This is a genomic window from Halobacteriovorax sp. XZX-3 (assembly GCF_043196495.1).
Taxonomy (GTDB): Bacteria; Bdellovibrionota; Bacteriovoracia; order Bacteriovoracales; family Bacteriovoracaceae; genus Halobacteriovorax_A.
In genome coordinates, this window is sequence record NZ_JBEBMO010000001.1 from 1,316,299 (window position 1) to 1,373,969 (window position 57,671).

A 57,671-nucleotide genomic window follows, 5' to 3' on the forward strand; every position below is an offset into this window, starting at 1 on the left:
AAACAACAGGATCTTTTGTTGCTTCCATGAGGGCATCGTACTCAACTTGATTTTTAAAAAATGATTTTGCCCAATGACGAAAAACGAGACCAAGCCTTTGCAGTGAAATCATGTGCTCAGGCATCACTGTTAGAAACTCTGTAATCGGGTCGACTTCAATTGTATTAAATGGAAGCTCTTCATTATAGACGTCCATGATGAGACCTTTAAAAAGAGGCTCAAGGACAACAAGCATTGTTCCATCTTTTGATTTTTGAAGAATTTGTACGCGGCCAAGCCCCACAACTCTCTTTACCGCATGATACTTTTCATGGTCAATTCCAATGGTATCAGCTTCTTCATCAGCATCTTGCAAAGTCGCATAGGCCAAAGCGACAGGTGTATTAGTTTTCTCTGCTTCATGAATCATATGAATGTAGCGTGGTTCAAAAATATTGAGGGGCTTTTTTAAGATCGCCTGATATGAAACTTTATGTAATGGGAATAGAAGTGCTCTCATATCAGTAAAACCTTAAAAGCAAGTAAGGGTGCCTTAGGCACCCATGCAGCTAGAATATTTCGTATTGTTCAACGTGATAAGAGTTCTCCGAGCGAATCTGAAGATTAACGCTGAATACCTCTTCCATCGTTTCGATAATATCAAGCTCTTCACCACAAAGAGATGCCGTCACTTCTGGGTGAGCATAAATTGATATCTTCTTTGACTCTGGATTGTTGCGAATTTTCTTTCCAAGTTCACGAACAATCTCATAGCAAATCGTATTTACTGTTTTTACAATTCCATTTCCTTCACAGTATGGACAAGGCTCACACATGATACGTGTAAGAGTGTCACGAGTTCTCTTTCGAGTCATCTCAACAAGCCCTAGTTCGGAAATAGGAAGGACTTTTGTTTTTGAACGATCTTTCTTAAGAGCGTCTACTAGTGAGTTATAAACAGCTTCGCGGTTTTCAACTTTTTCCATATCGATAAAGTCGATAATAATAATCCCACCACAGTTTCTAAGTCTTAGCTGATAAGCGATCTCTTTAACTGCTTCAAGATTAGTGCGAAGAATTGTTTCTTCTAATGTTTTTCGTCCGACAAATTTACCCGTGTTAACGTCAATTGAAACAAGGGCCTCTGTTTGGTCGATATTTAGTGAACCACCTGAACGAAGGTAAACCTTATTGCTTAGTCCCCTTTCAATTTCAATATCAACACCAAATTTTTCAAAGATCGGATTTGTTTCATCAAAGAATTTTGCCTTCCCCTTAATTTGTGGAAGATACTTTGTTGCAAATTTTTCAACTTCTTTCACACCGTCTTTATCGTCGATAATAATATTATCAACATCTTCATCTGTAATATCTCTTAAAACTCGTTGAATAAAAGTTAAGTCTTCATAACAAAGCGCAGGTGCTTTTTCTTTTTCAGATTTCTTTTGCACCTCTTTCCAAATTTTTGTCAGCATATCGTAGTCAGACTTAAGAGTTTTATATGAGCTTCCTTCCGCAACAGTACGAGCAATAACACCCTTACCTTCTGGACGAATTGTCTCAAGCATCTCTTTTAGACGATCACGCTCTTCCTCATTTTCAATACGGCGAGAAACACCAGTGTGCTCAATAAAAGGCATATAAACAACATAGCGCCCAGGGATTGTTACATGACGAGTAACACGTGGACCTTTAGTTGAAATAGGCTCTTTTGCAACTTGAACAATGATCTCATCCCCTTCTTTTAAGAATGATTCAATCGTTGCAGACTCTGGACGCATTTTCATATCCATCGATTCTGAAAGAGTTGCTAACTCATCAGGAATCACAAGGCCATTTTCTTTCTTCTCTTTCTTAATTTCCTCGGCCTTCTTTGCCATCTCTCTTTGCTCATCAAGAGTCGGAAGATAAGCATCATCAACGTAGAGGAAAGCTGCTTTTGAATAGCCGATGTCAACGAATGCAGACTGCATTCCTGGTAAAACTCTTAATACTTTTCCTCGGTAGATATTCCCAAGGCGTGGATGCGGCGTTGTCGTTGGCTTAGTTCTCTCCATTAGGAAGTCGAGAATTTCACCATTCTCCATCAAAACAGCACGCCACTCGTTAACTGTTTTGTTAATAATTAAATCTTTAGACATATATATTCCTTTTAAACTCAAATCGAAATATGCAATAAAAACACGAGGCAAGTCGGCGAGCATAGCTCAAGCCAAAGACTTTAACCTACTAATAATTGTACGTCTGGGCAAGGTTTTGCGCTAGAAGATATAATATTCCGCGTTACCCTACTCAACTAATCAATCATTAAAATAAATTAGAATTAAATGAAGATACCAGCGATACAGGCCGTCATGAAACATGCAAGTGTCCCTGCAATTAGAGACTTCACACCTAGCTTTGCAAGGTCTTGCTTACGGTTTTCAGCGATCCCACCGATTCCACCAATTTGAATCCCAATTGATGAGAAATTGGCAAAACCACAAAGGGCATACGTTGCAATAGTAATTGAGCGCTCCGATAGGTTACCCATATTCGCCTTAAGGTCTAAGTAGGCCACGAACTCATTTAGTACTAACTTCTTACCAAGAAGCATTCCCACGATTTCCGCATCCTTCCACTCAACACCTAATAACCAAGCAAATGGAGCAAATAATTTACCCATGATTAGCTCAAGAGTAATTCCTTCAAAACCAAACCAACCTGTGATTAGGCCAAGAGCACCGTTGAACATTGCTACAAGAGCAATGATTGCAATCAACATTGCACCAACATTAATGGCAAGCTTTACACCTTCACTTGCACCATTGGCCGCAGCATCGATTAAATTTACACTGTTATCTTTTAAATCTAATTTTAAGTCACCTTGAGTTAGAGACTCTTGTGTCTCTGGCACCATAAGCTTGGCACAAACAAGTGCCGCTGGAGCCGACATAACTGATGCCGAAAGTAAGTGTGCAGCATCAATTCCAAAACCAACATATGAAGCAAGAACCCCACCTGCAACAGTGGCCATTCCACCAGTCATTAGCGCCATAAGTTCCGATTGTGTCATTTTTGAAACCAGTGGCTTTACCACAAGTGGTGCCTCAGTTTGCCCAGCAAAGATATTGGCAGCGGCCGCTAGAGACTCAGCTCCCGATGTCCCCATCACAACTGACATGACTTTAGCAAAAGCCTTAATAACAACCTGCATGATACCTAAGTGATAAAATACACTCATTAATGAAGACATAAAAATAATTGTCGGAAGAACCATGACAAAGAAAATAAAGCCGAATTTTGGAACATTTGATAGTGGACCAAAGATAAAGCCTGAACCTTCGTTAGTATAATTTAGAATTGCAGTGAAAAAACCACGTGCACCTTCAAAGAAGTTTTGCCCTACATCAGTTTTTAGAATGATGAGACCAAAGAAGATCTGAAGAGCTAAGCCAGAAAGAACGAGACGCCAATTAATTTTCTTACGGTTATTTGATAATGCAAAAGCAACACCAACCATAACGATCAAACCAAATGCCGAAATAACTCTTTCCATGGAATACCCTATTACTAAATTAAATTAATTCTAAAATTAGCCTTAGAGTATAGGTTTGAGCATAAATGGACAATAAAAAAGAATAATTAGAAGTTAAACGACCAACCAACTTTTGGATTTACAGCATTAAACTCTTTGATATCTTGTGCCGTATTTGACGCATGCCAATTAAGACGACTAGTCGTATCAAAGTCACGGTAACCTGTTTGACGAATTGTCGCCTGCGACTTTGCAGCTTGATTGTAGGCCACAACACCAACACCAACAACAATCCCTACAGCAGCACCAACGAGAATATTTTTAAGGTGATCCTTAGGCTCCTCAACAAAAGATAATGTCGACAGACCAAGAATAGCACCACCAAGGCCAAGACCAGCAACAGTTGTTAAGTCACGTAATCCTTCTTCCTTAAAATTTGTTTGTGCAAATGAAGAGAATGAAAATGTAAGAGCTAAACATATAATGATAATTTTTTTGAACATTTCTAAAACCTTAAAATCCCTGCGCTACGCATTAAGTTTCATCATTGCCACCTCTAATGGCCGTGTCTATAATGACCCTTTTACTATTCTATACGCATAAGTAATTTGATGCAATAAATGCACAGGAATTATTAGGGAATTAAATTTTTAAAAGGAATACTATGTCGGAAAATTTTAGCGCATATCAGATCATCTCAAAAAAAAGAGATGGTAAAAAATTAACAGATGAAGAAATTAAGTGGTTCATAAATGGGATTACAAATGGTGACGTTGCTGACTATCAAATGTCTGCACTACTAATGGCCATTTACTTAAATGGTATGAGCGTAAAAGAAACTGCCGCTCTTACAGATGCCATGCTTTACTCTGGAAAGACGCTAAAGTTCTCAGGAGTGAACGTGATCGACAAACATTCAACTGGTGGTGTTGGAGACAAGGCATCGTTCATTCTTGGCCCAATCGCTACGGCATGCGGAGTTAAGGTTCCAATGATGGCCGGACGTGGTTTAGGCCATACAGGTGGAACAGTTGATAAAGTTGAATCGATTAAAGGATTCAAAACTGAACTAACTCTTGAACAATTCAAAAAGCAACTTAATAAAGAGAAGATCGTTCTTATTGGTCAAACAAAGGATATCGCTCCTGCTGACAAAATCATCTACGGTCTAAGAGATGTAACGGGAACAGTTGAATCAATCCCATTAATTACAGCATCAATCATGAGTAAGAAGTTAGCGGAAGGTGCTAATGGTATCGTGATGGATATTAAAGTTGGTGACGGTGCATTCATGGATAATATCAAGGATGCAAAAGCACTAGCAAAAAGTCTTCGTGATACAGCAAAGCGCTTTGATAAGCGTATGATCACAATGATTACAGATATGAATCAACCACTAGGTCAGTATATTGGTAACTCTCTAGAGATCATCGAATCAATTGAGACACTAAAAGGTAACGGTCCAAAAGACTTAACTGATATCAGTGTTAAGCTTGCAGGTGCAATGATCTATATTGCAGGAAAAGCTGATTCACTTAAAGAAGGTGAAAAGAAAGCGCAAGCAGTAATTGATAATGGAAAAGCACTTAAAGTTTTCAAAAACCTTATTAAGGTTCAAGGCGGAGATGAGAAAGTTTGTGACGACTACTCTCGCCTACCTCTAGCAAAAGAGAAGACTGTATTTAGCGCAACTAAGAATGGTTACGTTTCTGCGATTGCTTGCAAGAACATGGGCCTACACTGTGTAAGCCTTGGTGGTGGACGTGCAAAAGCAACTGATAAGATCGACTTTGGAGTTGGTTTTATTCTTAATAAGAAAGTTGGTGACAAGGTTTCTAAAGGTGAAGCACTTGTTGAGATCTACCATAACAAAGATCAGAAGAAACAAGTTGAAGCTATCCTTGCAGACTTAAAGAAAGATATTAAAGTTACAACTGCTAAGCCTAAAGCAAGTAAGTTAATCTTTGAAGTGAAGGAAATCTAGAGGTACGTATGCACGCAATTTTTAAAAGACTAGAAGAGACAAAAAGTTATATCCAAAGCAAATATGACAAGGCACCTGATATTGGAGTTATCCTAGGTTCAGGACTTGGTGAATTTGCTAACCTTTTAGAAAACAAAGTTGAAATCAGCTACGAAGATATCCCAGGTTTTAAAAAGACAAAAGTTAAGGGCCACAAAGGTCAACTTGTTATGGGTGAGCTAGGTGGAAAAGTTGTAGCTGTTATGCAAGGACGCATTCACCGCTATGAAGGCCACTCTCTTGATGAAGTTGTTTTTCCTGTTCGTGTATTAAAGACACTTGGAATTAAGAATCTAATCATCACAAATGCTGCTGGTGGGATTAATTTAGATTACAGCTCTGGTTCACTTGTTCTAATTACAGATCACCTAAACTTAACTGGTGAAAACTGTCTTGTGGGAGAAAATATTGAAGAGCTAGGAACTCGTTTTCCAGATATGACTTATGCATGGTCACCTGCTCTTAAAGAAATTGCACATGCTTCGGCAAAGAATATTTCATATGATCTTAAAGAAGGTGTTTATGTTGGTGTAATGGGACCAACTTATGAAACTCCGGCGGAAATTCGTATGTATCGTAATTTTGGTGGAGACCTTGTTGGAATGTCGACAGTACAAGAGTGTATTGCTGCTAACCACATGGGACTTGATGTTCTTGGTATCTCTTGTGTGACAAATATGGCCGCAGGGATTGAGAATACTAAACTAAATCACGATGATATTAAGCACGAGGCCGCTCGTGTAATGAAGAAATTTCTAGAGCTTCTTGAAGAAGTTATCTCAAATATCAAATAAAAAAATCATAATTTCTCCCTACCTCGGTGGGGAGAACTTTGCTATAATCTATTCAATACCTAACCACGAGTGAATACTCGGCTTTCATGGATTATTGATGGAAACACATTCTTCAAAGAAAATGCTAGCAGACATGAGCTTCTGCGTCTTCGATTTAGAAACGACTGGTGGAAACCAGAAAAAAGATAAAATCATTGAAATTGGACTTGTCCAAATCGATAACCTGGAAGTAGGAGCTCAAAAAAGCTTTCTTATCAATCCAGAAAGAAAAATCCCAGACTTCATTCAAAAGCTAACTTCCATCACACAAGATGAAGTTGAAGGCGCACCAATAATTGATGCCGTTATTGATGAAGTTCTAGAGTTTATTGGTGACCGAGTTCTTATCGCTCACAACTCTTCATTTGATATTCCATTTTTAAATTCAGTTTTAGAAAGGCTTGGAAGAAAGCAACTTGAGAATAAGGGTTTGTGTACAAACCTTATGACGAAGTATCTTATTCCAACTCTCATGAACTCGAATCTAAACTATATGTCGCGTATTTTTAATATTTCTCACCAAAAGGCACACCGTGCCCTTGATGATGCTATCGCGACGGCCCAACTCTTCTTAAACTATCTCAATATCTTTATTGAAAAAGATATTAAGAAGATCAATCATCTTTACTACCCAAAAAATCGCTACGAGCTCGATCTTTGTAACTTTAAAAAAGATACAAGTGAGCACGAAGAAATCGTAGCAAAGATGAAAAAGATTTTTGCTCCTTTTGTTATTACAGTAAAAGGACAAAACGGAGTGATCCTCTTCTCTTTCCCATGTACGAACAAAGATAATGAAATTCAATTCATTAGTGAGCGTATTAAAGATCTCGAATGGCAAACAATTTCGATAAAACTTAGTGGACCAATTCTAGAGGCCCTTATTCGCTTTAATCATTCATTTAATAAAATGGATGAAGCCGATCAAGAAGAGGCCATCACAATGCTTCGTCAAAACCTGATTGGCGATGGTACGAAAGAAGAACTAAACGCCGAGTACAAAGAAGAGCTTCAAAAAATCAAGCAAGCTGACTTCGTTCTTATGAATCACCTTGTGCCAGAACAATATACAATCTACCCTCTTGGCGCCCTAGGGATTAGACAAGGTTTAATCTTTCGCTACCCTGGTCACGACAAGAAGCTAATTCAATATATCAACTCAAAGTCTAATCGCAAGAAAGCGCAGAAGCTTAAAGAAATTCACTTCCCTGAAATGCTGCAGGAACTTGTTAATCTTTATATGGCAAAGAACCTACGCCAAGAACGCGAGCTTATGATCTTTAAGGATTCATTTGCCCTAAAGAATAAGGACTTCTTCTTTACTCAACTTGATAAGTTCATTGAAGTGAATCCGAATAAGTATAATTATCCGGAAGCGTTTATTTAATCAGACCAAATTATAAATCACAATTTCCTGCCCATGAATTTCAACCCGTGAATTTTCAAGTGCAAGTAAGTGGATGATTAAGCGGTTTAAGATCTTACTCTTTTGTCCTTCGATATTGAGATTCTTAACCGTAAGAATGATATCGTGTTCACTACGATAGAAGTTACAATCGATTGAGTTAGAGCTAGCATCAATTAAGAGTTCGTGATTTTTAAGCGTCATCATCTCACTTAGGATTAAGTAGAGAATGATTGGAAGACTCGCACCACTGATGGCATATTCTTTGAGATCATTTGAAATATTTGTATGAATCGATATTCCCGATTCTATTTTTCGATTACTTAGTAGCGAGATTGCCTGTTGCAGAATGCTAGAGAAAGTACTTTGGCGACTTAGTTGATCGTTAACCTTGGCGAAACCGAGGAAGGTATTAATCAGATTTTTACAACGATTTGCTGATGCCTTCATTTCATTTAGGATTGTTAAATCGTCTTCTTCCCACTCTTCAAGTTCTAACATATTAATGGCCGCAAGAATTCCCGCAAGAGGATTATTGAGTTCGTGGGCAATCGAGCTTGTAATAATACCAAGTTCAGAGTGAGACTTTGTATAATTGAATTCCTGTTTAACAAGACAAATTGTTTTTAAATTAGAAGTTGTACTTGAAAGAATTTTATACTTTTGATCTCCAATATCTAACCATCCTGAATCAATATTCTTAATAAGATTATTTGGTGTGATACCAAGCTTTAGAAAGTGATCATTATGATAGTGAACGATACCATCATCACTCAAAATAACAACAGGATATGACAATTTGTTAATTAGGTCTGTAACACCTAATTGCTCACTTGAAAGCTCTTCTTGGTTAACATTAATTAATTGAATAACATTGGCGATCGCTTGTGCGGCCAAAAAAGCTTCTTCCCTATCCCCTTTTACAGTAAGTAGATAATAAGAAGTACTATCTTCAAAACAATAGTCTTCTTTAACAGGGTAAAGATGTGAATCGGCCTTATCGATTACCTTAATATTAAATTCATTTTTGACTTCAGAGATCTTAAAAAGTTCAGCTATAAAATTCTCATCATTATCTTGATATACCTTTTCAAGATAAAGACCTGCGATTTCCATTTCATCTAGATTGGCACTGGCCATACTAGAGTTTAATTTAAAGACTCTTGCAAGCTCTCTTTTGAAATGAAGAAGCTCTTTAAGATTCTCTATTGTTTCAATCTCAATAATGTGGTCTTCTAACTTAACAATTAGAGGGATACTAGATTCAATTGAAAAATCAAATTCATAATCACTAGAGCTAAATCCAGAATAGTTTAGATTGCGCTCCAGCTCTTCATCAATCTCTATATTTGAGTGGTAGTAAAAATTTTGTTTAGGCGAATTAACTTCACTATCTTGAAAGCCAAGAGATGCACTCACTAGTTAACTCCTTTATGAAGAGTCACCTTACCGTCAGCGTAGTGAATATCCACATCGACATTTTCAAGCTTTGCCATGTCCTTGGCACTACTGATAACTTTATCGCCAATTTGAGTATAGGCATATCCGCGAGTTAGAACATTTTTAGGATTTAAGGCACCGAGAATTTTTTCAAATTCCATATTCTTATTTTTATAATTCACAATTTTATTTTGGATTGCTTTTACGAGCTGACGACTAAGGCGATCAAGCTCAAAAGTATATTCATAAAGAGATAGGATCTGTTCTTTTCTCTTAATAAGATTTAGCTTCTCAAGCTCATGCTTATAATCTGAAATTTTCGATTTAAGAGCAATGAGGAAACTCTTCGGTGATGTTTCAGAAAGAACATCATAGCGACGACGAAGTTCCATATTCATGGCACCTTTTAAATCCTTACGAATGCGATTCATATCAGAATCTAAGGCCATAAATTTTTGAGTTAAAACTTCTGCAGCAGCTGAAGGCGTCTCCATCCTAAGATCGGCTACATAATCAGAGATTGTAAAGTCCACTTGGTGACCAACGGCACTAATCGTTGGGATTGGGCAATTATAAATATCCCAAGCAAGTGCTTCGTCATTAAACGCCCAGAGGTCTTCCATCGACCCACCACCACGAGTGAGAACGATAACATCTAACATATCTTTAGTACGCCCCTCTTCTTTTGCCTTTAAATGATAAGCAATGAGTTTTTCAAGGGCCTTACGAATTGAGGCAGGAGCATTTACTCCTTGAACGAGGGCCGGTGAAAGAAGAACCTGATGATACTCAGATCTTCTTTGAGATACATTTAAAAAGTCTTGCAGGGCCGCGGCTCCTTTTGCCGTAATAACACCAATTCGTTTTGGCATCGTCGGTATCGGCTGCTTTGAACTCATATCAAAAAGACCTTCTGCTTGAAGTTTCTTTTTTAATAATTCAAATTGTTCCTGAAGATCACCCTTACCCGCCGGCACAATACGCTTAACAATTAACTGAAAAGTTCCACGACTCGGATAAACAGAAACAGAACCAGAGACAATAACCTTATCTCCTGCACGAATATTTTTAATGACTGGATTTCTCATGGCATCCATTTTAAAAAGGGCCATTTGCATGAGGGCACTGCCATCACCAAGAGAGAAATACCAATGTCCTGCACCAGAGGAGCTAAGGTTTGAAACCTCTCCTGTTACACTAATATTTTGATAATTAGACTCGAGATTTTTCTTAATGTGATTTACGAGTTGTGAGACTGATGGGACTTTATTATTCATCCCTTAATGATGTTAAAAAAGGCACAAAGTGGGAAGACAAAGAGCGTCATCCCACTGTGATTTCAACTAGATATTTTGAAATTTATTGACTGCGTTTAAAAATTTAATTGCCTGAAGAACTTGGTAGTCTTTGTCGGCCGAATACTTTCTAGCTACCGATGATTCATCTTTCTTTTGATTGATTTCTTTTGCTCTTTCAATTCTTTTTAGACGTGCTGCTTTTTCACGCTTAAGACGAGCTTCCTTTTCTTCTTCAGTTTCAACAGTGGCCGTTAAGTGATTTCTAAGATCGACTTCTCTTACTCCACCATCATCATACATATGCTCTTCAACAAATTCACCTTCGACTTGTGAAACTTGAACATCAGGCTTAATACCAAGGGCCTGAATTTTTCTTCCTTTTGGTGTCATATACTGGGCAATTGTAAGTTTAATCCCCTGCTCTTCTGAAACTTGAGAAACGGTTTGTACACTTCCTTTTCCAAAAGAATTTGTCCCAACAATTAGAGCACGCTTGTGATCTTGGAGAGCACCTGCCACAATTTCAGAAGCAGAAGCACTTGAGCCGTTAATTAATACAGCAACAGGTATCTCTAGTTCTTTATGGCCACTCTTTTTAACATAACGAATTTCTTTATTCTTTGGATCACGACCTTCAGTCGAAACAACTACTCCATCATTTAAAAAGATTGAAGCAAGATTTACTGCTTCATTTAAAAGTCCACCTGGGTTCGAGCGAAGATCTAGAACAACTCCTCTAAAATTCTTTCCAAGTTTCTTTTTTTCCTTTTTAAGTGCCTTTACTACATATTCAGCTGCATCTTTTTGAAATTGGCTTAAACGAATAACAGCATAGTTATTTACTGCAAATGACTTAACTGGCTTAGTCTTGATCTTTTGGCGCTTTACCTTGAAGTTACGAATATCTTTTTCACCAGCTCTTAGGATTCCTAGGTTAATAACAGTTCCAAGCTCACCTTTCATACGATCAACGGCTTCATCAAGAGTGATACCAATTGTTGACTCATTATTAATTTCAACAATTTTATCTCCTGGCAGAAGGCCCGCTTTTTCAGCAGGAGAATCCTCGATTGGAGTTGTAATGACAAGAACACCATCTTTTTGCGTAACTTCTATTCCAAGTCCACCATACTCGCCACTTGTGTCTTCTTGCATCTTCTTGAATACTTCTTCATCTAAAAATGCAGAGTGAGGGTCTAATGTTTGAAACATTCCCTTTAGTGCTCCATCAATGAGCTTATCAATATCTACCTTTCGGTAATAATTTGTTTCGATGATATGAATAACTTTATTGAAGAGTTCGAGCTTTTCAAAACGCGACCTCTCAGTTTGCTTTGCCTGAGCAGGTGCTACAAATGCCGTAAGCATAAGAGCAACAAATAGCTTTTTCATTATTATTCCTAATTTTAAATATTAATTTTATTATTAATTAGTTGTGCTGTATTTTGTGCTGTATTTTTCTTTCTAATTTCAAAATAAACTTTACTTAGATTCCCCTTCTTAATTGAGAATCTTGTTTTTGCAACAGATGAGCCAAGATCAACAGCTTGTCCCTTTTTTACGCTTGCTGCGAAGTCACCAAGATAGATACTACGAATATCATTTCCATGATCCACCATAATCACATTACCTACGTTGGCCAGTGAACCTACATATTCAACTTTTCCAGCTTTGGTCGCAAAAATTTCTTGTCCACTCTTAACAGTATAAGTAATTCCTTTCTTGCCATTTTCTGTCGAAATAAATTTTTTAACAGGAACTGCAAAATTAGCAACTAACTTAGTCGAAGAGCTACTTGCTTTGTTTTTACTTACTTTTAGTTTTGCTTGAGCTTTCTTTTTAGCAAGTTGTTGTGATTTTCTTAACTTACTATATTCTGATTTTAACTTTTCGTGATTTTCTTTTTCAGTTAAGAATTCTTGAACAGTTGAGCTTTTACGAGTTTCAAGCTCTTGTAAAAGAGTATAAAGCTCTCTTTCTATTTTTACTGTTTCACTCAAACGAGTTCTAAGTTCAAATGTCTTCTTTTTTAGGTCTGTACAATAATCAATTTTTGATTGAATCTCTTTCTTTTCATTCTTTAGAGACTTTAAAAGAAGCTGACTTTTCACAAGGTCTTCGTGCGTCGAGTTTTCCATGTAACTTAAGGCAACATGACGAATCGTCTTTTTTACACGAACTTTATCTGATTCCAGGTCAAATAAAGATTGATTAAGATTTTTTTCTAATTCAAAAATTTGATAATCAAGATCTTGTCTTGATTTCATGGCCTGAAGATAGTCTTCATTCTTTGTCTGTAATTGAGTTTCGATTGATTGAATCGACTTTTTGTAATTGTCGATCTTGCTGCGAGAATCAGTTACCTGCCCTTTAATCGCATTCAAGTTTGGTGCCGCCTCGGCCCTCATTGAAGCTGAAGTAATTAATAGAACTGTGAAAAGAACTAAGCTTTTTGCCATTCAAGTTTCCCGATTGTGTACCACGCAGAAGTTGTTAATAATGCTGCACTTACTATTAATGTAAATACTTCATCCGGAGAGAAGAAGGCAAATGATAGAGCGCAACCAATAAGAGTTGATGCGATAATATTCACTGTGTACATTTTGAAAGCGACATTCTTCTTTCTTTGAAACTTTTCAATAAGGTAAGAAACCTGCTTTAAGTTGCGCTTAATAGTCATAAAAGCAACAACCCAAAAAAGAGCTAGTACAGTGATTAAAACTTGAAGCGGTCTTCTCTTTAGTTCATTCATAACATTTTTCCAAGATTGTGAATTTGAAATTTTCTTTCTCACACTTCCTAGAACAACATTGTCCTTACCTGTTAAACGAACTAAGTATTCTCTAATAAGGTTAGTCGAACTCTCCGAAACTTTCTCATCTAAAATAATTTTTAAACCCTTCATTGAGATAATTGAAGTAATTTCATCTTTTCCAAGTTCTAGAACATCTTTAAGTTGATTTGTTACGGCCATGCTCTTTGTTGCACTAATCGCTTCAACACCCTTTACTCCAGGTAGTCCCTTAATCTTTCTAGAAATACTTGATGTGTTTAAATCCCCATCAACGAGAGCATTAAAGTAATACTCATTTTGAATTGCAGGAAGCGCATTTGAAATCTTCTTTTTAAAACTGTCATAGTTAGAAACAGAAATAACAAGAGAGATTGTTAAAAGAGAAAAAAGCGCTTGCCCAAAAAGATTATTTTTTGTGAAACGAGCTAATTCTTTTAAATAAAACATGCATGCCCCGAGTGGATTAGACGAGAGTTATCTAGGTGGATAATTCGTCCCGTGAAACGTTGTACTAATTCGCGATTATGAGAGGCCCAAATAATAGTTGTCCCTCTTTTCGCATTATAGATATTTAATAAATCAAAAAGTCTTTTTGTATTATCAAAGTCTAGTGAACTTGATGGCTCATCCGCAATAAATACGTCAGGCTTTGCAAGTAGCGCGCGAATGATGGCAACTTTTTGTCTTAGTCCCCCATTAGCATCCTTGGCCTTAAGTTTTACGCGATTTTTAATTCCTAGAATTTTAATTAGCTCGTTTAAGTCGCTCTCAAATTCTTTGCGAGAACGATACACACTTGGATCAAATGCAAATTGTAAATTATCGATTAGACTCATATTTTCAATCAGTCTTAAATCTTGAAAAACTTGTGTTGTAAAAACTCGATCATCAATTTTAATCGTTCCGCTCGTCGGTGAAACGTTTCCTGCAAGAACATTTAGAAGTGTTGTTTTCCCCGCTCCAGAAGCCCCGGTAACAAAGACAATTTCACCTTTTCTAATTTGCAAATTGATATTGGAAATGGCCTTGATTCCGTCGAAATCAACAGTGACATTCTCCAGCGTAAAATACATATTCGTATTTAAATTCTGGTTTCCAAATAAATTACTTGCTTGATTCGCGTAACTGCTTGAGATCATTGATATGAGTCCTTCATTTAAATATTCAAATCTTCCTAACTTGAATTGGGCAAAAATCCTCTTTGCCACTCTATAATTTTATAACAAAATCAAATTTTAAGCAAAGGTAGATAAAAAGACCGACTACGCGCGTCAAATAAGTAAATCTTTATCTTTCACCTGTTGAAGGAAACAAATTTTATACGTAGAATCAGGTGCAAATCAGTAAAAGCGAGGTCAAAGTGCTTGAAAAAATTAATGGAAAGCAAGTCGATGCCCATCTACTGTCTTCCCTCTTACAAGACAGTAGTGTTGATGGAGATTATGAAATTCGAAATCTTTCATTTTATGACATCATCTATGTCATCGACACAGCTGTTGATATTGGCCCGCGATTTAGAACGAAGCGAATTGATGAGGTCGGGATTAATGTGACCCTGGCCTTTACAGATAAAACACTTTGCAATGAATATCTTGATCAAAACAGTCGAATACGTGCAATCACTGTTGGAATGTTATGTGCAGAAGTTGAATCTAATTTTATTGAGGTTATCGCTCTTAACCCAAATTCATCTGGCCGATTCGAAGAGTTTATCTTTGTTCCACCTTACGACAAGCTAACTTGCCAATACATTCTCTCGCCTCGTGATGAAACAATTTCTCTGTTATCAATTGATAATGAATCTCATCGCTTTATGGGTGTTGAGGCAACTTTCTTTTCAATCACAAATAAGACGATGGTCACTTTTGGGCAAGAACAGAGAGAAGAATATCTAAATAATCTCATTGAGAATTTAAGTTTTATCATTCCTCGTATTCCACAAAGAAAAGGAAGTGCTAATATCATTTGCTTACTTTTAAATTTAGAGAATTCTATTGAAGAAAAAGCCTTTGTAAGGGATTACCCAACTTTTGAAGGGTATACTGAAGTACTTTTTGTGAACTCGAATCTTGAGCTACTAACTGGGAAGCTATCAAAAATCGAATACGATGGGGCAAGTCTTGAAGGTATCTACTTACCCCTAATCGAAAGGGCAAAAAAACTTAAATCACACCTTGTTCTTTAAGTAATTTATACGCACCGTCTGAGCAGAAGCAATTCGGTGTATAGCTCATAGTATTTGAAAGCTTTGAGATTATTGAGTTTTCAACATCAGCAAGTAGCTTAACCTGGCCATCATCCAATCTTATTTTTACTGGATCACGCTCTAGTAATAAGTTTGTTAATGTTGTCTTCTTTGCGAGCTCTCTTGGACTCTTAACAAAGATAATCTTCTTTTTAGGAATATCTGGAATAACCCAATCAGCATCACTTCCATTTTCTTTTACGAAGTTAACGATATCAGTGGCCTTATTACCAGTCTTCTTAAAGAGTTTATCATTGAATCCAATATTATCTTGTTCAAGCAAGCTTTGTGAAAAGTCACTTGTATCGATATTCTTAGCGCCATGTCTTAGAAGAAGGATACGTGCCATATCTTTAATATCTGCATACTTATCAAATTGTCCATCTACAAGAAGCTTATGAATTGTATTCATAAAGTATGAATCATTGAATCCGTAAAAACGCATAGGATCGTTACTGATAATATCGAGAAGATCACTGTAGCGATAAATATGACCTTTTTCTAACATGTGATAGCAAAGGGCATCTGCAATTGCATCATACTTTGATCCACGTGGAGAGCGAATAACTTGCGAGTACCAAGCAAAGCGTGCACTTAAAAAGTCTTCCACACAGTGAAGAGCATTTTCTTTAATTGCAAGAATGTCGTGACCTGCTACCTTCTCTGTTGTGAAGTGATGAAGTAGATATTCCCTATCATAAGTTCCATACTTAAGACCTGTGTAGTGAGCATCTCTTAAAAGATAATCCATGCGGTCACAATCAATTTCAGAGTGAAGAATTTGATTAGCAAGGATTGACGAGTGTGTTCCTTTAACAAGATCTGAAACTTCTTGTGGATCAATTCCATGATCTTTTAGAATTCGTGTTAGGCCACCTTCATAGTCAGTATTCTTGATAATGAATGAGCCTAGGTTTTCGTGATCGTCTTGTAATCCCTTTCCACCTTTCTTATTTGTTGTCTCCCCTATCTTGATATAGGCCATCTCAGTTGTATGAGAAAAACAAAATGTTCCAATATCGTGAAGAAGAGCTGAGACTCGAATGGCCTGATGATACTTGGCCTCTTTTGATTTCTGCTCTTTTACAAAGAGTTCATTATCTTCAACACCACGGCCAACTGACCTTAGAATAAGATGAGCATTATTAAGTACGCCAATACAATGTCCATAGCGAGAATGCTCGGCACCGTGAAAAACGTAGAATGAAAATCCTAATTGTTTAATCCAACGCAGCCTTTGAAAAAATGGGCTGTGGATAATCTCCATCTCAAGTGGAGTTAAGTCGATGAATCCATATAATGGATCATAAACTTTTAGACCTAATTTAGCGTTTGAGACAACTTCCATGTTGATCCTTTAATATAAATGTACTTGGTTCACTCTCGGCTCCTGCCTCCGTGGACATACCGTACATCCTGTACATAAAAAGCCCGTTAATTAACGGGCATCTTATATTTTATAATGAATTTGTTGATAGATACAAGGATTAAGACTTTTTCTTTCTTCCTCTTTTCTTTACAGGAGTTGTAGCGACTTTTAACGCTTCAAAAATTTTCTTCGCTTCACTTCTTAAGTTATTTTCATAGATAAAGCGGTAGAAATTCTCTAAATCTGGTGAATTTCTGAAGTTCTTTGGTAGTCTATTGTCTTCTGTTGACATGGGCTCTCCTTATTAGACTGACATATTAACTTCAAAAGTACGCTTTATCAATTCTCTTTAAGCTTCTTTAAAGGTTGATTAAGCTTCTTTTGCTTCAATCATACCGTAGCTGTGCAGCTTGTTATAAAGAGTCTTAACTGTAATTCCAAGAACCTTAGCTGTTTTAGTCTTGTTACCACCTAGGTGATCTAGAGTTTGACAGATATGTTCTCTCTCAATTTCTCCTAGCGTCATTTCTCTAAAAATTCTAATTTCTTCTTTTTCTTCATTAATTTCAGCTTGCTCAACTTTAATGCTATCTGCAAGGTGATCTCTTTCAACAATCATTCCCGGAGATAGAACATATGCTCTTTCCATGATTGAGTGAAGTTCTCTTACGTTTCCTGGCCAGTTGTAGTCTTCAAGAAGCTTAACAACACCTGGAGACATAGACTTTTGAGCTTCTGGTAACTTTCCTAAGTTAAGGAAGTGGTTAGCTAGAATTTCAATATCTGACTTTCTCTCTCTTAGTGAAGGAATTCTTAAACCAATTGTTGATAGGTTGTAGAATAGGTCTTCTCTAAAAGTTCCTAGTGCAACACTTTCTTTCATGTTCAGAGAAGAAGCTGCAATAATTCTTACGTTTGATCTTAGTTTTTCATGAGTTCCAACTCTTGAGTAAGCAAGGTCGTTGATAAAGCTCATTAGTCTTGCCTGTACTTTAACTGGCATTTTATCAATATTGTTAATGAAGATTGTTCCACCATTCGCTGCTTCTAGAGCACCTTTTTTAATTCTGAAACCTCTTACAGCATCAACTTCTTCTTTTCCGAAGATTTCTGATTCTAGGTACTCATCGTTACCCATTGAACAGTCAACTACGATGAAAGCGTGATTCTTTCTCTCTGAACGACAGTGAATTCTTCTAGCGATCATCTCTTTACCAACACCAGTCTCACCTGCCATGTAAGAGTTAACATCTGATGCAGCTACACGATCAACTGCAACTAGAAGCTCTTGCATGATTTCAGACTTACCGATGATCTCTTTCTCTTGAGTTGTTGAGCGAGATAGAGTTACACCTGGTACAGAGTTCTTTAGTTCAATTTCTTTTTCTTCGATCTTCTGCTTTAGTGATTCGTTAAGGAACTTAGCAGATAGATACATTTTCATATTCTTAAGTGGCTTTTGGATAGAGTTTAGGCTATCGATAACCATGTTAATGTCTTCTTTCTTAAAGTTAACTTCTTCGCTATTTCCTTTGAAAGAAATAGTACCGATGATTACACCATCGATGATCATTGGAACACACAGTTCAGAGTGAGATACTTCTGTTTTTGTCGAAGCAAATAGAGGATCTCTTTGTACGTTGTTTGAGAAGTAAGCACGCTTAGTTTTGATTACGTGTCCTACTGCACCAAGACCTTTTGAAATTCTTTGTGCGTTCTTTACAGCGCGAGCATCTTTAGCAACCATGCGACAGCTTCCGTCTTCGTGTGCAAGGTTTACGATGATTTCATCACAAACGATTTCTGATTTAAAGAATTTTGATAGTTCAGAAAAGAAAACCTGCTCATCTAAAGTTGTAAGAAGTGTAGACAGTAGATTTTCAATTTTTGTTGATTCTTTTTTCATTTCGATTGTCATGTATAAACTCCCGTGTAATTTTTAGTGTGTGTTTTGCGAAGCGTTAATCTAAATTCATGATACAGCGCGTCTGAATTTTTTACAAGACTAAAATACTCGGTTGTTCAAAAAAAATATAGATATACTGTGATTATAATGACTTAAGCCATCTACCACTTGTACACTTTCCGAAATTTGAGGTCAGTGGCCCTAGGATTTTACCCCAAGTGTCCATAATATAGACACTTTGAGTGGCCTTAGACTGTGAAAGAACCCTCAAACTTGTAAAAATAATGAACTGTCCATCTTTTGAATACTCTGGATCCTCATTTGAACCGAAATCTTTTGTTAATCTAACGAGATTTTGGCCATCAGAACCAACCTTAAAGAGATCAAAACGATTATCTAACCAGCTTGAGAAAACAATTTCTGAAGCACTTGGGTGAAAACGTGGAGTTGCATTGTATTTACCGACATAACTAATACGCTTCACATTCTTCTCTAGTCCACCTGGATCCATTGTGTAGATCATTGGCTTCCCAGGTCTTCCCGATAAGAACGTTAGGATTGAACCATCCGCACTAAGTGATGGATCAACGTCAGGAGCATAGCTTTTCGTTAGGCGTGTGATCGCACGAGTGTTTAAGTTCATACGGTAAAGCTCAGCATTACCTTGATGTGATAGCGTAAGAATAATTTCATCACCATTATTCGTAAAGATTGCACCAGAGTTAATCCCTTGCCTCTTTGATAGAATACTAGTTTTCTTAGTTGCTACATCATAGAGCATTAGGTTGACGTTCTTCTTTGCTCCTTTAACTGACTCATCAATCAAACTGTAAACGATTTTAGATCCATCGTGTGAAACCGCAGGAGAAAGTACAACACCATTGTGCCATGTTAATCTCTTTGGATTGGCACCATCAAAATCCATCATGAATAGTTCTTTCTTACCATCTGGCATTTTATAATCAGAAACGAAAACAATCTTATCTTTGAAGATAGAAGGCTTGCCTACTATTGCACGATAAATCTCATCTGAAACAGCGTGAATAGCAGCTCGATCATTGGCATCATAAGGAATCGACTTTGATATAAGCTCTTGTTCCGCAGCGATATTCCAAAGCTTATACGATAATGTCGTTTGCGTTGCACTTCTAATAATCTTAAATCGAACTAAGAAGTTCGTTTCTTTCGTTTTATAATTTGTAAATCGTACATTATCAAAAGATGTCTGAGAGATACGACGTGGCAGAACGTTGAAATAATTCTGATAAAACTTAAAGTCATTTCTTACAATATTGATGTAGTTCTCTGACTGCTCGACTTCATTAGGTGTAAAAACTCCTTCAGAGAAAATTTTTTCAACTAATAAGCTTTCTTTAACAACTTCAGCATCTCCTACAGAGACGACAGTCAGTCCACCATCAGCAATAACGTTAAAACATATAAGTAAAAAAACTAAATACTTCATAAAAACTCCTATATAGGAAAGGCAAGAACGAGTTCACCTGCCACTAGCCTATTAGTAATTTCTTTCTTCGGACGAGGAAATGAGCCTACCGCGCGTATTGATCCCACGGCCTTGCTATCATATTCCGCATTCCCACTCGATTTTATAATTTTATATTCTAATAATTTACCCTGTGAATTGATGAAAACCTGAACGTGACAAGATAATTCAAGATTCGCTAGATACGCTGGAAGTCTCCAGTGCTTTCTAACGGCTTCCATTACAGAGATAACATAATTGTCAAAGTCACCTTGTGCCTGGGCGCTACCAGTTCCTGTATAAGAGGACCCCTCACTTAACTTATTTCCAGCTGCAATAATGTTGCTATAGTCAGTTGTATCTTCAACGACCTTTTGCTTAGGCTTTACTTTTGATTTCGCTTTCGTATCTGTTTTTACGTTACGATTCGCAAATTTTGACAGCATATCTTTTAAAGACTTTTGCTTTGCCGCTTTTTCAAGAACGGCCTTATCGCTTCCGCCTGTCTCCTTTGCCTTTTCCTTAATCACTTCAACTTTTTCTTGAGGCGGAGGAACCATTTTTTTTAGCTCTTGATAAGTCATTTTTGGCATGGCCACAACATCAACCTTAATGGCCTTTCCAATTACACGCACCTTATCTAGGTTGGCCCTCTTTGGATCAAAAGGTGTTCCTAGTTTGAAGATCGATAGAAGATACAGTCCTAGTATTAGGATTGCATGGGCCCCTAATGAGATAGAAATGTATTTATTAAAACTCTTTTCGATACTACTTATCCTCTAACTCTGTTACCAGAGCAATATCATTTATATTATTTGATTTTAAATAAGACATAAGCTTTGCTACCTTACCGTATTCAAGCTGATAGTCAGCTCTAAGGAAAAGAGTCTGTGATTTAGTCTCCTTTAACTTATTTGAAAGTACTGCAATTAGCTCACTTAATAGGATTTTATCCTTTCCAACATAATACTCTTCTGAATTTGTAAAACTTAAAACAACCTGAGAAGAGTTTAAGCTCATGACATTTACTTCTTTCGTTTTTGGTAAAGTAAGTTCAATCCCATTTAACATCAAGGGCGCTGTAATCATGAAGATAACAAGTAGAACTAACATAACATCAACAAGTGGTGTTACGTTGATCTCTGATACCGGTCCATCTCCATTACCACCAGAATTCATACCCATTGCTTACCCCTAAATTATGATTTTGAAGAAATATATCTTTCAACTTCGTTGATAAATTGATTACCAAAAATATGAAGTTGTTCTTTTAACTTATTTCTTCTTTGTCCAAATTTATTAAAATACCAAGTTGCAGGAATTGCAGCAACGAGACCTACTGCAGTTGCAACAAGTGCTTCTGCAATACCTGGAGCAACTGTTTCAAGAGTTGCACCACCGCTTGCAAGTCCAGAGAATGAATCAATGATCCCCCAAACTGTTCCAAATAACCCAACAAATGGTGTAATCGAGCCAATTGAAGCAAGAGTTGTTAGCCCATTGCTCATTTGCTGATCAACTTCAACTGCCTCGTTTGATAGAGCACGCTCCATTGATTGGTTCGCAATAGACGAATAATGTTCTTTAATAAGTCCATAGTTTTCACCTAAAGCAATTTCTGTTTTTTTAAGTTCTCTATAACCTGAAAGAAATAGTCTCCTTAAAGGACTATCTTCAATTGTTTGAGCATCATGATAAGCCTCCTCTAACGAGTTAACACCACTAAAGAATGTTTTGAACTCACGATTGGCCTTTTCTGTTTTATTAAAGAGTGATCTCTTTTGAAAAATAATAGTCCAAGAAAGCACAGATGCCGCGATTAAAAGAAGTAAGTCTAACTTAACAACAATGCTTGAATCTAAAAGGATTTGGAAAATATCTAAATTATGACCTTCCACTATACTTCTCCTTGCTTTTTTAAAATATATGAATATGCGGATGTAACAATTAATAAACTAATAGCTGGTACTATTAGGTTGCTTAGTTTTGAAAAGAATATCGAATAATATGTACCCCATAATGGGTCATGACCCAAGAAGGCAAAAAGAGGTACAAAGACAATTGATATAAATATCATTCCCTTAAGAACTGAATAATTAAACAAATAAAGATGAGCATAAGCTAAGAAAAATAAGAACATATGCCCAATTTCGAGACTAGTATTTCTTGGGAATAAAACAAAAAGAGATAGATATAAGAAAGATCCCTCAGTTAGAATATGAAATCCCTTACCTACTCTTCTAGACTTTAAAAAGATTTTTGAATTTAAGAACTCAAAGAAGAAAAATACGAAGATTAAGATATTATGAACAACTAATTGCCAAAAACTAAATTGAACATTCTCCATATGCGAAGGTCGACTAAAAAATACAAAGACAATCAAAGTTGCGATCGAAATTAAATAAGTTGGAACATTTACACTATTGTACCAATCGAAAGATAGCTGACTCTTGATATCTTTAAATTTCATATCTGAGAAAAAATAGATTGAAACAAGATATCCCAGAACTCTGGCCGTTACTAAAACTTGCCATGAAAAATCATAAAGCCAATTCTCTACAATTATAAGCTTATGCCCAAGCCTAAAGTGGAAGAACGTAATAATTGAGACAAGAATAAAGTAAATAATCCAGTATATTATTGTCGATGTGGCGTACTTTGCCAGATAAATAGATTTTTCTTTGGCGAATAACTTCATACTAATTCGTCGTTGGGTTTATCCAATTCAATTGCAGCTCAGGCGCTGGATAAATCTTTGAATAATTCTTATAAAGTAAATTCCCTTTTGTTAAAGAATCGATTTTCTCTAATAAGTGATAATAGTTTTTCCAATACTTTGGATTATTTTTTAAAATAATATCCATTTTCTTAGTTGTCTTGAACTGATCTTTGAAAGTAAAACCAGTGTTAAAAACAATATCACTGAATCGAGCCAAAACCTTATGAAATTCTTCTTTTGGAAATTGCTTCTTATAAAAATTATTATTCATTAATTTCAATAGTGTTTCATCATCAAATTTTTTAATAAATTGTTGATCCTCTAATCTAAGTAAATCCTCAAATAGTAATAGAGATATTTGTAGTTTCGATAAATCCATTGCCCTAATAAAAGGGACACTAATAACAAATAAATAGTGATTAGTTGATAGAGGAAAACCAAAGTGTGTCACATTAGGTGAGTTTAAATATAAAATATCAAACTTAATACCAAAATAGCCTACTTCCTTGAGAAACTTTGCATAATATTCACGAACACCAAAATCCGGCTTATGGAAATCCCATTTAAGAACACCAACATTTTTTACTAACCAATATTGTGTCATGATATGCCAAAAATCTTTTCCAGCAGGTGTATTATAAAAGGCCTTCTTTTGAGCATCGACATCAACTTGCTTTTTCTTTGCTTGCTTGGCCTTCTCTTTTGCAGCTTTTTCAAGCCCGTCTTTTTTTAGAACTTTTTGAATTTTATTAAAATTCACAAATTCATTTTCAACAGGAAGGTTATCTTGCGCATTTACGTTAAATAAAAGGAGAAATGATAAGAAGTATTTCATTACTTACTCTCCCCTTTAATAAGAAGGTCTTGAAGCCTTCCCCAGTAATGTATTTCAGTAACACCGATATCAATTTGATCAAAGAAACGTCGATACATATCTTGCCAGCAGCTACTTGGTTTTGTCTGCGCCAAAACATTAGTACTCATAAAGCCTTTATAATTCGAATACTCTACTTGATAGAACTCTGAGATTGGTGAACTTAATACGTAAAAAGGTTGTCCACACTCAAATGTAGAAAGAACTCGTGAGAACTTTGAAGGGTTTTGATGCAGTTGAGAATAAACTGACTGCACGTAGTAAATCGTCTTCTTCTGCTCACTAGTAGACTGAGCCTTAGTTTGAGCAAAGGCCGGTAGAAGAAGAAAAAATACTACAAATATTCTCATTAAACTTTCCATCTAAATTGAATTGTTTCCCATTCGTGACATTGAGGACAACGCCAGAAAATTTCATCTGAGTTGTATCCACATTCACGACAGTAGTGCTTCGTAAGAGTTTGGTGCATATTTTCCAGAAGATCCTTTGTCTGAGTTACAGCCTCTTCCTTCTTCCCAAGCTCAATTAAAATTTTAATATATTCTGATTTTAAAGCTTGTGAAGTTGCATTTGATTTCTTATCCCACTCACTTAGCAACTCGTATGCTTTATGTAGTTTACTTTGTTGTTTATAAAGTCTGATTTTAGTAAGAATGATAGATTCATTAGAAAGTAATTCTTCATCATTCATTTCTAAAAAGTATTCAATCAGTAAATTCAATCTTTTAAAGTATTTCTCTTTTTCCTCTTCACTTCCCTTAAAACCTTCTTCAAGTGATTCAAATGCAAATGAAGCATACATTGGTTGCTCTTTTAATAGCTCAACAAGATAAAATTTCGCCTCATCTATATTTCCTTCATGAAGAAGAATTCTAAGTTTTAGAATCTTTGCTGAAACAGAAGGAGCAAAGCGAAAACCATCTTCTAAATCCTCAATAGCTTTTGATAGTTGCCCATTTTCAAAGAACTTCTTGGCCTTTTGAACTAGAATATGTGAAATCGTTTCTGATTGATTCTCATGCCCTACTTTTGAAAGCATTATGCGGTAATTATAAGCTTGGTCCCAGTCCCCAATATCTTCATAGATACGGCAAAGAGATTGGATTACATCATATTCATCGCGGTTAATTTTTAAGACATCTTTATAAGTTTCGATGGCCTTATCAACAAAACCACCCTTATCAAAATCAATTGCTAATTCCTTTAGGGCACGAATACGATGAGATTCGGAAATATTATCTCTGGCAATAAGTGAGCGGTGAATACTGATAGCTTTTTCAATTTCACCATTACTTCTAAATAGACCACCAAGTGCAAAATAAGTATCTATTGTTTCTCTATTAATATCTACTGCACTTAGAAACTCTTTAATCGCAAGGTCGCGATTTCCAGAAATTAAGTACTGAGTTGCATTTAGGAATACTTTTGATTGGGCTTCAAAAATCGAGTTACGATATCTTTTCGATAGTTTTACACCTGTGTCCTTCTCACTAAAATAGTGATAGATCAGAATAAGTGTAAATACGAATGCTACAACTGCTAGGATATGATCTTGTAGCCAATTTAAGTATATATGCATTATGCCTCTATTATTTGTACATTAATGTTGTCGAGCTGTTAGCCTTAACAAAGTTTTTAACGGCCCCTTTAACATCTTCTAAATCTTCTATAATTGAAAAGAAATTAGCTTTCTTTTTAATCTTCATTTCTGAAAGGTTTAAGTCCCCTTCTAGTTCAAGTTTTGCATGAAGTTGGCGAGCACATGGCCAAAGTCCAACAAGATCATCAACAAGTCCAAGCTTCTTAGCTTGTGCACCTGAGAAAACTTGACCTTGAGCAACCTCATCTATTTCTACTGTGATTCTTTCACTACGCTGTGCTGCTACATCGTCTTTAAATTGCTTATGAACATCAAGAGTCATCTCAGTCATAAGAGCTCTTTCTTCCTTTGTCATTGAACGATTTGGTTGACCAATATCTTTGTAGCGTCCGGCCTTAATTGTTTGTGGGTTAACCATGGCGAATTTATATAACTCAGAAAGGTCAACAAATTGCATGATCACACCAATTGAACCAGTAAGAGTTCCTGGTGATGAACAAATCTTCTCTGTTGCCGCACCAATATAGTAACCACCACTTGCAGCAATCGAAGAGAAAGAAGCATAGATTGGCTTTGGATTCTTTGTTACTTCAGCGTAACTTCCCGCTCCTCTAATTCTTAAAATTTCTTGATAGATTTCTTGAGTAGGTGCAACAGCTCCACCTGGTGAGTTAACTCTTAGGATAATTCCCTTTACCGATTCATCAGCTTCTGCACGATGAAGAAGTTGAATAGTCTTCTTCGCGTCCATGATGACACCTTCTACCTCAATCAGAGCAATCTTATCCTTAGACTTCTTACTCGACGAAGCAAGATCATTATTTCCTTTGAAAATTGTTACCGTATAAGCGGAAAATAAAATTAATACGACAAAGAAAACTGCAACCATTGCCATAAGGCCTATGACCGCACGATCTTTTGATTTTGATTTCGACAAAGCATCCTCCCTGAGCTTATAAATCCTACCCCTCTATCTTCCCAAAAATATTGGATTTCGTAAACTTTTTAACAAGTTACAAACTTGCCGATTAAAGTAAATTTGTCCCTATCCGAAAAGGTATAGGAATCAAACCGCAAATGCGAAGTGAGGGATATATGAAAGGTTTCAGCATTAAGACAATTGCCATAATTACTCTAGTAATTCAGTCTAGCATTGTATTTGCTGAGAAGTATGAAACACCCGCATTTTATCAAGAAGCGCAAAAGCCAATTTCATTCAAAAAGAAAGTAGTTCACCATAAGAGTCAAGAATCTTGGGAAGACTCTTATCAAGTGGAAGATGACTCTAAATCAGAGAAGTCAAAGCGTCTTCCATCTTCAAAGAATACAAAAGTTAAGTATTGGGATTACGAGAATAAGAAGTAATCTTACTTCCAAAGATTTAGATCTTTTTCAAGCTCACTCTTAAGCTGGCCGCAGGCAGCTAAGATATCACTCCCCTTTGTCGTACGAATTGTCGTCGTGATTCCACCATTATCGAGTTGATTTTTAAACCAATTGATACGACTTACACTCGGGCGTTTAAAGTTAGACTCGGGATACTCATTAAAAGGAATCAAATTCACTTTTGATACTTTCTTAGGGAGTAGCTTTAAAAGTGCATCGACATCTTCGGCACGATCATTATATTGATCGATTAAAAGATACTCATATGTAATATAACGATGGGCCTTAAGAGGAATCTCTTTAATGGCCGTTAGGAGTCTATCGAGATCATACGCCTTATTGATTGGCATAAGTTCTGTACGAATTTCATTGTGAGCTGCATGAAGTGAGATTGCGATATTAACAGGTGGAAACTCTTCTAATTTCTTGATAGCCGGTACTAGTCCCGATGTTGAGATCGTCACTCGTCTTTGAGAAAGACCTAATGCCTTTTCATCAACCATAAGCTCTGTTGCGGCCTTTACTTGTTCAAAGTTATGAAGAGGCTCTCCTTGACCCATGAATACAACATTTGAAAGTCTTTCTTCAGGTCCAACGTTTTCTCTTAAGAACTTAGTTACGGCAAGGAATTGTCCAATGATCTCCCCTGCTTCAAGGTGGCGCATAAGTCCCATTGTACCAGTATGACAAAATGTACAACCAATAGCACAACCAACTTGTGATGATACACAAAGTGTCTTGCGATTTGAACGAGCTGGGATCATAACTGTTTCAACAGTTTTCCCATCTCTCATGGCCACAAGAAACTTTCTCGTTCCATCTTTTGATAGTCCATTCCAAACAATTTTAGGAAGTGTAAAATCAAAGTTTTCCTCTAAGAGCTCTTTAAGATTCTTAGAAATATTTGACCATCCCTCAGGATTATATTCGTGTTTTTCATAGACCCATTGAAGAATTTGATTTGCTACAAAAGCCTTCTGACCATTCTCAACGAGGAATGATTTCAAAGACTTAGGTGAAAGCGAGTAAAAAAGCTGCTTTTGCATATGATTCTCCAATATTAGGTGACATTTATATGGTCAGGGACTAAATATTACAAGCTCCTCTGTAGAATTTTTGCTATTTAGCCTATTCTTTGGTCTATTAAGGTTGAAATACAACAAAATCTGATGACATCAGGACAGATAGGAACTGAGATGAAAAAAATTAGCCTATTAATAACTTCCCTACTTCTACTTCAAGGCCATGCCCTGGCCGGAAATAATATGGCCAACCTGGTTTATAAAGTTCCGGCAAAAAATAAAATACTTTCAACAAAAGGCTCTCTTAACTGTTTCGATTGTAAAATGCCCTCTAAATTTACAGTCACCATTTGGAATATGTATAAAGGTAAAGAAGATTCTTGGTCAGCAGATTATTTTAAATTAGCTAGTGAGAGTGAGATCATCCTTGGGCAGGAGTTCTTACTTCAAGGTGAAATGAAGGACGTCTTATCTAATGCTAATCGCGAAAATATTTTGGCAACTTCATTTTATGATACGAATGGACAAGCAACTGGAGTTTTTACAAGCTCAACAGTAAAGGCCGTAAGTAAACAAGCCTTTCAAAGTAGCGACCGTGAGCCTATAGTTAATACACCAAAACTAGCGCTAATTTCAAAATACCCTGCTGATAATGGACAAATCATTACATTTATAAATATCCATGCTCTTAACTTTGTGGGAATCCAACCTTTCACAATTCAAATTGCAACACTTCTTAGTGCAATTAAAGATAATGCAGGACCAGTTATATTTGCAGGAGATTTCAACACAAATGCTCCGACAAAAACTCTCATAATGAATATGTTATTTAAGAAAGAAGGCTTCAAACAGGCCCGATATACTGGCAGAGATGATCGCATGACTTTTCTAGGACAACCTCTTGATCATATTTGGTATCGAGGGCTAAATCTTATTGAAGCAAGAGTTCTTGGTGAAATCGAAGGCTCCGATCACAAACCTATGCAGGCAGAGTTCGAGCTAATTGATTAAGTATTAGCTTTGACAGTTTAGCTGATAAAAAGAAAAATTCAGCTGCATTTCTTTGCACATTTGTGCTCACTTATAGATAATTAAGATTAAGTATATTCAAACAAAAGGATTTGTTATGAAAAAGCTTATGATAAGCTTAGCCGTTGCTTTATTTGCAACTCCATCATTTGCCCAAGAAAAGCTCGTACACAAAATACCAAGCGAAGATAAAATCATTCAAGTTAAACAAGGACTTTCTTGTCATGATTGCCCATTTCCTAATGAATTCAAACTGACGGTTTGGAATATGTATAAAGGCAAGAAAGATAGTTGGCAAATAGACTTTGAAGAATTAATGAATGAAAGTGATATTCTTCTAGGACAAGAATTTAGCTTTAAAGGAAAAATGAAAGCGCGTCTCTTTAATCCGGAAGATGAAGAGATTATTCTTGCAACTTCATTTATTAGTTGGGGTAAGCACAATACAGGTGTAACTAATATTTCTAAATATCCAACGATTCAGATAACTCCTCTACGAAGTAAAGTGAGAGAACCATTTATTCGCACACCAAAACTATCTCTTGCAAGTCAGTATAAACTTGAAGACGGTAGGAGTATTACTTTTATCAATATTCACGCTATTAATTTTGTAAAAAAGAAGTCTTTAAAAAAACAAATCAATCAAGTCGTTAATTACATTAGAACAACAAACGGTCCAGTCGTCTTTGCCGGTGACTTCAATACCAACTCTAAATCTAAAATAAAAATGATGAGAAATATTCTAAGCAGTAAAGGCTTTCAGGAAGTTAAATATACTGGTGAAGATGATCGTATGAAATGGCTTGGTAATAAACTTGATTATATATGGTATCGCGACCTTGAGCTAATTAGCGCTAAGGTTCGCGGAGATGTAGAAGGCTCAGATCATAAGCCTTTACAAGCAAGTTTCAGAATTCCTATCGAATAAAACTCGATAGGAATCCTTTCTTTGTTCTTTCTGGATTTTCTAAGACATTGCCATGTTCAATGAATGCTTCTAATAGCCCACCAATTTTCTTAGTAACTTCTAATACTTTGTTGAAACACTCTGGGGAAATAAGACAAACCTTGTCTTGCTTTAGTCGATCACTTAAATCATAAGCAAATTTCGTAAGCTCCTCTTCATCGAAGAAACCACTTAAGTAGCCATCAGAAGTAATTTCCATACGGGGACCAAGCTCAACTTCATTAAAATCGATTGATGACTTTGCAGTAAATATTGATCGGATAAAGAAAAGGCTGTGCTCTTCACTATAGACATAACTTACATATAAAACTTTATCACTTCCACCCATCTCTACTCCGAAATTATCCCAAAATCTAATGAAATACTTCCCTTAGGCATAAAGCTTAGCTCGATCTCATGTGGAGTATTATTAATCTCAACATGATTTTGATCGATCATTTTTTGGAAAACGTATTCCGATGGATATTTAATATTAAGTTTCTGTTTATAACTTGAAGGATTAAAAAAGCTGATGCGCTTTACCTTATCATACTTAAGGTCTGAAGACGCAACCGCCCTCTCCTGCCACTTGTATCTAACTTCACCACTTTGAGAAATATCACATCCAACATAACCTATGCTCTTTGTAACTTTTGACCAAAATGTATTTAACTCATCATCACTACATTCTTGAAAGTCATTTGAATTAAAAATAAGAAGTCTTCCCTCACCCATTGTGACAGTATTGATCTCAGTTAGAAAGCGAATCTTTTCAACACTTAATTCATTTTCTAAGTAGAATGACTCCAGTCTTCTTCTTAAATTCTTTTCAAGGTATGCGATATCAATAAGTACTTTTCCACCGCTCATGAAGAGTTTCAACACTTTACCTAAAAGTTCAGCGTTGATTTCTTTTCCATTGAAGTAGAAAAATTGAAATGGGCTTTCAACAAAATCTTCCCAGTGGAACTCATTTATATCGCTATAGCTATAATTCCAACTAAATTGACTTTTACAAAAATCAATAAAGCCAGAAAATGCAATGATCTCTTTGCTCTTAAAGTCTTTCACATTATGAAAGATATTAACCGCATTTGAAGTTTTAAAAATAAATTCATTATCTGAAAGTATCGTCTTATCGTTATAGAATTCGTCCAAACGAGAAGAATTAATGACTTGTTTCTTTAAATCAGAATAGATCCCATTCTTATTTCGATTTGGAAGAAGAATTGATGAAGGAAGAATTCCATTATCCAAACTCTTAAGGGCATCATCAATAATCTTCGTATCACTTACTTGATCAAGCATTCGGTTTTCAATTGAATTCATCGATCCTTCTAAGAAGGAAAAGTTCTTAACACCTTGCCAGTTCTTGTCTAAAGAATGCTTAACGATATCAATATAGATATGAGAGATTGTTTCATTATATTCAATAATAAACTCATGCTCTTGTTCAGCAGTTATTTTCTCAAGCTTAAGTTCCGCCTTCTTCATTTCCACAAAACGACTAAATCCACTTTGGAATGCGATTGAGCGATCAAAAATATAAGAATGAAAGTGTCCATGAGAATAATGACCACAATTAGCACCCCATAAAGGAGCATTAATTCCACTTTCTTGAAAATATGAGTTTAGCTCAGAACAAAAGCGAGTAAATCCCTTATAAACACGTGGATCATAGAAGCTATAAAAGTTATGAATTGTTCCGTCACTATCAGCACTTGCGCGATTAAGGCCATATTGATCACAGCTAGCTGTTCTTGCTAAAAGATATGGAATTCCACCATTTGGTAAATAAGGTACTGGTGAAACAGGTAAAAGAAAGATAATTTCCTTATCTAGCTCTTTGCAAATATCATAAAGGCGCTTGAAGTCCGTCTCGGGCTTTTGCTTTGCAAAATCAATCTTATCCCCCGTATCAGTATGGAAGCTCCAATTAATCGGTACGATAATCTTGTCCGTTAAAGACGTTTGTTCAATTTTAGATTTCCAAAGAGAAGCTGAAGTTTTCCAGTAGAAAAACCAATTCTCTCCTGGAAATACCGTGTCCTCATCCTTGACTACAGGTGTTGTAAGCATCAATCGACTCCTTAAAAAAAATTGTAGGTCATGTAAAACACTTTGACAATTTCAAGGACTTACAATTTTTATCTTAAGCCTAAATATTGGATATTGTCTAAAAACATCTTTGGGATTATTGCCATAGGATGTAAGACACGGTAAGTTATTTTGATTAAAATAGACAGAGGGGATCATATATATGTGGTATTTCACAGAGGAAGAAAAACAAATCCAAAAAATGTGTCGTGACTTTGCAAGACAAGAACTAGCTCCTGTTGCAGAAAAGCATGATACTGAAGAAAGTTTCAATATGGATGCTTTCAAAAAAATGGGTGAAATCGGAGTTCTTGGAATAACTGCTGATCCTGAATATGGTGGTGCTGGAATGGGTGCACTTGCCGCAACTATCGTTATGGAAGAATTTGGAAAAGCATGTGCTTCTTCAACTCTTTCTTACCTTGCCCACTCTATCCTTTGTGTTAATAATATTGAAAATAACGCGTCTAAAGAACAAAAAGAAAAATACCTTCCAAAACTAATCACTGGTGAGCACATCGGTTGTATGGGTATGTCTGAACCAGAATATGGATCAGATGCTGTAGGTATTCAAACAAAAGCTGAGAAAAAAGATGACCACTACCTTCTAAATGGAACGAAGATGTGGATCACAAATGCACAATATGCAGATATTGCTTACGTATACACAAGAACAGGTAAAGAGAGAAAAAATCTTTCAACATTCATTCTTGAAAAAGACAAAGGTCACTTTGACTTTGGAAGCCCAATTCACAAGATGGGTATGCGTGCATCGCCTACAGGTGAGCTAATCTTTGACAACGCTAAAGTAGGTCTAGAGCAACTTGTTGGCAACGAAGGTGATTCAATTTACCACATGATGAAAAACCTTGAGATCGAAAGAATCACAATCGCTGGTATCTCTCTTGGTATCGCACAAGCTTGTGTTGATCAGTGTATTAAATATGCAAACGAAAGATCACAATTTGGAAAAACTATTGGTGAGTACCAAATGATCCAAAAAATGATTGCGGAAATGGCAACTGAAACTGAGATGATGAGAAACTTCCTATACAACGTAGCTTACCGTTACGATCAAGGAGAAAAAGGTCCAGTAGTTGCTGCACAAGTAAAATTAGCTATTCCAAAGATGGCAACTAAAATTGCACTTGATGCGATCCAACTTCACGGTGGATATGGTTATTCAAGAGAGTTCCCGGTAGAGCGTATGATGAGAGATAATAAGCTTAACGAAATCGGAGCGGGAACAAATGAGGTAATGATTATGATTATTGCCAAAAATCTTCTAGCACAAGCAAGAATGTAAATAATAAAAAAGCAGCTCTAAGAGCTGCTTTTTTTATGCTACTTTTAATTCAGTTTGTGTTTCACCTGAACCATATAAATCAAGGGCCCAAGTATGGACGAGATTTTCAATCTCTGTCTTTTCATCTTTCTCTTTAGTAATACGTGTACGAACAAACTTAACAAAATCACGCCAGCTATCATCTCTACCAGCAAGGATTTTACTCTTTCTCATCTCATCACGTTCAACAGATTCAAATTCAATCTGCATTAGATCACGGGCCTTCGTTCCATCAGGAGCAAAAAGATCAAGATAATACATTCTCTCATTCTCATCCATTGCAAAAAGAAGTGAAACCTTCTTCCCTAGATCATAAGTAGCTAGAGACTCTTTTAAGAACTTTGTCGGTAACTCTCGTACTAGCTCGGAAGGAAAGTTCTTCTGGCTAAGTTGAGTGAACTCTTCAACATTAATATTCTGCTTAAGTGTATTGAAAATACTTCTTTCAACAGCAGAAGAAACATTTGGAAGAATATCATAAAGCTTCTCAACAAATGGTAGCTTTGACTTCGATTCAACATATTGTGAAAGAACTTCTTTAATACGAGCCTGGTTATCCCTAACCTCACTCTCTTGAATAATTACTGAAGACATTAAAATCTGATCAACAGTTTCTGGTTCACAACTAGAAAGAACTTCAGCGATAAAACTCTCACTTAAAGCATTAAGTACAAGTGAAACAATATATGGATCTTTTTCATAGATCTGATTGATCATATCAGCATTAAGCTTTAGTAATAAATCGTAAGTGTTAGGATCTTCAATAACTGAAGGTAGGATTACACTTTGTACGATTTGGTTACTAATAAAGTCATTTGCAATAGAAAGCTCATTTGCAGTAAGAGGCTTATTTAGTAAGTCTCTCCACGTTGCTTTTTCTGGCTCACTTAACATCTTGAAAACATCTGCTAGTGCACTATTATCAATTTGTTGTACAAGTGCTCTAAGAGCAGCATGTCCACTTTTAGAATCTTGAGCAATCCATTTTTTCACAAGAAGGATAGCTTCTTGTGGTGTATTATTAGCAAAAACTTTAAATCTCTCGATACCATTAAGAGAGTGAACACCTGCAAGGCCATCTCCACTACCACCACCGGCAGAGATCATCTCGCCCGCACCTGACTCATCATCAGATTCAGACTTGTCACTTTGCATAGTAAAATTACCACCAGCTTGTGAAGCACTATTTAATTCAAAGAATCTTGAAATTAGACGGTTACCAACAAATCCAATAAGTAACACACCAAGGACGATTGCAATGATATTTGAAACACTACTTAATGCTTTTAAGAAGTCACCTTTAGAAATGACATCTTCTTTTTGAGGAACATTAATAGTGTAAGAAAATTTAAAGTTAGGTGTAATATCATTCACACCAAGTTTAATAGACTTGATAAGACCTTCAATTCTAACTCTTTCGTCCTTAGCAATATCATTTGGAAGACGTACTGAAATATTAATTTCAGAGATATTTTTAAAGATATCTATTGAAGTATTATACTTCCACATCTGTTCGATCATACTAGGCTTTGCCTTAGTAGCGTCTTTTAGCTTTTTAATTTGCTCAACAAGTTTCTCTTTCTCTTTAGAGAAATCTTCTTTCATTTGATTCATTTTATCTTTAGAGCTATCCCCCATCGTTAGAAGGATTTTTCCTGAAGGAGAGAAATCGTTGAAATCATCAATAAGAGGTGCCTCCATACCAAGGCGAGAAAATACAATACTCTCTCCGTAGTCTGTTTCAGGAACATCATTTGTAAACTTGATTTCAGCATCAGATTTTGTTTTCTTCTCTTCATCAGACTTTGCCATTTCAGCATCATCAGACATATCAAGAGTATTTCCATCTTTCCCGTTTACTCCACCATTGCTTCCTTGAGGAGCGGGATTGAGTGGAATACTAAAATTTGGAGTTTCAGGTGTATTCGTTACAATTTCTACATCAACGAAAAAATGTTCATGGCCCAGAATAACTCCGGTACCTCTTTGTAACTTATCGTGAACCTTCATTTCTAGTTCATTCTTTTGCCACTCAAGACTTGGTAAAACATTCATCTTCGGATTTGAAATTGCTGCAGAAGAAAGTAATAGTAATGAGATAAAAGCTAACTTCTTCATTATTTACCTCCTTCATTCTTAGAAACATTAAATTTCTTTTCTAAGTAAATCTTCATTTTATAGGCTTCTCTATTCTTTGGATTAATCCCAAATGCTTTACGATAAAAAGCAAGAGAGTTTTTAAAGTCTTTCTTCATATAAGAAATAGAGCCCTTCATTTCGTGAATAATTGAAAAATGAGGAAATTTTGCTTCTAGCTTTTCTAATTTTGCAAAAGCTAGGTCGAAGTTCTTACCTCTCATAAGTCTTAGTACGTCAAATAAATCACCTACTAGGAAATCGAAGTCTTGTGCTAGTTCGATATCTTTTTCAACTTTTAAATTAGCACTAATATCAATATCTGATTTCGCAAGCATTGGAACTGACAAACTGTAAGGCTCGAAGCCTGGCTTGAATACTTCAATTTGTACTGGACCATTTGCTCCATAATTGGTTTGCATTGTTTCGACATCAGTTTCATAAGGAGTTTTCCCAAGAGAAACTCTTTTTCCATTTTTATCAATAACATAGACATCACAATCACTAGGATCAGACTTAACATTAAACTTAGCAGCAAATACAGATGTAGATAGTAGTAGTAGTAGTAATAATAAGTACTTCATTAAAAAATTATTTATAGATATTGGCTAATACCTACAAATACCCCCATTTTAATTCCAGTTGTTTTAATTCCAGTTGCACGACTAACTGCCGCTTCAGCTTTAATTGTTCTATTCTTCCCCCAGCGCCATCCGCCACCAAGGTTAACTCCCAAATCAAAGAAAATATCTGAGTATTTAGCAGATTCGGTATTGTAAATAACATAACCAGGACCAACAAAAGCACCCCAATAGTACTTACTAGTCGGTGTAATCGTTAGATTCTGTCCATTACTTGTATAAGTGTACTTAGTTCCAATATCACCAAAGTACCAGTTCATTCCAATCGTCGTTGAGTAAACACCTGTTCCTTCCGCCGACATCATTGGAAGAACTCCACTAATGTAGTAACTCTTTTTTAATTCTGACTTAAATTCCCAATTCACTTGAATAGAAATTGCAGAAACAGCAGCTGCAGCAGCATCTGCACTTTCCCCACCAGTTGAACTACCGTCAGTATTCTGTAAAGTACTCTCATTTGGTGTTACCGAATAGTTCATCATTCCCAGTGATATACTTGCAGAATTAAAGAACTTTTCATTTGCAAAGATACTTGTACTCAAGAGAGTAAGTATCAATAGTTTCTTAAATGTCACTCACTGTTCCTTTTGAAACATGCCATCGAACACCATCGATATCGTTTACATTTAATGTGATTTTGAGTTTTGATTGATGATCAGCTCTAAAGTTTTTCACATAAATTGATGTATAAAGATCAGGAAGACGAGATTCCATCACCTTGCAAATATCGTTTAATCTCATCTTTCGACCATGCCAACTTACATTTGCTTGAAAGTCACCGTCTGAGAAATTGAAATTTGTAAAAACACCAGTTAACTGAAGTCCATTCTTCCCACGACTAAACTCAACCGAACATTTTGTATCTTCAGTTTTTAGATTAAGCACCCCATAAAGTAGCTCAACAAAATCTTTTAAAAGCATTTTTGCTTCATTTGTATTTGCATACAGAAGACAATCATCCGCATATTGAAAATCATTAAGTGTTAGATTATTGTTAATCCAGTTTAATCTTTTTCCAAACACTTCATCTTCAATAAAATTATAAGCATCAAGCTTCTTTGACTCCATTAGAGCTGTTCTTTTAAGTGAGATCTTATTCATTACATCAACAGGAATCTTATAGATCCAACCATAACGATAACCAGTCGACTGATCCATTGATGTATGGATGATATAGTCATTTAAAATATCATTACAGTTCTTAAAAAGGTTACTTGTATCTGCTAATCCCTTCTCTTTGCGAAAAGTTTTTTTGAAGAAAGCGTCCCAATTTCCACCTTTTAGATTAACGTTATTAAACATCTTTCTAAATTCAGAATTCACTTTGATAACTTGGTCATTTTCATCAATAACTACTAAAGCAATACCTGGAAGATTTTTAAAAACCTTAGTCTTCTTAGCTGTTTTTTCTAAATCAACCTTATGATTTGTATTGTCTGCCACATCAAAGAACTTCATTCATTACCTCGCGATTTCTAAACTGTAGAAAATCTTTTTCATCAATATTCTTATATTTTACTTTTAAAACTAGATTAGTTTTCTTCCCACTTCGTGTAAGTCTAATTGCAACTAGATTAGAGAATCCACGACGGCCAAAGATATCCCTTTGCATATTCGCCACAGTAGTACGAACATTACCAATATTACAAAGTTGTATAGTCATAAAACTTGGCGTTACGTAAAGCTTTACGGCTCCAATATCACCAATAACTCTCTTTAGTAGCTTCATTTCTTCGATTAGTAACTTTTGAACGAGATAAGCATTAATCAGTTCTTTCTCTAAACTATTTTGTAGAATTTTAACTTCCACATTTTTAATCTTAAGAGCCTTTACACATTGATCTCTAAACGACTTACTAAAAATTGAAAAATCTTTAACTTGTTGCCTTTGGTTATCACCAAAATAAATTAGTGTTTCCTCATGCGTTGGTCTCACTTCTAGAGATGCATTAGAAAATAGGCTTTCAATTTTTTCCTTAAAATCCATAATCATTATTCCTAATTATAAACTAGCCTTACGCCAAATATTTGATGAGATGTATCGAATGCCGATGATGCTGCAGATGCAAGATTTACAATTTCAACATATCCACCAAGACCAAATTTCTTATATAAATTAACTGAAAAATCGAGAACATATTTATCACCATCAAGTGGTGCAGAGTCTCCATTTGTACTTAAATCAGAAGATCCAATTAATGCCTTTTTATAAAAACCTTCGATAACAGTTTTTTTGGAGAAATGCTCGCTAATGTACTTAAATCCAAATCCAAACCAAAAGACATTATTGGCAAAACCAGAAACCCCGGCCCCTCTATCTTTAATATTGGCAAAACTAATACGCTCATATTCAGCATCAACTGAAGCAAAGAAAGAATCTCCAATAAGAAGTTTGTTATATGCTCCAAAAACAGACATACGAGGAGATATCCCATAAGGATTTTCACTAAGAATATTTGAAAAAGCACCACCAATAGAAAAGTATTCTTGCCACTCTTCTACTTTGTAATTACTTAGATATGTTAAATTAATACTCGTAAGATTTGTTCTTGTATCTACTGTTTCATTTGTACTTAGAGTGTTAGATGCTAAAGTTGTCTCTTTAAGATATCCAATCGCATAAAAGCTATCTGGTATAAGAGTAAGAGTAGAAGGTTCTACTTTTTCTGGTTTTACATTCATTCTTAAGTCTAGATCTGGTGATTTAAACTCACTAATTTTAACCTTATCTTCTTTTTTCTTTTTCTTTTTCTCTATTTTTTTGTTTTTTAGCTTCTTTACATCGGCACCAACAATAATTTCTTCAACAGCTGCAGACTCTTCAACTGAAAAAATACTAACGGCATTAGCATTTACAACTTGTGAATTTCTTTGTGAGTTAATTGCAGAAACTATATCAGAATTTAATTTCTTCTTTATTTTCTTCTTCTCTGGAGTTTCTTTTGAAGGACGTAAGCTTGAAGACCCATCTCCGTAGAATAGTTCATACAATAGTTTTCTTACTTCTAAGTGAAATCTCTTTCTTGGAACGTTATTCTTTGAAACTTCTGTAACAATCTTTCCATTTTGGATATCTTGAATTTTAAAATTTAAAACATAAGAGTTTTCACGTTCTCTTTTCGTTGAAATATCTAGAGAGAATGTATTTTGATAGATGGCCTCAGCACTATCCCCCATTAAAATTTCAAATGAAGATGTTCCTAGAACGATTTCCATTGCTGACTTACGAATAAGTGAAAGGTCTTGCCTTTCTATTCCCTTTGCCTGAACAACTCGAATCATCATGTAAGGAGTAATCTCTTCATCTTGAACAGTCGTCACTGAAGCTGCCTTAACATCGGCTGTTACAGCGTTTCCATCCTTTGCGAATGAAAGAGATGATAAGAGAAATGTTAGAATATAAATGTAAAACGAGTTCATCACCTATATATTCTAAATTAATAAAATATCAATTAATACAGGGCAAAATTCTCTTAAACCATCTGATTTTATTGAGTTTTTTATGAAGATTTTGTTAAGAATTAAACTAAAAAGAGGGTTTGTATTACCCAACTAATTCATTGTGGATAATACTTCCCTCTTTTTTTAAAAATCATCTTGAGAAACACGACATCTAGCTGCACCACTAAAGTCATCATAAGCATAAATAATTGTATCTAGTGGAAAGTCTTCTCCACCAACAATCTTAGACAAACTATTACAAGTACAATTATCACAGCTCTTAATAAACATAATGCTATCAGCTTCATTGTGCATATTTGTTAAATCACAACTAAAGCCAGGAAATAATGGTGCAATATCCTCTGGTGCGTCGGCCAACCAGTGTGGGAATGCAAAGAAAGGATAATCACTATTAGTATCGTCAGCATTAATTAAGTAATAGTCATTTAAGTCAATAAGCTCTTTTGCTCTAGTTCTGTTACCACCCTCTTTTCTAATTGTGCGAGTTGATCCCTCACAATTTTCAATGGCCTCTGATTTTGTAATAAAAGTAGGAGAACCAGATCCTTCAGGAAGAGCAAATTTATCTATAATTAATCTTCTCGAGTAATCATAAATTGCAGTCTCGTTAGGTATGACTACTTCTTTCGTCGTAAATCCATTTGGCATAGAAAGATATTGTTTACCTGATGAAGTTTCTCTAACAGCAACAACCCTTAAATAATAAAATCTATTTTGTAGCAGCCCTGTGATTTCAACATTCGGTGTAACACCTGCAGTTTCAACAAAAGTTAAACCAGTTGAGTTATATAAATCATTTAAACTACTTTCAAACTCACTATAGTAAACGCGATAAGAGATAATTGGTCCCCAGTCATTATTGATTGGTGAAAAATCAACCCATTCTAAATAAACTCTTCCTGTATCATCTGTTTCAACATTAAAAATTTCATTTGTCATTGCATTTGAACGGTTTGGTTCAATGAATCCTTTTACATAAATCGGCAAAGTCGAAACTGATGCCCTCTTACTATCGTAGTATTTTAAAATAGCATAGTTTTGACTTTCATCGACGTATTCACCAAGGTATGTTTCATCGAACGTGAATGTTACTCTCATCGTACAAGTACTAGTCGTATTGACATTGAAACCCCACTCTTCCTCTGGAAGACCTCCCCCTTCATCATCACCAAAGAAACAAGGTCGATTTAACTCAACCTGAATGAAGCCTTGGTTATAGACTGTATGAAAGTCACCTGCAGGAATTGTCGCACTTTGATTACCAACATACTCTCTATACTCTTTCAAGAAACTTGCTTTCTCATCACTTGGATTATTAAGATTAATATTCTTAATCAGTGATCCACTTGGATAAGAAGAAAGAATCGGGTGCGCAGGATTCGCATAAGTTCCAATATCAATAAAGTAAGCATTAGGAATTGTTCCACCTGATCCGTCACTAATATTATTTGTAATTAAATTCCCTGCCGCAACTTTGGCCGGATCAACTGCAGTAAATTGAATTCTAAACGATTCTGCATAGTACTGATCTGTACCAATATCATAAGAGAGAATACCGTAGCGAGTAGTCAAAGGTAACTCAGCAATACTGGCCTTATGCTTAACATCTGCAAAACAAGATGCTCCAGGAGCTAAGGTTGCTCCACAATTTACTGACTCAAGAGAATATCCCACACCTGCACCATTATTATCATGGATGGCCCCAAGAAGAGATGTCTTTAAGTTAAATTTCACATTATTAACTGTCGTAGTTCCTTCGTTTGTGAAAACGAGACGAGTTTTTGCATAAACATTTGAACCTCTAACGGCTTCCACCCCTACGGTTGTTGCAACATCATAGCCATTCATTTCAAGGTTATGAGTTGTTTCAGTGACATCTAGGGTTTCAGTATGTGAATTAGTCAGCTCATCATATTCAACAGTATACTTTTGAGACTTCATAGAAAGTCTTCCTGTATTTGCAGCTACTGCTTCTGCAACAACTAGAATACGTAGAGACTTAATATTATTTGTGTAAGCATAAGTATCACGATTAGTAAGAGTTTGAGATCCATCTCTATATTGAATTTCTAATTCAGTCTGAAATGTTCCTTGTACAGTAGGAGCAAATCCTAGTTCAATATTTGCCAAAGATGCTTGTCCAACATTCCCAGGCATTGACGTAACAGAGAATTCACTGTCACCATTTAACATTTGAGATAATGAAGAAGCTTGTTTTTCTCCAGCATTATAAAGTTGAAATGGTAATGTTACTGTATCTCCAGCATAAAAAGTTCCTGCATAATAAACATAGTCATAAGTTGTATCACGATACGGAGCAATTCTATTAACAGACTTTGTAGGTGCATAAGTAATAGGCTCTACAGCAGTACCTTTTGCAAGATCTCGATACATAGCTGGAATTGTGTAACTTCCAAAACTTTGTCCCCATTCTCCGGCCAAAGGAGAATGAGAAGGGATATTTACTTGTTGACGCCATAAAACCGCACTAATCATCGGTTGCGCCCCTTCTGGTACAAGTGCTGCTGATCTTCTTGAGTTTATAGCAACAGGATAATCTTGAGTCATATAGTATCCACCGTGCCCATCTAATTCAGGAGTGTATCCAGTACCGGCATCCGCAATCCCATCTCCATCGAAATACCCAAAATTGAAGAAATCTTGAACCATCATTCCACTACTATATTCTCTTAGCGCATGTGATCCATTTAAAGGCGCAGAAAAGTGACGTTGCCACCTGCGGTCGTTCGTATTGTAATAGCTATCTTCTCTTTTATCATTTGATAGCTTTTCCAATTCAATAGTTAAACTACAAACCTCTCCAGGAGCAAGAAGTGAAGGTGCATTTGTCCCTGGTGAAGTTGATACTGGCCCCATCGCGCCACCAAAGTCCATAACGTCATAGCAATCCTTATCAACACCTGCCACAAGTGCAGAGCTTGGGTTATTAACAATTTCACCTCCAAATAAAGGTGTACTTGCATCAGGGGCCCAAAAGAAAGTCCCTGGAAAAACTAGAGGAGTGTTCAAATTAATGTATGTAATACCACCTGTACCAACATTTTCTAATTTTAAATGGAAGTAACGTGTTTCATTAGCTGTAACAGGAGGAGTTGTAATCCCCTCTGTCATTGTAAAATCAGAATAAGAGAGGAATCCCTTTCTAACGAGAAGGCCACGCATCTTCATTTCAATTTCACGATCAGTGCGAGGAGACATATCATCATTATAAGTTGTCCCATCTTTGTATTTGATTCTGAAAATTTTGTAACGATTTGGATAAGCTTCTAGTACATCGTACATTGCTGAGTTTTCTTCATTCTCAGCCGCTGTACTATCTGGGTTTGTTGATACAATTGGATTTAGATCAAATAAGATATCACATTGCCCATTATATGGATTTAGGTAGTCACACCCAGAGTTTTTCACGTTTTGGTAATAGTTATTAATATTATAACTTGTTTCTGTAATAACATTAGCAGTAGGTTGAGCACCGTCTGTAATACTTACTACCTCACCAGAAGTTGATCCACTATTATTCACTCTGATTCTAAGTCTTTCTTTATAATTTGAATTTGCAATTAGAGAGATTCGACCTAAGTCATAATCAAATAGATCGTTATCAGCGGTATCTGTATTAGTATATGTTGTATTCTTATACTCAATTACATTAAAGCTTAATTTAGCCGCAGCTAAGTAATTAGCATCCTCAACAATATAATTATTTTCGTCAGCATCTAAGTCATTTTTAATAACGATATTATCTTTCCATGTTGAATCATAGCGAACATTAAAGCGGTAGTTATTAAAATTACCATCAGCTTCAAACTGCACACTAGGATGAAAAGTAACATTAAAGAAACAAGACCCACCTGGATCAGCAATCGTTCTACCAGCAACTTGCTTTAATGCTGTATTTGTAATTCGGCCATCTTCACCACGAATATAGTTAAAATCATTTACATCAATAAAACACTTACTCGAATCGAAGAATTTAAAAGGAATTGTTGTCAGTGGAAGATCACTTGCACTACTCGTTAAGTCTCCTGAAGGATCGCGACATACGAGATTATCGCCACCAGTACTTTCGTCTCTTAAACAACGTGCAACGAGCGTATTTGCAGCATTTCTTACGTCAACACTTAGAACAATCGCTTCTTTATATCCCTTATTTGATACTTTTAATGTTTGAGTATCGATATTCCCTACAACAAGATCATCAAAACTTAAGTTTGGAAGACCACCGATTTGAATATCACCTTCAATTCGAATTGACTTAGCATCAAAGTAAACGTTAAGGGCATTAACACCACCCTCAGGGTCACGGCCATAGTCAAATCTAATATTTGAATTGTAATCAACATCAACATTGCCATCAGGTGCACCAACACCATAATTCTTTGCCTCAAATTCAACAAGAAGTTCACAAGTTTCATTTTGTAAGAGTACAGTTCCACATGTATTTGAAACAATACTGATCGCATTTGAAGTCGTGTTATCAAGCTTTGTCATTGTGATATTACGGGCCCTTAATTCTCCCGTGTTTACGACAACAAGTCTTTGGGAGAATACTTTTGGCTCTGTTCTTTCAACAACACCGAATGAATAATTAATCGTCTCCTCTTCAAAGACTAATGATGCTGGAGTTCCTGTTAAGAACTTTAACTGAGTTGACTTCGAAAAATTATCGATTAGAGTTTTGTAGTTAAATTGAAGATCTTGCGTGTGAATACCTGAAGTACGAGCTTCATATCTTAGCTTATAATAACAAGTTGCTTTAGAAGCAATAACGAGACCACAATCTCCACCAAAGCCTGGACTTTCTGATTCCCCTGCTTCGTCAGGAAAGAATTTAACACCAGCAGATGAAGTTTGATCAATAAGCAATTGAGCATCACTTAAGTTATAACCAGTATTATTCTTAACTCTTATAAGAATTTCGTCACCAAGTCCGCCAAGTAGGAACTCTCCTCTATCAAGATCTCCCACGACTGAAAATTCAACCGTACCGTCAACACCATCATTTAAAATTTCAGCTGTCTCATCTGCCTTCTCCACCGGAGTACACGAGATAATTGTTATAAAGAATAAGATCAACCAAACGTACTTCTTCATTTATTCTACCTTATTGATAAGACTCATCTTCGATGCGCACAACACACCTTACTGCTGCATACTCACTTCTCATCTGATCATATTCGTTTCTAGCATTAAACTTTGCTGAATAACGACCACTGCTCTTAGTGTTCGATTCTCCAAAATTCAGCATATAGATAGGAGTTGTACGCGAAAGACTCCATCTAACATAGTCAACCGCCGTTCCATCATTATCAAGAGATGACTTTAGCGCTCCACCGTGTGTACTTGAATATGTGGCATATGTATCCATTGCAGGGTCAACAGACTCAATAAAGTCATAGAAATACTCTCTACTTGCAGGAGAAATATAACGATTACGATTAACTGTAATTTCAGACATCCCATCAGAAAAAATCTGACTATCGCCAACTGGAAAATTTGGTATATCCATTGACGATGGATCAAGACTAAAGTCCGTTACAAAAGTTTCAAGAGAAATCGACATATTATCCAAACTTTCTGAACATAAACTTCCTTGACACTCTAGTGGTAAGCCTAGAATTGGATTAAAGTAGCGGCCACGACGTGGGTCTGTTGAGATATCTTGTGCACGATTAATAACATCCTGATCCCACTTAATGGCCAAGGTGTCATTAATTGAAAGTTTAGGAGCAAAGTTATCTTGCCCAAAGTCTAAGAAGAACCCGTCACCATTTCTATAATAACTAACACTTCCTGGATCCAATGAGTTTACAGATTCAGCAACTCCAGTATTTACATTTCCAAAGAGGTCAAAGATAGGTGTAAAAGCACCATTTACAAGGTAGTTACCACCTCTTGCTCCACCTGGTTCAACAAAAGAACAACGCCCAGTATCTGTATCAGACATAACCCAAGAGATTAAAGTATTTAAATAGAAAGCACCATTTGGTGCCTCAACTGAGTTTGAAGCAAGTCCTGCTCCCAGCATTAGCTTTTCACTATCAAAACCACAAAAGATTTGCTCTGATGAAATTTCCGCCTTATTTCCAATAATATCTTGTACTCCAAATCGAGATGTACAAGCTTGAGTCGTAAATTGTGTCCCACCATTATCGTAGAAACTTGAGCCAGTAATAAATGGTACACGACGTGGAGTCGTCACTGTTCCCTGATAACTACTTGGCATATTGATCATTAGGCGATCACCTGACCTTTGCTGATTTGTCGCTGCTCCACTGATAACATCTCTATCATAGACGTTACATGAATTTTGAAAATTCACACCACTTGTTACAGGAGCATCATTTCTTGTTCCTGTCTCAACTTCAGCTACAGCTGCTTCATCAAAGTCTTTAGGATAACGACTTGCCGTAATCCCTTCTCCACGACGCATAAGCCTCTTTTCTCTTACCGGGCCAATTTGCTTAAATTCTTCTGCGTCATCATCATATGTTCCAATCTTTACTTCATATGAATTACAAACACGATTGGCCTGAGTCTGACTAAGCCCCGTTAATGGAGGAAGCTTCGAATCATTAGAAGAGAAAACACGAGATAATTTTGTATTTCCACGATAGCGTGGTGATGTATCAACATTTGTATAAGCAGGACTAGGAGTTGCATTAATTCCTGAATCAAATAACTTATTATTAGTAAGAATATCATTCATCGACATATCAAGAATGTCGACATCATCTACCCCATGAGCAAGTGTTGAAAGATTATTAACAGCAAGCCATCTCGGCTTAAGTTTATCCCCATCAGTTGAATCCGAAACTGGAATATTAATCATACAACGTGATGGCCCAAGAAAGTTCTTATTTCTAAGGTTGTTACCATCAGCAAGGGCGGCACCACCAGCTCCTCTGTAGTAACCATGGCTAATACGATCTTCATAAGTCTTTACAGCATTACGAGAGTAGTAAACTGCCGCAAACTCACTTTGCACATTATAAGAAGCATAACTTCCATTTCCGCCATAAGGATTAAAGAAGTTTGTCGCAATATTGGCCGGATCAGTACAATCAGTAAAATCACCAGAAATTCCTGGCGCAACAAAATCCCTACGGTCAGCAGTATCCGGATCGCTACATGTAGTACTTGTAATTGCAATTGAAGCAGTATCTTCACCAAAGCAATCACCTACACGAAGTTGACTACGATCTGTATAAGACTCGCCAGTATTTGGGTGATTAACACCAGAAGTGTACCCCGGAGAATTTCCGTTAAAGCACCCCACAAAACCAGAACCTAGATCATTAGAACCTGTAAAATTAGGAATTGTTCCAGAGAAATTACTTCTTTCATATGCGTAATCCCCTCTCGTAAAATTACAACCTAGCTCAAAACGGTCAATTAGCATACTTGGACCAAAATCATAAACTGTTGAACCTTTAATCCATGGAGATGTTAGACCTCTGGCCCCAACCCCATTCCAAGAACAAGTATATTTCTGGCTAATATCTCTTGAATGAACCTTTCCAAGTTCACGACATTGCTGACGGTTTGCCATAAAACGGTGAACAAGGGCCATATTTTCAGGAGGAAGGACAACCTTAATAATATGCTGAGGGTTAGTTGTCTCTCTTTCATACTCGAGCTCAACTCCTCTAAAAACTGGAACGACTTTATAGTAGTAAACACGAGCGTGATTAAAGTCATCACCCGCTTGAATATGCTTTACAGAATAGTCTGTAAACATCACGGCACGATATGTTTCAAGTACCTCATTAGTACGACTTCTTTCTGTGTAATCAACTGGGTGAAGTAAACCTTTATTCGTCAGAGTTTGGTAATCAAAGTCACCACTTGTGATATCTTTCCAAGTGATTTTATTATCATCAGAGCGATAAACACGATATCCAATTTTATGATCTTTCTTTTGTAAACCAGTTTCATAGGCATCTATGAAAGTTTGCATCGAAAGTGTTCCACTTGTAAACGTTACATCCTTCCAAGCGATACGAATGATACCAGAGTTCGAGTATTGATGTAGTGAGTTTGTTGTCACTCCATCTTTAGATCCATAAGCACCACTAAATTGAGTACTACCATTTGCAATACCAAACTGATCTTCAAAACCACTTGTAGGAGCTAGTGTAGCAGGATCTACTTCTACTTCAATTGGTTGTCCACTATCATTTAATGTTTCTAAAATATAGTCTTTTTTACGATCAGGTCCCGTTGGAGTAACCATTCCATTTGCTTTTGGACCAATGGCAAAAATATCAACCCACTCTTCAAATCTTGGCTTAGGTACTTCAATCTTACACTCACCTAATCCAGTATTGATATCTGCATAAATCGGAGATGCTCCGTCAATATAAGGAAGAACACCAAATTGATAAATCTTACCTGGAACAAGAGATGGAATTGTATATGTATAAGTTGTCGCAACAATATTATCAACTCTAGTATAGGCAGGGTCATTTGCTAGAGCATCTGTATACTTAAATACTTTCCCATCTTTTTCTTTATAGAAAACAGCATACTTGTCATAGATACCACCAGTAGGAGCATCCCAGCTTACTGTAATGTAATCGGCACCAGTGTTACATGCATTAATTACACCAGGAAATTGTTCCACAGTAGGAACCTTAACAATTGGAGTAATACACTTTACGATCGCGTTATCAACATCATTAAGTGAAAAGTTATTTCCTGTAACACTAGGAACGGCCGCAAAACAATATTCTTTATCAGCAACAGTATCCCCGGCCCCAAAAAAGTTTCCTTGAATACGTACACTTGTATATGCACCAAATCCTGCATAGTCTCCTGGGTTATCATCTAATCTGATAAGTCCATCACACGATGCCTTACCACTTGCATTTGCAACATTAAAATTCAAAAGCGTTGGACTAGCATCACCTTCACCCTCATAACAGTAAATATCAAATCCATTTAGAAACCCTGTTTCAATAACAGGTGGATCAAAATTAATTGTAATTTGATTAAGGTTGTTAATATCTTGTGGACTCTGAATCCCTAAAATTCCAGAAAAAGAAGCAAGCTTTGGAATTGCACGGTAGAAAACAGGTTTTCCAATTATTCTTTCACCATCACCACATGTTAGAGTTCGACAAGCGATCGCAAAAGTTAGGTAGTAATCATACTCTTCTAAACTCCCTATCCTTTTTGAAAATTCTTCTGCATTAGCTGTTCTATAATCACCGGCCAAGTTAAGAGGATCAATAATTGAAGCATCAATTTCTTCAGGAATTCTTGCTCTTACAAGATCAACGTCTTCCTCGGCTTCACCAAGTTTATAATTATAAATTCTATAATTTTCAAATGGCCCTACTGCAGGGGCCCAAGTTAAATCAATTGAAGTTAGACCTAGATTCTTGTCTGGTGTTGTTGCTCTTAGAGATAGGGTATCCCAGTCAAAAAGCCCTCCTGAACCTAAAGTAGTAACAGAAATAATTTTATTATTTTCTTCAAAACGATAACCTTGTGTATCTTGATAAATACCGTAACTCTTATGAATAGATCTAACTCTGAAATAATACTGCTTGCCAGGCATTAACCCAGTAACTTGTCTTTCTCTTTCAGTTGTTCCACCTGTTGAAGCCGTTACTTCACCAGGCTTTAGATCTCTTTGAATTGCAGGATGTGTATTATTAAATAAGTCCGAAATTGTTCCATCATCAGCAGCGATGTATGAAACCTCATAAGCGATTGGATCGTTAGGCATAGGATTATAAGTTGACCCTAGAGTCACAGCTGGTACCCATTTTACAAGAACAGTATTTTGGCCAGCAGCACCTACCAATGGCTCAACACTCGAAATACCAGCGAAGTCCGCAGTAAAATTTGAAAATGTTTTAGCACTTAATGTTGCATCGTTCTCACTCTGACTTCCAGTACTTCCGTCTCTTACACCAACAGAAAATGTATATTCAGTGTTTACATTTAAGTTTCTTACAGTGAAACGATACATCCCTTCATCATTAACTGATAAAGAGTCGGCTTTAACTTCAATAGGAATCGTCGCATCGTTAACTTTAATAAGGTAAGTTAACTCAGAAGCAGGTCCAGTCGCAGGAAAGAAATAAACTTCAATCTTATCATTTGAAATTGGTATGACTTTTGAAATACCGGCAAATTGAAATGTCTGCCTACCACTTTCAGCGTTTCTTGCTTTTTCAAGATTAGCGTCTTCTACTTTTCCAACACAACCAGCAAGTAATAATAAACTTAGTACAATAGATAGAAATTTCATAAATTACTCAACCACCAGTGTTTGAATACTATTGTTATATTCAGAGTATTTGTCTTCTTGGTACAGATAAGTTAGTGCACCAAAGTAATATGTCCCAGGCGGAATAAAAGGAATTGTTATACCAACAGCATTCTCTTCGGCCTCAAATCTTAAGTAATCATTATTCCCATTTACAGCATCACTAAAACTAAAAGTTCCAGTGGTTGTCTTCATAAAGACAACATATCGGTCGTAGACCCCCTCTTCAGGAGGAGTCCATGAAATAGCTGCGGAATTATTTGAACTATCAAAATATAAAGAACTGATTCCAGTAAAGTCTTCATATGTAGGAGTCATTACCTGCGGAACAATACAGCTAACTACTTCTGAGTCACGATTAGGTGTAACAACGTCACCAACGTAAACGAATGGTAATAAAGCAAAGCAGTACTCTTCAGTCGAGTTAATGTCGATCCCTCTAATTGAAACTTCTGTTCCATTAGTAAAATCGAGAGTTGATGGATTTAGCGATGTAGGGTTATTACCATCTGGAAAGTTAATGAATGTATCAATAAATGGCTCACCAGTACTTCTCCCTTTTACTTCAATTAACATCCCATCAATTACACCACTAGCTAGATCTACAGGTTCAAAGCTTAAGTAGATTTCGTTAAGGGCCCAATGGTATCGTGGATTATTAATTTCAGTAATTCCTGAGAAGCTTACAAGCGGAGGGCTTGTACGATAAACGTTCGGAGAATTATATATAATTGACTTCCCCGGAGAACATAAAGAATCTAAACACATAATAAGATATACTTCATAAGAAGTATAAGGCTCTAGCTCAACAAGCTTTGACTTACTATCTTCGTATGTAACTTGCTTACAAAAGTAAGCCGGATCTGTCGTTTCCTGACCATTACAAATATCATCGCGACTATTCTTATATGTCGACCACGCCTCACCTGTTCCATTTTCTTTATAGTAGATTCGGTAATGATCGATTGCTCCGATCCCTGTTGCCCAACTTAAATCAAGAGAGGTTTTTCCAGTACTATTACTAGGAGTTGTTACTTCAAAAGAATCTAGATCAACTTGTATGTCCCCCACGCTATCACTTAGTGTAGTAGCTGATAGGTAGTTATTATTCTTTTCATAATAATAACTTGGATCAGAACTAAATTTACTAAATCCGTGGTGAATACCTCTAACTCTCACATAATAAGTTGTACCTGGAAGAAGACCATTTACCTGTTGAGAAATCTTTTTTCCATCAACATAGTTTACAATACGAGTTGGTGCTGTAAATGAAGTGTCGTCGAACGCAACTGGTGTTGCTGTATCAGAATTAATTAAAACAACTTCATACTTTGAAACATCCGAATCTTCAGGAATGTATCCACCAGTTCTCTCTGCTGCTGGCCATTCAATTAATAGAGAGTTTTTCGAAGCTCCACCTGACAGATTTTTAATGCTACCAATACCAGTAAAGTTAGCTGTTTGATTTGAATAAGTTGCTACAGACTTAAAAGCGTCATTAACTGACTGCTGCCCTTTATCGTCTTTAGCCTGAACGTTAAAAACATATTGTTCATTAATATTTAAACCAGTAACTGTGTAACGAAGAAAACCACGATAATCAGGAACAAGAGTACGCCCAGGTACTGTAATTGGAGCAATCGCACCATCGTAGTTAATGATATAAGTAACTTTTAAAGGATCAAGATTTGAAGGTGGAAAATATATTTCAACTTTATCATGTGCAACGGCCATTGCATCCTGAATACCAGTGTAATTAATGACTGTTTCTCCGTCATTAATCCCCTTTGTTAATTCAGAATTTGCATCCTCAACCTTTCCAACACAACTAAAAAGTAAAAAACATCCTAACAGAAAGTAAATTCTATTCATTCGATAACCCATTTTATTTACATTAATTAAAAATAACGCTACGCTTCTCACTCAAAATTGTAGTTTAAAAAGAGAATTATTTTAAGTGCCTAAAATTAAAGGAAAATATTACCGAACGCATATTTAGTTTAGTATTTGTTCAACCTTACCGCTCCCCAACCGATGCCATGACAAACTTAAAGTTAAGAAATCTGAGGCCGCATAATTTCAGGCGGAAAAAAGTGTCGACCTGAGAAGAAATTAACCTAAGTAGTTAAAAATAGTAAAATTTTGGTAATCAATATTTACAAAGGTGAATAAATGAACATTTTTTCTTTAATTGGTTTGGTCCTCTCTGCGGTAATTCTCTTTGCAGGTCTAAGGATGTCATCAAGTGACTTAAAACTTTTCTTCGATGGCCCTTCCCTCTTCATTGTACTTGGAGGAACTTTTGCAGCGACTTCAGTAGCATTTCAACTTAATAAAATTGGAGCTCTCCTTAAGATTTTCATCAAACAATTCCTTGGTGGGAAAATGGTGGACTCTCCAGGTGTTATTAAAGAGATCATGCAAATTTGTGAAGCTTATCGTTCAGGCGAAGCTGCTGAAAACCTTCCTGGTAAAGCATCCGATGAATTTCTAAAAGAAGGACTTGAGTTAATTGCAGATGGATTTCTTCAAAAGGAAAAAGTTATTGAGATCCTTGAGCAAAGAGCTGTCAATATGAATCAGCTTAGAAGTGAAGATACTAGAAAGATTAAAACTCTTGGAAAATTTCCACCGGCTTTTGGGATGATGGGGACAACAATTGGGATGATCGTACTTCTTGCAAACCTTGGTGGAGCAGATGCTATGAAGATGATTGGACCGGCCATGGGTGTTTGTCTTATTACAACTCTTTATGGAGTTATCATTGCAAACCTTGGATTTATCCCAATTAGTGAAAACCTTGAAGAGATTCAAAGACAAATGGAAGCTAAAGACAATATCGTTCTTGAAGGTATTAAACATATTCTAGAAAAGTCTAATCCAGTACTAGTTGCAGAAGAGCTTAACTCTTTCCTTGCACCTAATGAAAGATTAGACTGGAAATCTGCGAGTTAATAATGGCAATTAAAAAGAAAGTTCAAAATCAGGGTGGCGGAGATGACGAGAGTGGTTGGCTAGTATCGTATGCAGATATGATGACTCTAATTGCTTGTTTCTTCATTCTGATGATGGCATTTGCAAATTATGATCCTGTCGGTTTCAACAAAAAGGCCAAGGATCTTTCGACTTCTTTTCAAAAGGGAAAGTTTAAAAGCTCGGAAGTTAAGCTTAATGAGCTTACAGAAGAAATTTCAAAGCACCCTGAATTAGAGAAGAATAGTAAGATTTCCATTGTAGATAATGAACTCATCATATCATTTTCAAGTAGTATTCTTTTCCCTGAAGGAAGTACAGAGCTTAATAAGAGTAGTATGCAATCACTTGATACAATGATTGATATTATCAGAACTAAGAATCCTAATTATCGAATTATGATTGAGGGGCACACTGACTCTGATGAGAGAAGTATTGCTCCGGGCATCGAAGGTCCTTGGCAATTAGGAGCAGTAAGAGCAGCTAAAGTTCTTTCTCGTTTTGAGTACTTTGGTTTCCCTCCTAGCACGCTAGCAGCAACGACAAAGGGTGACTCTGAGCCACTTATAACTCCAGAAGAGTTAGAGAAACTAAAAGAAAAAAATAAGAATAAAATTTTCTTTAGCCCAAACAGAAGAGTTATTATTAAAGTTGTAGAACCTAAAGATCCAAAATCGAAAATCAAATTTGGATTCGGAATATATTTTAATGACAAAAAATAAACTTAGAGACTTTATAAAATTTATCGTTGTATTTGTCGTATTCTTAGGAGTGACAATTCCAACTTACCTATTCCTTAACCCTTCGGTGGCACAAGAGAGAATAGATAAAATGGATTACGACAAATGCATTCAACAAGATAAAATAACAAAGTATCAATCATGTCTTCGACGTGATCTTACACAAATTGTTTCTGTTGCTAGGCCAATAGATATTAATTCGATTGAAAGCTTCATTCACTCTCTCTATGATCGTGACTTAAAAAATAGTTCAACAAATGAAGATCAAAGTATTGCTGCTCTACTCTATTTAGAAAATATGGCGATTTACTTCAATAGTATGAGAGAGATTGAAATTGCACGTAATAATATCACGTTCCTTGACGTGTTCTTTATTGGTAAAGCAAGAGAAGATCTGTCTAAGCGATATAAGAAGTTTATGGGTACGATTGATAATCTGGATTTTAGGGCCCTTCCTGTTGATATTGCTTACCGTAAGGATATGGCCCTGAAGCTATTAGCTAAGTTTGAAAGTAATTAGAACTCCATATTATTTGAGCTCCATTCATCAGACTCAACAGCTCTTTTCTGATTACTAAGTACTTTTGCATTCACTGGCTGATTTCCTTTAAATTGAACAACATGACGTGTAGCACTTGCTGGTGCTCGCGTCTTAGCATTATCAACTTCTGCCATCATCTTACGACCCATTCGTGTAATCGTTTCAGTACTTGCTCTATTGTGCTCATCTAAACGCTTCTGGTATTCATTTTCAATTTGGGCCAGCTTCGTTTTATATTCTAGTGCAGACATTTTTAAATTTTTAAGACTTTCAATTTCTAGATTAGCTTTTGCTAGATCTGTTTTACTTTTTGCAATAATGGCATTCAAGGAATCCACATGAGCGACTTTACTCTTAAGAGTTTCTTTTGAAATCTCTTGAATCTTCTTGTCTGCCATATATTTCATCGAGTCCATTTGCAGATTAGCAACCTTTTGAGTTAATGAAGCATTCGCTTCTTTTAACTTTGCTACTTCTGAAGACTTTTTATATTGCCCAACACCCATAAGAACTGCACAAACAGCAAGGGCCACGTTCGTAAGATTAAAAGAAGAGCTCCCCTTTTTAGCCTTCTTTGACTTACGAGACGTGCCGGCTTTCTTGGCCTTACCGTTGTTAATTACATTTTTGTGAGTTGGTCGAAATTCTTGTAGTGTTTTCATAATCAAATTATAAAAGTGAAATGAGACTTAACGAAGAACTTCATTGGGACATCAATCAAATCAGACACTTAGTGTAGAAAACACTAGTTTTAGGGCGGCTAAATTCTGTGGCAGTTATACCTAATAGCCGATGAATCTTGCTGCAAACTGCTTGGCCAGAGGATATAAAATTAAATGCATGATTGTAATTACGGCCATTGAAGCAATGAGAAGCATATAAGGAAACGAATTAGTTAACTCAATCTCTTCCGCATTCCCGTTTGCATTCTCAGAATGAACTAGGTTGAAGTCGTTTCTCATTGTATTCTCCTTGCATGCGCTTAGGAAGGGGCTTTCACCTTTTGTTCTATTGTATCGCACAAATCCATTAAATAAAACCTAGTTAATCACTGCATCATCTAAGATACTGTAATTACGTTTAAGAATTCAAGAAAGCGGCATTAAATTTCATAAAATTTAACCATTTATGATTTATTTGGTACTGTAGGTAGATTTTATAATTAATTGAACAATTCTAAGGGTTTAGATATGAATGAAATGCAAAAAGAGATTGTAGAGGGACTTAAGCGCTTTCGCCTAGAGAAAATCGAGCCACATATGGAGCACGATGATTTCGAAGGAAAGTTTCGCATGGAAATCTTCAATGAACTTGGAGAGCTAGGTTTTACAGGAATGACTGTTTCTGAAGAATACGGTGGACTTGATCTTCCAGTTCAAGACTATAGTTATGCACTTGAAGAAATTGCAAAGTCATCAGTGGCCTATGCTGTGACAATTTCTGTTTCATCAATGGTTCAATCAATTCTAAATACTTTTGGAGATGAAGAACAAAAACAAAAATACCTTCCAGAACTAACTAGTGGTCAGGCCATTGGAGCTTTTGCTCTTTCAGAGTCTGGAGCAGGTTCAGATGCTGCAGGTCTTAAGACGACAGCAAAGAAAGTTGAAGGTGGATATATTTTAAATGGTTCTAAACTTTGGATCACTTCAGGTGGAATTGCGAAAACATATATTGTAATGGCAAGAACAGGTGGAGAAGGAGCAAAAGGTGTTTCTGCATTTATCGTAGAAGACGGAATGGAAGGATTCTCATACGGTAAAAAAGAAAGAAAAATGGGATGGAATATCTCACCTACTCGTGAACTTCTATTTGAGAACTGTTTTGTTCCTGACGCTAACCTTCTTCAAAAAGAAGGTGAAGGTTTCAAAGTTGCAATGAGTGGGCTTGATAAAGGTCGAATCGCAATTGGATCAATCTCTGTCGGTTGTGCTCAACGTGCACTAGATGAAGCAATTAAATACTCACTAGAAAGACAACAATTTAAACAAGCAATCTTTGACTTCCAAGGACTACAATTCATGATGGCCGATATGGCCTGTGATGTCGAAGCTGCAAGACTACTTGTTCAAGCTGCTGCAAAATCAATTGATGACGGAGCTTCAAATCAAAAGCTTGCTTCAATGGCAAAGATGCGTGCAAGTGATACAGCAATGAAAGTTACGACTGATGCTGTTCAAATTCTTGGTGGAGTTGGTTATACAAAAGAGTATCCAGTCGAGAGATTTATGAGAGATGCAAAAGTTCTTCAAATTGTTGAAGGAACAAACCAAATTCAAAAAGTGGTTATCTCTCGTCTTCTAAAGAAGGAATACGGAGCCTAATGAAAGTTTCAATTAATTCCTTTATTCAACATAAAGACAAGTCAGAGCAAATTCTAGAGGAAATTGAAAACTTTCAATCAAACCCTCGTTTTGAATTTGTTTCAAAATTAAGTGAAGAATATTATCAACAACAGTGTGTTGATATCTTTTCTAAATTTAATTCTCGACGTGACTTTGTCCAAGTAGGAATTGGTGGAAGTGCACTTGGGCCTGAGATGCTAGTAAGCGCACTTAGAAAAGATATGAAACGTCGTTTTCATTTCTTTAATAATATTGATCCAGACGATACAAAGGAACTACTAGATAGTATCGATTTAAAGAACTCTCTAATCTATGTTGTATCAAAGTCTGGTGGTACTGCTGAAACACTTGCTTCTTTTGCAATTCTTGCAAATGAATTAGTACAGTCAGGAGTCGCCGAAGAAGATTTAAAAAATTATTTTGTATTTGCAAGTGACCCAGCTAACTCACAACTAAGAGATCTTGGAGATGAGCTAGGTATTACAACTTTGGCAATCCCATCAAATATTGGTGGGCGTTTTAGTGTTTTAACTCCTGTTGGCTTATTACCTGCTCTCTTTGCTGGAATTGATATTCAAGCTCTTTGCAAAAGCGGTTTCGAATATGGACAGTCACTAAAAGAATCATCAGAACTAAAAGAAGTAACTTCAACATTTCTAAATCATCTTGAACAAGGCTATGACCAAACTGTTATTATGCCTTATTCGAGTAAGATGAGAGACTTTGCATTTTGGTTTGTACAACTATGGGCAGAGAGTCTTGGGAAAAAGAAAGAAGATGGAACAAGAATTGGCATAACTCCAATTCCTTCTTATGGTGCTACTGATCAACATTCACAAATGCAATTATTCATGGAAGGCCCGTTAAATAAAGTAATGATCCTCGTCCATGTTAAAGAGTTCGCAAACAATTTTGAATTAAGAAATTCATTCAATCATCCGAAATTACAAAAACTCGGAAAGTACACACTGAAGAATTTAATCGATTCAGAATTCTACGGAACTCAAAAAGCTTTAACAGAACAAAGAGTTCCACATATTACTTTTGAAATAGAAAAACTAAATGAAGTAAATTTGGCCAAGTTGATTGTATTCTTCGAGTACCTGACAGCTATCACAGGTTATTGCCTAAATATTGATCCGTTTAACCAACCAGGAGTTGAGGCCGGAAAAATATATAGCTTTGAATGGCTTGATAACCTATGAGAAATACACGATTTA

At 36.2% G+C, this 57,671-nt stretch carries 49 protein-coding genes (1 of these 49 running past the window's edge); 13 read left to right on the plus strand and 36 right to left on the minus strand.

What is annotated here, in order from left to right; genetic code table 11:
- The 4 genes from ABMA70_RS06265 to ABMA70_RS06280 all read right to left on the minus strand — a co-directional run.
- Positions 1-499, minus strand: partial view of an LON peptidase substrate-binding domain-containing protein gene (locus ABMA70_RS06265; protein ID WP_103216385.1) — the 5' portion only. 113 nt of this gene lie to the left of the window's left edge; 499 of the gene's 612 nt are visible here — the first part of the coding sequence; its start codon is at positions 497-499; the stop codon falls past the left edge of the window.
- A 49-nt stretch (positions 500-548) separates the two neighbouring features.
- Positions 549-2,120, minus strand: coding sequence for an Rne/Rng family ribonuclease (locus ABMA70_RS06270; protein ID WP_103216384.1), 1,572 nt, complete (start codon positions 2,118-2,120; stop codon positions 549-551).
- A 182-nt stretch (positions 2,121-2,302) separates the two neighbouring features.
- On the minus strand, positions 2,303-3,517 hold the full coding sequence (locus ABMA70_RS06275) for a NupC/NupG family nucleoside CNT transporter (RefSeq protein WP_103216383.1): 1,215 nt from the start codon (positions 3,515-3,517) through the stop codon (positions 2,303-2,305).
- 86 nt (positions 3,518-3,603) lie between these two features.
- Positions 3,604-3,999, minus strand: a complete 396-nt coding sequence (locus tag ABMA70_RS06280; RefSeq protein ID WP_103216382.1) for a hypothetical protein — start codon at positions 3,997-3,999, stop codon at positions 3,604-3,606.
- A 161-nt stretch (positions 4,000-4,160) separates the two neighbouring features.
- Between ABMA70_RS06280 and ABMA70_RS06285 the strand changes: the two genes are divergently transcribed.
- The 3 genes from ABMA70_RS06285 (at position 4,161) to ABMA70_RS06295 (ending at position 7,739) form a co-directional block, all read left to right on the plus strand.
- Positions 4,161-5,480 (plus strand): thymidine phosphorylase, encoded by a 1,320-nt coding sequence (locus ABMA70_RS06285; protein ID WP_103216381.1) that lies wholly within the window; start codon positions 4,161-4,163, stop codon positions 5,478-5,480.
- Between the two features lie 8 nt (positions 5,481-5,488).
- Complete coding sequence (locus ABMA70_RS06290; protein ID WP_392990933.1) at positions 5,489-6,313, plus strand: purine-nucleoside phosphorylase; 825 nt, start codon at positions 5,489-5,491, stop codon at positions 6,311-6,313.
- A gap of 97 nt (positions 6,314-6,410) precedes the next feature.
- On the plus strand, positions 6,411-7,739 hold the full coding sequence (locus ABMA70_RS06295) for a PolC-type DNA polymerase III (protein ID WP_392990931.1): 1,329 nt from the start codon (positions 6,411-6,413) through the stop codon (positions 7,737-7,739).
- Here ABMA70_RS06295 and ABMA70_RS06300 read toward each other — a convergent pair whose 3' ends face one another.
- From ABMA70_RS06300 to ABMA70_RS06325, 6 genes are all read right to left on the minus strand, one after another.
- Complete coding sequence (locus ABMA70_RS06300; protein ID WP_392990929.1) at positions 7,740-9,176, minus strand: histidine kinase dimerization/phospho-acceptor domain-containing protein; 1,437 nt, start codon at positions 9,174-9,176, stop codon at positions 7,740-7,742.
- On the minus strand, positions 9,176-10,474 hold the full coding sequence (xseA, locus tag ABMA70_RS06305) for an exodeoxyribonuclease VII large subunit (RefSeq protein WP_392990927.1): 1,299 nt from the start codon (positions 10,472-10,474) through the stop codon (positions 9,176-9,178). The genes ABMA70_RS06300 and xseA overlap by 1 nt, the downstream gene beginning before the upstream one ends.
- A 66-nt stretch (positions 10,475-10,540) precedes the next feature.
- Positions 10,541-11,887 (minus strand): S41 family peptidase, encoded by a 1,347-nt coding sequence (locus tag ABMA70_RS06310; protein ID WP_103216376.1) that lies wholly within the window; start codon positions 11,885-11,887, stop codon positions 10,541-10,543.
- 14 nt (positions 11,888-11,901) lie between these two features.
- Positions 11,902-12,954 carry a murein hydrolase activator EnvC family protein gene (locus ABMA70_RS06315; protein WP_392990925.1) on the minus strand — a complete coding sequence of 351 codons (1,053 nt, stop codon included), beginning with the start codon at positions 12,952-12,954 and terminating at the stop codon, positions 11,902-11,904.
- On the minus strand, positions 12,939-13,736 hold the full coding sequence (locus ABMA70_RS06320; protein WP_103216374.1) for a hypothetical protein: 798 nt from the start codon (positions 13,734-13,736) through the stop codon (positions 12,939-12,941). Before ABMA70_RS06320 ends, ABMA70_RS06315 begins: the two co-directional genes overlap by 16 nt.
- Positions 13,724-14,497 carry a cell division ATP-binding protein FtsE gene (locus ABMA70_RS06325; RefSeq protein ID WP_146037737.1) on the minus strand — a complete coding sequence of 258 codons (774 nt, stop codon included), beginning with the start codon at positions 14,495-14,497 and terminating at the stop codon, positions 13,724-13,726. Before ABMA70_RS06325 ends, ABMA70_RS06320 begins: the two co-directional genes overlap by 13 nt.
- A gap of 152 nt (positions 14,498-14,649) precedes the next feature.
- On the opposite strand from ABMA70_RS06325, the gene ABMA70_RS06330 reads away from it, so the two are divergent.
- On the plus strand, positions 14,650-15,474 hold the full coding sequence (locus ABMA70_RS06330) for a hypothetical protein (RefSeq protein WP_103216372.1): 825 nt from the start codon (positions 14,650-14,652) through the stop codon (positions 15,472-15,474).
- Here the strand turns inward: ABMA70_RS06330 and ABMA70_RS06335 are convergent.
- The 12 genes from ABMA70_RS06335 to sppA form a co-directional block, all read right to left on the minus strand.
- A complete protein-coding gene (locus tag ABMA70_RS06335) occupies positions 15,452-16,882 on the minus strand; it encodes an HD domain-containing protein (RefSeq protein WP_103216371.1) in 1,431 nt (476 codons plus the stop codon). The genes ABMA70_RS06330 and ABMA70_RS06335 overlap by 23 nt on opposite strands.
- Positions 16,883-17,021: 139 nt before the next feature.
- The gene (locus ABMA70_RS06340; protein WP_158246753.1) at positions 17,022-17,195 is read right to left on the minus strand and encodes a hypothetical protein; all 174 of its coding nucleotides are present in this window, start codon (positions 17,193-17,195) and stop codon (positions 17,022-17,024) included.
- Positions 17,196-17,273: 78 nt separating this feature from the next.
- Positions 17,274-18,821, minus strand: a complete 1,548-nt coding sequence (locus ABMA70_RS06345) for a sigma-54-dependent Fis family transcriptional regulator (RefSeq protein ID WP_103216370.1) — start codon at positions 18,819-18,821, stop codon at positions 17,274-17,276.
- A 130-nt stretch (positions 18,822-18,951) separates the two neighbouring features.
- A complete protein-coding gene (locus ABMA70_RS06350) occupies positions 18,952-20,274 on the minus strand; it encodes a TolB family protein (protein WP_392990921.1) in 1,323 nt (440 codons plus the stop codon).
- A gap of 8 nt (positions 20,275-20,282) precedes the next feature.
- Positions 20,283-20,927 (minus strand): TonB family protein, encoded by a 645-nt coding sequence (locus tag ABMA70_RS06355; RefSeq protein WP_392990919.1) that lies wholly within the window; start codon positions 20,925-20,927, stop codon positions 20,283-20,285.
- A gap of 133 nt (positions 20,928-21,060) precedes the next feature.
- Positions 21,061-21,477 (minus strand): biopolymer transporter ExbD, encoded by a 417-nt coding sequence (locus ABMA70_RS06360; RefSeq protein ID WP_392990917.1) that lies wholly within the window; start codon positions 21,475-21,477, stop codon positions 21,061-21,063.
- Positions 21,478-21,491: 14 nt separating this feature from the next.
- Entirely contained in the window at positions 21,492-22,190 is a 699-nt protein-coding gene (locus ABMA70_RS06365) for a MotA/TolQ/ExbB proton channel family protein (protein ID WP_158246752.1), read from the minus strand.
- Entirely contained in the window at positions 22,190-22,990 is an 801-nt protein-coding gene (locus ABMA70_RS06370) for a hypothetical protein (protein WP_103216365.1), read from the minus strand. Before ABMA70_RS06370 ends, ABMA70_RS06365 begins: the two co-directional genes overlap by 1 nt.
- Position 22,991: 1 nt before the next feature.
- Positions 22,992-23,846, minus strand: coding sequence for a hypothetical protein (locus tag ABMA70_RS06375; RefSeq protein ID WP_392990915.1), 855 nt, complete (start codon positions 23,844-23,846; stop codon positions 22,992-22,994).
- Positions 23,846-24,235, minus strand: coding sequence for an SH3 domain-containing protein (locus ABMA70_RS06380; RefSeq protein WP_103216363.1), 390 nt, complete (start codon positions 24,233-24,235; stop codon positions 23,846-23,848). The genes ABMA70_RS06375 and ABMA70_RS06380 overlap by 1 nt, the downstream gene beginning before the upstream one ends.
- The gene (locus ABMA70_RS06385) at positions 24,235-25,464 is read right to left on the minus strand and encodes a hypothetical protein (RefSeq protein WP_103216362.1); all 1,230 of its coding nucleotides are present in this window, start codon (positions 25,462-25,464) and stop codon (positions 24,235-24,237) included. Before ABMA70_RS06385 ends, ABMA70_RS06380 begins: the two co-directional genes overlap by 1 nt.
- 10 nt (positions 25,465-25,474) lie before the next feature.
- A complete protein-coding gene (sppA, locus tag ABMA70_RS06390; protein WP_392990913.1) occupies positions 25,475-26,422 on the minus strand; it encodes a signal peptide peptidase SppA in 948 nt (315 codons plus the stop codon).
- A 158-nt stretch (positions 26,423-26,580) separates the two neighbouring features.
- On the opposite strand from sppA, the gene ABMA70_RS06395 reads away from it, so the two are divergent.
- A complete protein-coding gene (locus ABMA70_RS06395) occupies positions 26,581-26,850 on the plus strand; it encodes a hypothetical protein (protein ID WP_146037736.1) in 270 nt (89 codons plus the stop codon).
- Positions 26,851-26,852: 2 nt separating this feature from the next.
- Here the strand turns inward: ABMA70_RS06395 and rlmN are convergent, their stop codons facing one another.
- On the minus strand, positions 26,853-27,917 hold the full coding sequence (rlmN, locus tag ABMA70_RS06400) for a 23S rRNA (adenine(2503)-C(2))-methyltransferase RlmN (RefSeq protein ID WP_103216359.1): 1,065 nt from the start codon (positions 27,915-27,917) through the stop codon (positions 26,853-26,855).
- A gap of 150 nt (positions 27,918-28,067) precedes the next feature.
- On the opposite strand from rlmN, the gene ABMA70_RS06405 reads away from it, so the two are divergent.
- Positions 28,068-28,904, plus strand: coding sequence for an endonuclease/exonuclease/phosphatase family protein (locus tag ABMA70_RS06405; RefSeq protein WP_392990910.1), 837 nt, complete (start codon positions 28,068-28,070; stop codon positions 28,902-28,904).
- A gap of 115 nt (positions 28,905-29,019) precedes the next feature.
- A complete protein-coding gene (locus tag ABMA70_RS06410; protein ID WP_392990908.1) occupies positions 29,020-29,850 on the plus strand; it encodes an endonuclease/exonuclease/phosphatase family protein in 831 nt (276 codons plus the stop codon).
- On the opposite strand, the gene ABMA70_RS06415 is transcribed toward ABMA70_RS06410, so the two are convergent.
- Together ABMA70_RS06415 and ABMA70_RS06420 are read right to left on the minus strand one after the other, a co-directional pair.
- Entirely contained in the window at positions 29,840-30,217 is a 378-nt protein-coding gene (locus ABMA70_RS06415; protein ID WP_103216356.1) for a hypothetical protein, read from the minus strand. The two genes, ABMA70_RS06410 and ABMA70_RS06415, sit on opposite strands and share 11 nt — an antisense overlap.
- A gap of 2 nt (positions 30,218-30,219) precedes the next feature.
- A complete protein-coding gene (locus ABMA70_RS06420) occupies positions 30,220-31,947 on the minus strand; it encodes a hypothetical protein (protein ID WP_103216355.1) in 1,728 nt (575 codons plus the stop codon).
- A gap of 181 nt (positions 31,948-32,128) precedes the next feature.
- Between ABMA70_RS06420 and ABMA70_RS06425 the strand changes: the two genes are divergently transcribed.
- On the plus strand, positions 32,129-33,271 hold the full coding sequence (locus ABMA70_RS06425; protein ID WP_103216354.1) for an acyl-CoA dehydrogenase family protein: 1,143 nt from the start codon (positions 32,129-32,131) through the stop codon (positions 33,269-33,271).
- 33 nt (positions 33,272-33,304) lie between these two features.
- Here the strand turns inward: ABMA70_RS06425 and ABMA70_RS06430 are convergent, their stop codons facing one another.
- From ABMA70_RS06430 to ABMA70_RS06470, 9 genes are all read right to left on the minus strand, one after another.
- Entirely contained in the window at positions 33,305-35,428 is a 2,124-nt protein-coding gene (locus ABMA70_RS06430; protein WP_392990906.1) for a hypothetical protein, read from the minus strand.
- Positions 35,428-36,030, minus strand: a complete 603-nt coding sequence (locus ABMA70_RS06435) for a tetratricopeptide repeat protein (protein WP_392990904.1) — start codon at positions 36,028-36,030, stop codon at positions 35,428-35,430. The genes ABMA70_RS06430 and ABMA70_RS06435 overlap by 1 nt, the downstream gene beginning before the upstream one ends.
- Before the next feature lie 11 nt (positions 36,031-36,041).
- Entirely contained in the window at positions 36,042-36,629 is a 588-nt protein-coding gene (locus ABMA70_RS06440) for a hypothetical protein (protein ID WP_393022148.1), read from the minus strand.
- A 22-nt stretch (positions 36,630-36,651) separates the two neighbouring features.
- Positions 36,652-37,545 (minus strand): hypothetical protein, encoded by an 894-nt coding sequence (locus ABMA70_RS06445; protein WP_392990903.1) that lies wholly within the window; start codon positions 37,543-37,545, stop codon positions 36,652-36,654.
- The gene (locus tag ABMA70_RS06450; protein WP_392990901.1) at positions 37,532-38,074 is read right to left on the minus strand and encodes a hypothetical protein; all 543 of its coding nucleotides are present in this window, start codon (positions 38,072-38,074) and stop codon (positions 37,532-37,534) included. The genes ABMA70_RS06445 and ABMA70_RS06450 overlap by 14 nt, the downstream gene beginning before the upstream one ends.
- 11 nt (positions 38,075-38,085) lie before the next feature.
- The gene (locus ABMA70_RS06455; protein ID WP_393022151.1) at positions 38,086-39,510 is read right to left on the minus strand and encodes a hypothetical protein; all 1,425 of its coding nucleotides are present in this window, start codon (positions 39,508-39,510) and stop codon (positions 38,086-38,088) included.
- A gap of 162 nt (positions 39,511-39,672) precedes the next feature.
- On the minus strand, positions 39,673-44,664 hold the full coding sequence (locus ABMA70_RS06460; RefSeq protein ID WP_392990896.1) for a fibronectin type III domain-containing protein: 4,992 nt from the start codon (positions 44,662-44,664) through the stop codon (positions 39,673-39,675).
- 10 nt (positions 44,665-44,674) lie between these two features.
- Complete coding sequence (locus ABMA70_RS06465; RefSeq protein WP_392990894.1) at positions 44,675-49,834, minus strand: fibronectin type III domain-containing protein; 5,160 nt, start codon at positions 49,832-49,834, stop codon at positions 44,675-44,677.
- Between the two features lie 3 nt (positions 49,835-49,837).
- Positions 49,838-51,724, minus strand: coding sequence for a hypothetical protein (locus ABMA70_RS06470; RefSeq protein WP_392990892.1), 1,887 nt, complete (start codon positions 51,722-51,724; stop codon positions 49,838-49,840).
- Positions 51,725-52,024: 300 nt separating this feature from the next.
- Here ABMA70_RS06470 and ABMA70_RS06475 point away from each other — a divergent pair, with 300 nt between their 5' ends.
- From ABMA70_RS06475 to ABMA70_RS06485, 3 genes are read left to right on the plus strand one after another with little or no spacing between them, the layout of a single operon-like run.
- Positions 52,025-52,807 carry a motility protein A gene (locus ABMA70_RS06475; protein WP_392990890.1) on the plus strand — a complete coding sequence of 261 codons (783 nt, stop codon included), beginning with the start codon at positions 52,025-52,027 and terminating at the stop codon, positions 52,805-52,807.
- A gap of 2 nt (positions 52,808-52,809) precedes the next feature.
- Positions 52,810-53,547: a flagellar motor protein MotB gene (locus ABMA70_RS06480; RefSeq protein ID WP_392990889.1), complete on the plus strand. Its 738-nt coding sequence runs from the start codon at positions 52,810-52,812 to the stop codon at positions 53,545-53,547.
- Positions 53,534-54,085 carry a hypothetical protein gene (locus ABMA70_RS06485; protein WP_392990887.1) on the plus strand — a complete coding sequence of 184 codons (552 nt, stop codon included), beginning with the start codon at positions 53,534-53,536 and terminating at the stop codon, positions 54,083-54,085. The genes ABMA70_RS06480 and ABMA70_RS06485 overlap by 14 nt, the downstream gene beginning before the upstream one ends.
- On the opposite strand, the gene ABMA70_RS06490 is transcribed toward ABMA70_RS06485, so the two are convergent.
- Together ABMA70_RS06490 and ABMA70_RS06495 are read right to left on the minus strand one after the other, a co-directional pair.
- Positions 54,082-54,768, minus strand: coding sequence for a hypothetical protein (locus ABMA70_RS06490; RefSeq protein WP_146037734.1), 687 nt, complete (start codon positions 54,766-54,768; stop codon positions 54,082-54,084). The genes ABMA70_RS06485 and ABMA70_RS06490 overlap by 4 nt on opposite strands.
- A gap of 120 nt (positions 54,769-54,888) precedes the next feature.
- A complete protein-coding gene (locus tag ABMA70_RS06495) occupies positions 54,889-55,068 on the minus strand; it encodes a hypothetical protein (protein WP_103216340.1) in 180 nt (59 codons plus the stop codon).
- 228 nt (positions 55,069-55,296) lie between these two features.
- Between ABMA70_RS06495 and ABMA70_RS06500 the strand changes: the two genes are divergently transcribed.
- Both ABMA70_RS06500 and ABMA70_RS06505 read left to right on the plus strand, forming a co-directional pair.
- A complete protein-coding gene (locus ABMA70_RS06500; protein ID WP_392990885.1) occupies positions 55,297-56,430 on the plus strand; it encodes an acyl-CoA dehydrogenase family protein in 1,134 nt (377 codons plus the stop codon).
- Entirely contained in the window at positions 56,430-57,656 is a 1,227-nt protein-coding gene (locus ABMA70_RS06505; protein ID WP_392990882.1) for a hypothetical protein, read from the plus strand. The genes ABMA70_RS06500 and ABMA70_RS06505 overlap by 1 nt, the downstream gene beginning before the upstream one ends.
- Positions 57,657-57,671 lie beyond the last annotated feature (15 nt).

What these genes read in the sequence shown, in the direction of transcription:
- ABMA70_RS06270 (WP_103216384.1), bottom strand. Translation starts at nt 2,120, where the DNA reads ATGTCTAAAGATTTAATTATTAACAAAACAGTTAACGAGTGGCGTGCT.
- ABMA70_RS06340 (WP_158246753.1), bottom strand. Translation starts at nt 17,195, where the DNA reads ATGTCAACAGAAGACAATAGACTACCAAAGAACTTCAGAAATTCACCA.
- rlmN (WP_103216359.1), bottom strand. Translation starts at nt 27,917, where the DNA reads ATGCAAAAGCAGCTTTTTTACTCGCTTTCACCTAAGTCTTTGAAATCA.
- ABMA70_RS06435 (WP_392990904.1), bottom strand. Translation starts at nt 36,030, where the DNA reads ATGAAGTACTTATTATTACTACTACTACTACTATCTACATCTGTATTT.
- ABMA70_RS06410 (WP_392990908.1), top strand. Translation starts at nt 29,020, where the DNA reads ATGAAAAAGCTTATGATAAGCTTAGCCGTTGCTTTATTTGCAACTCCA.
- ABMA70_RS06500 (WP_392990885.1), top strand. Translation starts at nt 55,297, where the DNA reads ATGAATGAAATGCAAAAAGAGATTGTAGAGGGACTTAAGCGCTTTCGC.
- ABMA70_RS06395 (WP_146037736.1), top strand. Translation starts at nt 26,581, where the DNA reads ATGAAAGGTTTCAGCATTAAGACAATTGCCATAATTACTCTAGTAATT.
- xseA (WP_392990927.1), bottom strand. Translation starts at nt 10,474, where the DNA reads ATGAATAATAAAGTCCCATCAGTCTCACAACTCGTAAATCACATTAAG.
- ABMA70_RS06420 (WP_103216355.1), bottom strand. Translation starts at nt 31,947, where the DNA reads ATGCTTACAACACCTGTAGTCAAGGATGAGGACACGGTATTTCCAGGA.
- ABMA70_RS06285 (WP_103216381.1), top strand. Translation starts at nt 4,161, where the DNA reads ATGTCGGAAAATTTTAGCGCATATCAGATCATCTCAAAAAAAAGAGAT.
- ABMA70_RS06370 (WP_103216365.1), bottom strand. Translation starts at nt 22,990, where the DNA reads ATGAAGTTATTCGCCAAAGAAAAATCTATTTATCTGGCAAAGTACGCC.
- ABMA70_RS06470 (WP_392990892.1), bottom strand. Translation starts at nt 51,724, where the DNA reads ATGAATAGAATTTACTTTCTGTTAGGATGTTTTTTACTTTTTAGTTGT.
- ABMA70_RS06415 (WP_103216356.1), bottom strand. Translation starts at nt 30,217, where the DNA reads ATGGGTGGAAGTGATAAAGTTTTATATGTAAGTTATGTCTATAGTGAA.
- ABMA70_RS06280 (WP_103216382.1), bottom strand. Translation starts at nt 3,999, where the DNA reads ATGTTCAAAAAAATTATCATTATATGTTTAGCTCTTACATTTTCATTC.
- ABMA70_RS06350 (WP_392990921.1), bottom strand. Translation starts at nt 20,274, where the DNA reads ATGAAGTATTTAGTTTTTTTACTTATATGTTTTAACGTTATTGCTGAT.
- ABMA70_RS06335 (WP_103216371.1), bottom strand. Translation starts at nt 16,882, where the DNA reads ATGGAAGTTGTCTCAAACGCTAAATTAGGTCTAAAAGTTTATGATCCA.
- ABMA70_RS06380 (WP_103216363.1), bottom strand. Translation starts at nt 24,235, where the DNA reads ATGAGAATATTTGTAGTATTTTTTCTTCTTCTACCGGCCTTTGCTCAA.
- ABMA70_RS06490 (WP_146037734.1), bottom strand. Translation starts at nt 54,768, where the DNA reads ATGAAAACACTACAAGAATTTCGACCAACTCACAAAAATGTAATTAAC.
- ABMA70_RS06345 (WP_103216370.1), bottom strand. Translation starts at nt 18,821, where the DNA reads ATGACAATCGAAATGAAAAAAGAATCAACAAAAATTGAAAATCTACTG.
- ABMA70_RS06485 (WP_392990887.1), top strand. Translation starts at nt 53,534, where the DNA reads ATGACAAAAAATAAACTTAGAGACTTTATAAAATTTATCGTTGTATTT.
- ABMA70_RS06495 (WP_103216340.1), bottom strand. Translation starts at nt 55,068, where the DNA reads ATGAGAAACGACTTCAACCTAGTTCATTCTGAGAATGCAAACGGGAAT.
- ABMA70_RS06460 (WP_392990896.1), bottom strand. Translation starts at nt 44,664, where the DNA reads ATGAAGAAGTACGTTTGGTTGATCTTATTCTTTATAACAATTATCTCG.
- ABMA70_RS06310 (WP_103216376.1), bottom strand. Translation starts at nt 11,887, where the DNA reads ATGAAAAAGCTATTTGTTGCTCTTATGCTTACGGCATTTGTAGCACCT.
- ABMA70_RS06445 (WP_392990903.1), bottom strand. Translation starts at nt 37,545, where the DNA reads ATGAAGTTCTTTGATGTGGCAGACAATACAAATCATAAGGTTGATTTA.
- ABMA70_RS06425 (WP_103216354.1), top strand. Translation starts at nt 32,129, where the DNA reads ATGTGGTATTTCACAGAGGAAGAAAAACAAATCCAAAAAATGTGTCGT.
- ABMA70_RS06480 (WP_392990889.1), top strand. Translation starts at nt 52,810, where the DNA reads ATGGCAATTAAAAAGAAAGTTCAAAATCAGGGTGGCGGAGATGACGAG.
- ABMA70_RS06315 (WP_392990925.1), bottom strand. Translation starts at nt 12,954, where the DNA reads ATGGCAAAAAGCTTAGTTCTTTTCACAGTTCTATTAATTACTTCAGCT.
- ABMA70_RS06505 (WP_392990882.1), top strand. Translation starts at nt 56,430, where the DNA reads ATGAAAGTTTCAATTAATTCCTTTATTCAACATAAAGACAAGTCAGAG.
- ABMA70_RS06475 (WP_392990890.1), top strand. Translation starts at nt 52,025, where the DNA reads ATGAACATTTTTTCTTTAATTGGTTTGGTCCTCTCTGCGGTAATTCTC.
- ABMA70_RS06465 (WP_392990894.1), bottom strand. Translation starts at nt 49,834, where the DNA reads ATGAAATTTCTATCTATTGTACTAAGTTTATTATTACTTGCTGGTTGT.
- ABMA70_RS06375 (WP_392990915.1), bottom strand. Translation starts at nt 23,846, where the DNA reads ATGAAATACTTCTTATCATTTCTCCTTTTATTTAACGTAAATGCGCAA.
- ABMA70_RS06405 (WP_392990910.1), top strand. Translation starts at nt 28,068, where the DNA reads ATGAAAAAAATTAGCCTATTAATAACTTCCCTACTTCTACTTCAAGGC.
- ABMA70_RS06320 (WP_103216374.1), bottom strand. Translation starts at nt 13,736, where the DNA reads ATGTTTTATTTAAAAGAATTAGCTCGTTTCACAAAAAATAATCTTTTT.
- ABMA70_RS06450 (WP_392990901.1), bottom strand. Translation starts at nt 38,074, where the DNA reads ATGGATTTTAAGGAAAAAATTGAAAGCCTATTTTCTAATGCATCTCTA.
- ABMA70_RS06290 (WP_392990933.1), top strand. Translation starts at nt 5,489, where the DNA reads ATGCACGCAATTTTTAAAAGACTAGAAGAGACAAAAAGTTATATCCAA.
- ABMA70_RS06295 (WP_392990931.1), top strand. Translation starts at nt 6,411, where the DNA reads ATGGAAACACATTCTTCAAAGAAAATGCTAGCAGACATGAGCTTCTGC.
- ABMA70_RS06275 (WP_103216383.1), bottom strand. Translation starts at nt 3,517, where the DNA reads ATGGAAAGAGTTATTTCGGCATTTGGTTTGATCGTTATGGTTGGTGTT.
- ABMA70_RS06430 (WP_392990906.1), bottom strand. Translation starts at nt 35,428, where the DNA reads ATGAAGAAGTTAGCTTTTATCTCATTACTATTACTTTCTTCTGCAGCA.
- ABMA70_RS06385 (WP_103216362.1), bottom strand. Translation starts at nt 25,464, where the DNA reads ATGCATATATACTTAAATTGGCTACAAGATCATATCCTAGCAGTTGTA.
- ABMA70_RS06360 (WP_392990917.1), bottom strand. Translation starts at nt 21,477, where the DNA reads ATGGGTATGAATTCTGGTGGTAATGGAGATGGACCGGTATCAGAGATC.